Below are 57,671 nucleotides of genomic sequence, written 5' to 3'. Positions count from 1 at the left end.
TTCGATGACCTCTTCATCGTCGTAAGCTCTTATATTGAAACTTGTACCAATGACTTTAACAGATGTTTCTCGACTATCTATAGTCATAGGTAATTCTTTATTAGATTCCACGTCAAAATATGCTTCCCCAGATAAAAGAATGGCTCTATTTGTTTTTCCGAAGCCTTTGTTAAAATGTATTGCACTTTCCGAATTAAGCCATACTTTAGTACCATCTGCCATCACGAAGTGGAGCCGTTCAGCTTTACCCGTTTTTACAACTTGGTTAAATTCATCAACGGTTTGGCTATAATTATATAAATAGAATAAAGTGCCCAATAAGATCAGTGCGAGAGCCGCTACTGCTATGCGAGCATAAAGTTTGTCAAAAACAAACCTTCTCCGTTTCGCAATACTTACCTTCTCTTCATGTATTCCTCTACTTAATATAGCAGAGGCTCTCTCCTCTAAATACCTGTCTGAGCTGGAATTTCGGGCTGATGTTGTAAAAGCGTCAAATAAATCACGGTTTTTTTGATTCAGCTCCATGTATTGATGGAGAGTATTTAACTCCTCATCAGTAATATTCTGACTTATATATTTATGAATTAATTCGTAAAAATTATCCTTATCCATGATTTATAATTTGCCTTTCGTATGGATAAGACAATCTCACTACTATAAATCACCAATCAAAAATGGACTTATTTTATAACTCACTATTGATGAGACTATTATTTTTTTCTAATTCTGCTTTTAGCCGCTGTAAAGCTATTTGTATATGTCGATCGACCGTGTGTGTACTTATCTCCATAATTTCAGCTGCTTCCGCATAACTACACAAGTTATCTTTCACCAAAATAAAGGCCATTTTCGTCTTCGGGGGTAGTTTATCGACCAATTGATTAAATTGCTTTATAAACTCTTTAGATATCAATAGATCCTCTGGCGTGCTGGGCACATCATTTAAATGAGGATGACTAAGGTAATACTCATGTGTTTTAGATCGGCTAAGATAGTTTAAGGAACGATTTTTTATAGCCTTAAATAAATAGGTTTTAATATTTTTTATCGATAAAATATCTTTTGGTTCTGTCCATACTTTTAGCATGAGGTCGGCTACGAGGTCCTCCGAACTATTGAAATCATTGGTTATTGACGCTGAGAAGTGAACTAAATCATCATAAAAGTGATAAAACAGCTTCTTGAAAGCAGATTCATCTCGATCATTTGCAATAGCAAGTAATAAAGAAGTGCAATCCATCTTGCTGTTGTTTAGTTTCATTTAAGTTTGAGGATATCGCCTAAAATATTAATAAAAAGTCAATATTATAGTATTGACCAAAATGTAAATATCATAAAACTGGCTTTTGACACTATTTAAAGATTAAAAAACTCTATCAAAACCAAATGAATTAATAGCTACTGTAACAATTATTAAAAACAAAATTCACATAGCTTCTTCGTGGAGTTATTTATACGATTATGACATTGCCACTGAAGGTTAACTTATTTAAACTTATTAGCTCAAAAAATGTTATTACTATAGAAATACTGCAGTGCTGAGATGGTTATGGAGAAAAAAAAACAAAAGAAATTGCTGCTAGCTGGAATATCCATTATTCTGGGAATTACGTTTATGCGCTTTGCTTACTTATTAGTATATTATAATATTAGCGTCCTATTAATAATTTTAGGAGCAATATTGTTTTTAGGTGGAGTAATTTTCTTCGCCAAGACTCTCTTTCATAACAATAAAAGATAGCGGTATACATGTTGCTGTCTAAGGCTCCAGAAAAAGTTTGTATTATTTAATCAACTTACCGACAAATTTAATTATTATATATTAACATTTGACAAAACGATGGCTAGACCTAAAAACAAAGAAGAATTATTAAACCAAAGTGGGAAAAGCTTTATGGAGCTTTTTGATTTTATAGCTGCGATGCCCGACGAAAACATCACTTTTTCAGGAAATACAATGAATCGAAATGTCAGAGATGTTCTTATGCATTTACATCAGTGGCATTTGATGATGTTAGATTGGTATAACGTTGGAATGAAAGGTAGCAAAGCTAACATGCCTGCAAAAGATTACACATGGAAAGATACACCGCAATTAAACAGGAAAATCTGGGAGGACAACCAAAACATCCCTTTAATTGACGCTAAAGAATTATTAAAATCTTCTTATAGAAAGATACAAAATATTATCGAGAAGCACAGTAACGAAGAGCTATTTGAGAAAAAAAGATACAAGTGGACCGGCAGTACATCACTGGGTTCCTATCTTATTTCGGCAACAACAAGCCATTACGATTGGGGCATAAAGCTTATAAAAAAAGCTGCAAAAAATAATTATACCAACTGAGACGCTGTATACGCATCAAATAATCCAATATCGCCAGAATATAAGATATTATCTAAAAAACGATCAAAAAATCCAAACGACTCATCATCTTTGCGTAACACCTGCTCTTTAACAATTAGCCACTCAGAAAAGAAGTAAGGTGTTCCTTGATAAAAATCGTGTTGTTTTATGGCTTCATCTACCATATTGTAAGCCTTTTCTAAGTCGGGCGATTCACCTACAGTATTAATTTTCGTTTTTATCGAATTAATGAAAACAAAAAGCTCTTCTTTACTCATGATCAAACAGTTATTAACTATAAAAAACAAGGGTTTACACACCTACTACACGTGGTATCAGATGTCTAATGCTAAAATTTAAAAATCAAAATTAAGAAACTATCCTTGTCAGGAAAAATTATTTATTAAAGCACAGTTATATAGTTTATAAGACACAATCTACATCTTATTAAAGCGAACTGATCAGTATACCAACAGCCCAATAATAGCAGCAACAAATAAAATAAGTATAGGATGCGTTTTGTACTTAATAGAAATACCGAGTGTCAATAGAAATAAAATAGGACTGTAAAAATCAATAAAGTTTTCAGTATTTGTAAGAGAAAGAACCGCTAAAGCTATTAACGAAACACTAAGAGGTTTAATACCCAACAGAGCATATGTAAAGTATTTATTATTTCTGAATTTCAAAAAGAAATAAGAGATCAAAGAAATCATCAAGAACGAAGGTAAGCACAATGCAATAGTAGCTACCACTGCTCCGAAAACAGCAATAGGAGAAGAATAACCGGCATGTTCTAATGCCGCATATCCTGCATATGTTGCCGTATTGATTCCGATTGGTCCGGGAGTCATTTGCGAAATAGCAACCAAATCGATAAACTCACTATTGCTCATCCAAGCATGTCGATCAACAACCTCTTCTCTAATTAAAGAGAGCATAGCATACCCCCCTCCGAAGCCAAAAGTTCCTATTTTTAAAAACGTGAGAAAAAGTTTCAGAAATATCATTGTCGTTTTCTTCTATTCTTGAATTCATAATAACTGATAGACCCTAAACAGCCGAACAATACAATCCATACCGGAGATATGCCCACATACCACATCAGTAAAAGAGCAAGCAAAGGAAAAAGCAGGGTTTTAATAGTCATTTTATTGATCTTCACGATCGTATAACAAGGCGCAGCAATCAAAGCAACTACAACTGGCCTAAGGGCTTTAAATGCTTTAATAACATAAATATTATCCTGAAACTGATGGAAAAATGTTGCTATTAACAAGATAATAGCAAAGGGGGCTATTATCGTACCTAAAGCGGCAATGATGCCACCTTTTATACCTGATATTTTAAAACCTACTAAAGCGGCAATATTGGTAGCGAAAACTCCGGGTAGAGATTCTGTTATAGCTAACAGTTCGTAAAATTCTTCTAAAGTAAGCCACTCTCGGCTGACAATCTCTTTTTCAATCAAAGGAATAACAGCATAACCGCCCCCAATTGTAAACAAGCCAATCTTTGTGAAAAGGTAAAAAAGTTTTAGCAAAACGAAGTGTTTTTTTGAAGTATCTTATCTAACAAGATACGATTTCGAAAGCTAAAAAACAAGCAAAAAAGCTAAAAAAAGCCCTGTTTTGTAGGTTGGCGACCCTTTACCAAACTGGGCGAAATAAAACGGCAGTTTCCTAAAAAACTGCCGCTAATATCATGATTTTATAGTACGTTGTCTACCTCATCAATCATCATATTCAAAGAATTCAATCCACTTCCGGACAAATACCAAGTTTCAGAATTCAGATAAATGATCTTACCATTCTTGAAGGCATTTGTTCTTTGAATAAGCTTATTTTCAATTTCTTCCTTATTTAAAGGAGTATCACCTATGGCTGCACTCCTGTCAACCACAAATAAAATATCAGGATTAGTTTCAGCTATAAACTCACTAGATGTTTTTGTTCCGTGCAAATGTGTATCTAGGCCTTTAGCAGCTTCCTGAACACCTAAAATATCATGGATAAGACCGAAACGAGAACCGCTACCATAGGCGCTGAAACGGCCTTTGTTATGTAAAACCACAAGAGCCTTAGCGTCAGATTTTGAAGATTTTTCTTTTACCGCATCTGCTTTTGTTTTAAGTGCGTTAAATGCGGCATCGAAATCTTCTTTTTTATCAAAAATCAATCCTAGATTATCTAAATTCTTTTGAAGTGCGCCAAACTGATCTGCTGTGTCCCATTCAGTGATAATCGTTGGAGCTATTTTTGACAGTTGATCATAAGACTCGCGAAGACGACCTCCAATAATAATCAACTGAGGCTGTAATTCATTAACTTTTTCAATATTTGCTTCCACTAAAGTTCCTAAATCAACAACAGATTCATCATCTTTATACTTTGCAAAATATTTAGGTAAGCCCGTTTTTGGAATTCCTACAGGCTTAACGCCGATAGCATCTAAGTTTTCCAGTGCACTAAAGTCCAGAACAATTACCCGCTCTGGATTAACAGGTACTTCGGTTTTACCTAAAGAGTGTTCAATTGTGACCGTTCCTGCCTTCTGCTCGCTGGAATTTGTGTCTTTCTCCTGATTGCCGCCATTACATGCTGTAAAAGCTACTGCAGTCGCTAACGCGAATAAAAAAATTGTTTTTCTCATGTTATGATTTTATATATAGTAGAAATGAAACTTATTCAAGTAGACCTACTTAGGACAACCTTTTATACTAAGTTTCGCATTGTTAATTTCTCCTTGTTGCCCGCACATATCTCCGAAATAATTGCATACTTTTTTACCGTTAAATTCAGTAACAGAAAAGCTGATATCAAAAATATCTTTAAGTATATCTGTACAAATAATATCATCAGTAGCGCCGCTATGTATCACTTCACCTTGTTTTAAAGCAATAATATGATCGGAATAATGTGATGCAAAATTTATGTCATGTAGAACAATTATAACCGTCTTTCCAAGTTCATCAGATAATTTTCGTAAGGTTTTCATAATTTGAACCGAGTGTTTCATATCCAGATTATTCAATGGCTCATCCAGCATAATATAATCCGTGTCTTGTGCAACAACCATAGCTAGATAGGCCCGTTGTTTTTGGCCCCCACTCAACTCGTCAATATAAGCATCGGCTAAGTCTTCTAGATCGAGAAAACGAATAGCCTTATCTACCATAGCTAAATCCTCAGCCTTAAGACGCTTTTCTGAATAAGGAAAACGACCAAAAGAAACCAATTCACGAACTGTCAACCTCAGACCAATATGGTTAAACTGCTTTAAGATAGATAGCTGCTGTGCTAATGCCTTATTCTTATAGTCTAGAATATTTTTGCCATGTAATAATACCTCACCGCCATCCTGTTGCAGGACACGACTCATAATGGACAGTAATGTACTTTTACCGGCACCATTGCTACCAACAAGCGAGGTGATCTTACCAACAGGGAACTGTAAGGTCACGTTATCCAGGACAACCTTTTCACAATATCCTTTTGAAATATGCTTGACCTCGATCATATTTTTTTAACTTTTAATAATAAATAAAGAAAGTAAATCCCCCCCACAAGGTTAATAATAGTGCTAATAGGTGTAGAAAAATTAAATACCCTTTCCATCATAAACTGCCCGCCAATAACAGTAACAACAGAAACCAAACAACAAGCAATAATGATCAGCCCATGGTTTTGAGTTTTAATAAGTTGATAGGTTACATTTGTTACTAGCAAGCCCAAAAAGGCAACTGGGCCAATCAAAGCTGTAGAAATCGATACTAAAACGGCAATAATAATAAGAAAATGCTTTACAGTTCTGTTATAGTTAAGCCCTAAACTGATTGCCTGCTCTCTACCTAAAGCAAGAACATCAAGGTATTTATTCATACGAAAGCCTATAACTAACACAAATACCAAGATAACTACTGCATACCAAAGTAACCCTTCATTGATTTTATTGAAAGATGCAAACATTTTCCCCTGAATAATAAAAAAGTCATTAGGGTCAATAAGTAACTGCATAAATGAGCTTAGAGTATTAAACAAGATCCCTAAAACCAAACCGACTAACAGTAGCAAGTACATATTATTACGCCCTCGCTTATAAATGAGTAGATAAAGCAAAAAAGAGAAACCGATCATACAGGCTACTGAAAGCAAAAAATTATCCAAGTTATTAAGCACACGGAAAGTTGTGTCGCCATAAATGAATATTAAAACAGTTTGCAGCAACATGTAAACCGATTCAAAGCCCATGATAGCAGGAGTTAATATCCTATTGCCAGTAATGGTCTGAAAAGCGACAGAAGAATACGCTACACAGCAGGATACGATAAGCATAGCAACAAGCTTAATTGAACGTAAACGCAATGCAAACTCCCAACTGCTTCCTAGTTTAAAACCTAAGAAAAGGAGAATGGTAACGAAGGCCAGAATAATAAGTAATGTAATTTTTCGTTTATTCTCTCTCATTTTTTACGCAATAAAAGAATAAGAAAAATAACACCTCCCACAATACCCACAACCATACCGATAGGAATTTCAAAAGGAAAAATAACCAACCTCCCGATCATATCACAGACTAATAAAAAAATAGCTCCCCATAGGGCCACGTAATGCAGAGTTTTCTTCACATTATCACCATAGAGCATACTTACAACATTCGGAACAACAAGCCCCAAAAAGGTTATAGCACCTGCAATAATAACCACCGTACTTACCGTAAGGGAGACACAAAAGAGTCCAACGTTCATTACCCCTCTATAATTTAAGCCTAAGCTTTTCGAAAACTCTTCACCCATCCCCACGACCGTAAATTTATTTGCATATAGGTAGGTAATAAAAATAGCAGGAATCCCCACATAAATAAGTTCGTACTGCCCCTGAATAATGCCCGAAAAATCACCTAACATCCAAGCGTTCATATCCTGTACCATGTTATGGTTAATTGCAAAAAAAGTGGAAATAGAATTTATTATACCTCCGAACATAATTCCTACTAAAGGAATAAAAATGACATTTTTAAAACGGATACGCTCAACAATACCTAAGAAGAGTAAACTTCCTAAAAAAGTAAAGCAAAAAGCAAAAATTCCTTTGATAAATAAACTGCTTGCCGGTAAGATAAACATAGCGGCTAGCAAACCTAACTTTGCGGCTTCTAGCGTTCCGGCTGTCGTTGGAGAAACAAATTTATTTTGTGTCATTTGCTGCATAATTAGCCCAGAGACACTTAAACCTATACCAGCCAAAATAAGCGATACAGTGCGTGGAATACGGCTCACCGTAACGATAGATAGTTGCTCTGTATTCCAAGAAGTAATATCACTTAAGGAAACCTCTGCTACCCCAATAAATAATGATAGAATAGAGCAGAATAGTAAAACAAGTATTAATCCAGCTGTTTTCAATAAATTATGTTAAAATTCTTAAATATCATGACGAAGTCTATACGAAGCTCCACCGTTTGTATGTGTAGTCTTTATAATGTAACCAGCCTTTACCAAGATGCCCAGACAATTGTAGACCATAGCTCTGCTGATTTTCTTCTTCGCATTTAACAATATCCATAACTCTTCTGCATTTTCGAAATACTCCATAGCACAGAGCGCATGAACAACTCTTAACCGCTGCTCGCTGAGTTTATTCCCATCAGCGCCTACTGCCCCTAGCAAAAGCTCCATCAGCTTATTATGTTGTTCTGTAATACTCAATCTTATTAGCTCTGTAGTTTGTTATAATTAATACTGTTTAGAACATCAAAAAAATTAGTCGAAGACATATCTCCTGATTACTTGACAAAACCATTACAAATAACAGTCTTAAATTATCCTTATTAAGACTTGTTATAAATAACTTTGCAAAACTAATCCTATATTTATGCTATAGCTTAATAAAAAGGGATGATTATTTAATAGAAACGGATTAAAAATGAAGTTATCAGCAAAGCTAATAGAGTTGGGTAAATACTATATTCAAAAAGAAGTTGATGATACCTACAGAAAAAATGCCAAACTGGACGATAAAGAAATCACCATTAAGGGGAAGGGGATAGATTATATAAAGTATCGTCAGATTACTTCCAGCGGCATGATAATGATCGACGTAAAGATAGCACTGCAACAAACAGTCACAGACCTTTTCAAGATAGAGGGAGAATCGGTGATGATGGAGTTTATGTATAACTCCAATATAGAAGCCAATGTTAACAATTTAGACTGGCAAACGCAGGGTGACGGAAAAATGCATAACATTACATTTTCGAAAAATTACTGCGGAAAGTTTAAAATGACCCCGGATAATCCTATCAGTTTTTTTATTGTAATTTTATCAAAAGACTATTATTTTAATCTCATTCCTAAAGAATATGCTCTTCACAGGGAGTTTGTGAAAAATATTTTTGAACAAAAGACCAGTACTCTTTCAAAAACAATGTTAAATTTCAACCCGGCGTTACATGCTGTGATTAATGATATACGGCAATGTAAACGTACAGGTGAATTAAAAAAACTCTATATAGAGAATAAAATACAAGAGCTCTTGCTACTTCAATTAGAAATAAACCAACAACAACATTTGGTAAGCGAGTTGTCGGGCTTTAATGAGCAGGATCAACAGAAACTGTTAGAAGCAAAAAAGATTTTAGATACTAACTTCACAGCGGCACCCAAACTTGCTGAACTCGCACGGATGACTTACCTTAACGAATTCAAACTCAAAAAGGGGTTTAAAGCATGCTTTGGAACAACGGTAAAACGTTATGTCATTGAACTTAAAATGAAATATGCCGTACAACTACTTAATAAGGAAAAATATACAGTTAGCGAAATAGCCGAACTATGCGGCTATAATGGCATAGTGCAATTCTCTGCTGCATTTAAAACATTTTATGGGCACTCCCCAAAATCAATAGGGCAGCGCAGCTATGGTCATATCACACTAGATGATGGCTTTTCCCAATAATGGTGTTGTACTTAAATTAACATGCTTAATAAAATAGCACCAATATATAAGCCTATCCCATAAATAGCATGAGCATTTAAACTTCTTAATCTAGAAAGGTATGGATTAGGTGTTTTTGCAGCTGCAATACCAAATCCAAATGCAGGCTGCATGATAAACCATGGTGCGACTGTTGTCAATAGCCCAACCAGTAAACAAGGCCAAAATGTTGGTGTATGCACCCATTCTATACCGCAAATCAATATTAAAACAAAAGCAAACGATATGCCTATAACATAATGAGCTAACCAGCCAAGCAGTCTTTCACCTTTTACTTTTTCTGTTTTCAGTATATTATCATGCCTGAAAACACCATCTTTAAAATACCCTAACCAACGCCCCACAATAGCGTAGTCTAATGAAGGAATATTAAAAGCTTTTAAAACCAAAATAGCGTAAATATCCATAAATAAAGTAGCCGTTATCCCTATAAACAAAGCATACCCAATCATTTCAAATAATATATTCATCTTTACTTTTTTTTAAAACTCTTTTATAAACTTGTTTGATGCATACACACATCTTCTGCACAAATTGTGCTTTAATCTTAGTAAACAAAATTACTTTATATGTAGGTTTTATACTCGACACAAATCCGAGAGAAAGCTGGACAAATCACAGATTATGCGATTAACATCAATATTATATAGAAGAAATGGTTTAAAAGCAAACACTAAAAGTTACCTTTACCATAAACAACATGTTTATGAATATTACTCCGTTTCCTATTTTACAGAGCAGCCGCCTAGTATTACGTCCTATTGAACCCAACGATGCCAAGGCACTTTTTGATTATTTCTCGAAAGATGAGGTGACAGAATTCTATGACTTACCGACATTTACTACAATCGGAGAAGCAACCGCTTTGATCGAAAATTGGCAGGAGCGTTATAGCAAGGGAGAGAACATTCGGTGGGCAATAACATTAAAAGATACGCCTGGAGAACTGATGGGAACCTGTGGCTTTCATAACTTTGCTAAAGAACACCGTCGTGCCGAAATAGGTTATGAACTAAACCCTAAATATTGGCGACAAGGTATTATGTTTGAAGCACTAACAATATTATTAGCCTTCGGTTTTAACGAACTCGACCTCCACCGTATTGAAGCATTTATCGACCCTGAAAACATAGCTTCTCGCTACTTGCTGGAAAAATCTGGCTTAAATTCTGAAGGTGTATTACATGGTTATTTTTATGAAAAAGGACGTTTTGTAGATGCTGAAATATATGCACTTCTTCGCTATCACTATGAAGCAGGAAAGGGGCAATAGATTGCAGCTTTAATGTCTGTGGTCTTTACGAAGCTGTAAAGGAGTAAAACCAGTTTGTTTTTTAAAGAAACGATTAAAATAAGAGTCGTCTGTAAAGTGGAGTTTATAAGCGATCATCGCGATCGTATCGTTTGTTTGCAAAAGTCTCGATTTGATCTCCTGAACCAGTTGTTTTTGTATAAAGTGACTTGCTGGCGAACCAGTAACTTCTTTTACAAGATCATTCAAATAATTAGGATGAACATTCAGCATCTCCGCATACTCAATAACCTGTCTCTTCTCGACAAAATATTGATTTACCAAGAATTGAAATTGAGCGACTACCTGATCTTGCCGAGATAACGAGAAGTTTTCTTGAAGAGTTTGCTTATTATAAATGCGTTCTGCTTCCAGTAAAATAATATTGAGAAACATACGAGTTAATAGGTCATCATTAAAGGAAGTCTTATTGCATTTTTCACTATTCAGTTTCCAAAACAAATGCTCCATCATACCCATTTCACGATCAGATAGTAGAATAAAGGGCTCTCGACCAAGCTGAAAAAAAGGAAAATCATTAAGTTTAACCTGATGCTTTATGCACAATAAAAAATAATCTACATCAAACATGCAGTAAATTCCTTTTACATCATCACTCCAACGCTCTACTACATGTAATTGACTTTCTCCAATGAAGTACATCGTATTCGGTTCAAATCTATAGTTTTCATGCCCGATAGTTTCTTCGATTTCCCCTTCTGTGATCAGCACGATACTATAAAATTTTCTACGCGTCTGCTGTCCGCTTATATTTCTCTGTTGTTGTTTGAGGTTTTCCAGCTGTGCAATTTCTAAGAAACCACTCCCACTTTCGTATGAAATTGTCGCACATTCTTCACAAAAAGTGATCGGAGCGTCCTTTAAATAAAAATTCTTAAAATCCTCCTTGTTTTTTAATTCTCTAATATCTTTATTATTCATACGTGCAAAATTTATCGTTGATGATCACTAGGAAACCTATTCTTATACTTTATAACGCATTGAAACATTATAAACACTAAACCCTTCTCTCCTATATAAATCAGCAGCAGATTTATTTTTTCCCAGTACGCTAAGCTCGACATAATCAGCGCCCTTATCTTTAGCCCATACTTTTGCCCGATCAATCAAGGCCTTACCAATTCCTCTTCCTCGCTGCCTTTTATCAACCACAATATCCATTAAATAAGCGACCTTTAATGGAACAAAACAATTGTAAGGCGGACTAACTTGTAATTGCACAATAACAAAACCTACAGCCTTTTGGTCTATCTCGGCAATAAACATTGAAAAATTATCTTTACCTGCAATCACATTCTCCAAAAACAATGTATCCTGTTTTGCAGGCTGCATATAATAAGGCTCATAATCCGCCATATTTTCAAAAAGTACTTTATAAAGACTTTCAATCTCAGAAATATCTGATCCTATAGCATCTCTTATTTGCATACTATCGTTCCCATATTAACTTATAATCTAAAGCTCCTGTATTTTCATCAAACGATTCATCCACAAGACGAAAGCCATTTTTCTTATAAAACCCGACTGCCGGTTTATTTAAAGCATAAACATTCAATGTAAGCTCGTTATGTTTCTCTTTAAGAAAGTTTAAAAGGGCTACACCAACCCCTTTTCCTTGTTCCTGACGCATAACGAAAAATGCAGCTACATGATTATCAATTACAGAAGCGAACGCTATTATTTCATTCGTTGCATTAACGAATACCCAATTAATACTTGCTGGAAGATAAGTTTCCAACATATCCTTCGCACCTTGCTGCCAATAAGTCTCTGCTATAAAATCATGAGCTGCTATAGATGCTTCTAACCAAATATCTACTATTTGCCGATAATCCTCAACCGTTGCTTTTCGTATCATTCTATAATTTTCAACATCTAAAATTGATACCTCCTATTTCTTAAACCATTATTTACAAGATGCAATTTCTGTTGCTAACTGAAATTACATTTAGGTATGTGATAAAGCATTTATTTTTAATCTTTTATTTTCAAAAACAGCTTGTAATCCAGAAGAAACAAAAAGCTGTAAATCATCATCTTTATACACTCTATGCTGCAACCCTTCAGTATTTTTAGGCGTAAACCCAAAAATAACTTCTTGAAATGCCACATCTGCAAACGCACATATAACATCCTCATTTTTAATTTCATATGGAGAGAACACTTCAAATATAGATAATACTTCTTGTTCCACTTGTGCTATTATGACACAATTCAACTCTTCAATGTAATAAATAGATTCTTTATATCCCATCTCGGGATACGCATAGCAATAGAAAAAGGCTAATCCTATACTTTTTGTTTGAAAATCGCTGTTAGCAACAGAAACGTTCACCAATGTGTCGAATAGCTTCAAATCTTCAGGCTTGTCAAGATCTAATTGACGCGGTGTATACTTCTTTTCAAAAGAGGTATTACTTTCTTGTAAAGAATACTCATACTCTGTAACTGCAACAAAACCAAATTGTGGATAAAAATTAAGAACAGTTTCATTGGCAAATAAAAATATGCCATGACTCTTATCTTTAAAGTCATCCATAATTTTTCCCATCAAAAAACGGCTCAGACCTTTCCTTTGATATCCCATATCTGTCATCACTGTACCTAACTGAACAAGTGTTTTCTCATCCTGCGCAAACAAACTGACTGTTGTATGTGAGACTATTTTATCTCCAACAAATAAAGAGTAAATTATACAATTATCATCCCAATAGCCCGACTTATAATAGTTTTCAAAATCAAACTCCCAAAACTCCTCAGTCATACGGTTAAATTCCAATCGTAACTTCTCATCATGCTGATACCCTACGTACAAAATGTAATGATCACCTTGTATATTTATATGCTCTTTTATCATTATCTATTTATTTTATACCATTCTATTGCTTTCTGTTCTTCTTTTTTCAGAAATGTATCTTTTGCAGCATTATAATCATTGCCATCTTTCCATTCTTTCTTTGCTAACAATTCTTTGAGAGATTGATAAGCATTTTTAACTTCAGGATGTACCCTTAAGTAATCTCTAAATGCAATATGCCTTACCCAATCTTCCGACCCTTTTACAAAGACATGAATATGAGCTATACGTAAATCATGATTTTGCAATATATCAGGTACATCTTCTTTCAATTTCACGACAGAAGGTGCTCCTAAATCATCTATTGAGCAATTAAACAGAACGAAAAAACGTCTTTGAGGCATAAACTCATTATACTTTTCATAATACACTATATTCGGCGCTTGAAGTATATTGGATATTTTATCCAGCGCAACCTCATCTTTAACGCCCAACTGTATATCAATAATAGGCTTCGCTGAAAGCCCATCCACAGACGTACTCCCTATATGGTCGATTTGTACATCTTCATCTGCTAAAAGTGCTTTTAAATCGTAAGCAATTGAGGAAAACTGCTCCTGCCATTTTACTGTATAAGGTTGTACTACTAGCTTCATCGGTAGATTTTATATTCTAAACTAACAATTACAAATTTACACTTTTACACATTCAGATAAATTGGCGTTTCTTCAATTTTTCACCCTACTATTCTTTCAAAGAAAAAGCTCCATAACTTTCATGTTATAGAGCTTTCCCAATTATTTCAAGCAGTAAAAGCTTTATAAAGTTTCTTTCAGCCAGCCAAAAAATTCACGCTGCCAAACCTGTGCATTATGCCCAGAAAGTACCCAATGGTTTTCTTCTGGAAGATACACCAAGCGGCTTTTAATATTTTTCAATTGTGCAGCTTGAAAAGCCTCCAGTCCCTGGCCAATAGGCACACGATAATCTAAACCACCTTGGATAATCATAATTGGTGTATCCCATTTATCAATATGTGTAATCGGATTATACTCCGTATATGTTTTTTCGTTTGTTTTATCCCAATAAGGTCCACCGAGATCGTGATTAGCAAAGAAAAGTTCTTCTGTCGTCCCATACCATGAAGTCATGTCAAACAACCCACAATGGGATATAAAGGATTTAAAACGTCCCTCATGCACCCCAGCAAGCATAAATACGGAATAGCCTCCATAGCTAGCTCCGACAGCACCTATGCGAGACTTATCAACATACGGTTCTTTAGCTAAGTCATCAATTGCAGATAAATAATCACGAATAGATTGACCTCCCCAATCTTTAGAAATATCAGCATTCCACTTTTCACCCCACCCCGGCATTCCCCTTCTGTTAGGTAAAATTACAATATATCCCTGAGAGGCCATCAATTGAAAATTCCACCTAAAAGAATAACCAAGTGTAGTGGCAGACTGCGGCCCACCTTGTGCGAATAATAAAGTAGGATACTTTTTAGTCGGATCGAAATCAGGAGGATATATAACCCACGAGAATAAATCTTCACCATCTGATGCTTTTGTAAAGCGCCCTTCTACTTTTGTATCTGCTAACTTAGCGTATATTTCATCATTAACTTTCGTTATTGCCGATAAAGTATTTGACTTCGTATTGTACATATAAATCTCCGCAGCTCTAGTCATCGTGGTAGATGTTACGACAAAACCGCCGTCGACCTCCCCAACAATACCTGAGATATCAAAAGCTCCTGTACTGATCTGTTTTACAGACGTTCCTTTTCTTCCTTTCAAAGCCATTAATAAATCAACTTCAAATATCTGCACAGTGCCTTTAACAGGGGCAGTAAAGTAGATTTTTTTATTATCCTTACTCCATAAATATGAATTCACGGTACCGTCCCACTCTGCGGTCAAATTAAATCGTTTATTTGTTGATTTGTCAAAAACGACCAGATCATTTTTATCTGCCTCATAGCCATCCGTCTTCATACTCAACCAAGCAAGTTTTTGACCATCAGGGCTATATGTAGGGTTTGTATCATAGCCATTCATTCCCTCAGTGAGATTTATCGTAGTGTTACTGCCAAGGTCATAACGATAAATATCAGTATTTGTGCTTGTCGCATAGTCCTTTCCAAACTTCTTCTTACAAACATAAAGCACCGCTTTACTATCGGGAGACCAAGTATAGTCTTCTGCCCCACCAAAAGGCGCTTGCGGACTGTAGTAGGGCTCTCCTTCTAATAAGTCTATGAGTTCACTAAGTTGCCCATCATTATAACGAGCAACAAAAGGATGACTGAACTTACCATCATTAAAACTATCCCAATGCCTATAGTCCAAGTTGTCGTAGACATAAACATTTGATTTATCTAAGTCTTTGTATTTATTTGTACTGTGATAATCTTTGATTAGAACATCTCTACTGAAAAGTATATGGCTTTTATCAGGAGAGAATTTAACATTGGACAATCCACCTTCTATATCTGTAAGCTGCATCGCTTCGCCTCCAGAAAGACTTTTTTTCCAAAGCTGCCCTGCTAATAGGTACACCACATCTCCTTGTTCTGTGATGTCAATAACAGACTCTCCCCCCGGACTTGACGTAAAAACTTCTGCATTGCCCCCTGAAACAGGAACAACGTACAAATTTTTCTCAGACTTATTATCTCCGAGATTATAATTAGAAACTCCAAATACTAACTGTTTACCATCCTTAGATAAACCTTCCGCAGACACTCTTCCCAACTCCCAAAGAATTTCAGGCGTCATTATATCCTTTCCTAAATTTTGCATTTTATGCGTAATCAAAGATTTATCAATCATTCGTTCAGGAGCTCGCTGTGTATACGCCGAGGAACTTAGTAATACAGCGACAGCTAACATTGATACTTTATTCATATATTTATCTAAATTGCTTATTAACGGTCATCTATCATCATTCACCTACTCCTTACCACTCCCCCTTTTATAACGAAAAACCAATTTACTACTTAACACTTACTTAGAAGTATCGGAAGTATATATACATTTTATGCTATAGAAGCTTCTTAGCAATCAGCTTCTCGATATCCATTTTGTACATTTCTCGCACTTACCACCTCATTTATTAATGACAGAGTATATTTTAATGCTTTTATATAAAATAATTATAAAGGACATTAAAAAAACAATTAATGTCCTCTTTTTCGGGAGCAAGTTAATAAATGTAACGCCCATATCGAAATCTTGCAGAATACAGGATGGTACGAAAGGTTAAATAAATTTTAAATCGAACAAAATTCATAATACAACAAACACTTACTTCACCCTATCAAAGGAATACCAATCAATACGCAGAGAAACACGCATTAATACAGCCAGAATAATAAACACACCTAATGTTCCTACAATTAATGCATAATCTTGCAACTGTAGCAAAAAGAATATAAAAACATAAAATAAAGTGAGGATACCGCTAAAAATAAAACCGGTTTTTCGATCCTTTGTTATACCATAAATAAATAAGGCAATAAGGATGACTGTAGCACATGCAGACAAAAGATAGCTCCAATTGAAGCCAACATGCTCACTGATTGCTAATAGTAATGAATAGAATAAAGTCATTGCACAACCGATAAGAACATACTGTATAATATGGACACGTTTTCTTTTTACAATTTCAGTAAAAAACAGAGAGGTAAATGTCAGCAGAATCACTAAAACACCGTACTTAGCCACACGACTGGTCTTTTGATAACTGTTCATAGATTCTAAAAAATTGATTTGAACCATATCCTGCTCAGTTGCCTTATCAATAGTAGCTGAAGCTTCCACAGTTTGATATTCACCATAACTAGCATATACATCATCATATTGCCTATAATTTGTAACACTATACAAGCGTCCCGTATCTTTTTTCCATTGCTGAGAAAATTTTCTACTAAAACTTGGAATGCGCCAAGAAGCTGTAAACTGATCATGAGTAACCTCACGGTCCTCAGGCAAAAATCCACCCGTAAAACTCGGATTCGCCCAATTTCCTGAAACCGCTATAGAAGTTTCATTAGCTGTAGGAAATATAGTAAATGTTCGGGCTCCTCTCAAATCTAATCCAATATGAAAGTCAAGAATAGTTGACCGATCAGATAAATCAATATCTGCGGCTAATGTATTCTCAAAGAGATCGACTTCACTATTTCGCAATTGAAAAGAACTCTCTTTACCACCATAATTAAAAACAGGAACTGCTTTCAGTCCCTTTACATCACTGATTCCTATAAAAACTTTTGCTTGATCCCAAAGAAGCATGTCATCATGAAGCTCTAAATTTGTTAAATCTAGTTGCTGAAAATCACCTTTTAAATCTATTTCGGCATTGTAAACTACGGTCTGATAAATTCCTCGCTTTAGATATTCAGGGCTAACAACAGATGTAACTTCTTGTTTATTCGCTACTAAAAAAACAAACTCCTTTTCACTGATCAATTCCGTCTTTACATTCCCTTTGTCATCCGTAAAGGTAGAGTTATACTGATGAATATATGGAACACCAATAATTGGCCCCGAGAGCACCTGACTTCCCCCCCATTTACTAGCCACCTCTGTTCCGACAGCATGCTCTCTATATTTCCGTTCAGAAATCAAATCGTTGATCCACGACAGGGGAATCAACATAAATAATACAAGTATTAAAATTACGCATAACTTTAACACGGTCGAATTCGTTAATCGATCAAATAAAGAAGGTCTAACTTCTGCTTCTGGGTTACTTTCTTTCATGTTTTTATTTTTTAAATAATATAAAGTACTTTGGTTTTCAAAGTTGATGGGTAAAAAAAAACTATTTATACTTTTGTTTTATTAAATTTTCTAATGCGAGCAAATGATTCTCAAAAGCTCTTTTTCCTTTTGTAGTGCGACTATACCTTGTATTGGGTTTCCGATCAACAAAACTCTTCTCCACATTAATATAACCTTCCTTTTCCAAGGTTTTCAAATTAGAGGCTAAATTACCATCTGTCACATCCAAAATATCTTTTAACGAGCTGAAGTCATAATCATCATTCGCCATCAGAACACTCATGATCTGTAAACGTATTTTGTTTTCAAATACTTTATTATATAAAGACAGATCTAACCCCACCCTATTCGTATTTTTTATAAACTATAAAACCATAAATAATATGTAACAGTCCGAAACCTAGCGCCCAAAATACAATACCATATCCTGGTAAAAATATAGCAATTAATCCCAATACAATTTCGAACAAGCCTAACCAACGCACCTCTTTAAATGTGTACGTGCTTCCGGCAGCTAAAGCTAATCCATAAAATACAAGCAATGTTCCTGCTATTAGGTCATAATAACCTTTATTAATAAACACTAAAGCTAAGATCCCCCCTGATAGCAAAGGTAAACCTACAGCAAAAAACAAAGACTTACTTGTAGCATTCCAAGTGGATTGATTTAACCTCTTAGCCTTCCGTCTACCCATAAAAATTGCTGTTGCTAAAGAAACAAGCAGGACAGCCAAGGCCACAAAAAACAGATATAGAGTTATATTAGGATCACTGACATAATGGTCACGATATCCGAACTCACTCTTAAAACCATAAACTTTGATGTAGGCCAAACAAGCCCCAATTAAGGCATATAGCCCAATTAAAACTCCGGACAACCCGGATATGGACACAAATTTAGAGGAACGCTCCATAATTTGCCGTATTTGTCCTATTTCTTCTAGCAAGTCTTTCTGATTCATACAAAGAACTTTGAATTACAAAGTAAATGAAACTAAAACACTTATACAATACATTTTTATTAAAAAATATATTTTTGAAAAAAAAGATAAAAATACTTGCAAGATATCGACAAGCTTTCTATCTTTGTGCCACACAAACAAAATCCTAACTGCGGAAGTGGCGTAATTGGTAGCCGCACCAGACTTAGGATCTGGCGCCGCAAGGCGTGGGGGTTCGAGTCCCTTCTTCCGCACTTGATTTCCTCCCGAACTTAATAAACTCGGGAGGATTTTTTTTGTAAATGCTTAAAAGCTAAACGAGAGTATGAACATTTCACACCAAAAAGTTGACGATGTCAACGCAAGCATCAAGGTTGAATTAACACCGGAAGATTACAACCCTTCTGTAGATAAAGCCATCAAAGAACAAGCTAAAAAAGCAAAACTACCCGGATTTCGCCCAGGTATGGTTCCTGTAGGACATATCAAACGTACTTATGGAAAATCTATCCTCTTTGATGAAGTTAATAAACTAGTAAACGATAAGATTTCTGAATATATCGCCGAAAATAAAATTGAGGTATTAGGTCAGCCGCTTCCAGCAGAATCTGATGCAGATACAAACTATAACTGGGACTTTACAGATACTTTCTCATTTAATTATGAAATCGGTATAGCACCAGAATTTGAAGTTCCGTTCTCTGCCTCTACTGAATTTGTAGCTTATGACATTAAGGCTGATGAAGAAACTTTAACAGAGCGTATCAAAAACTTACGTCGTAGCTACGGAAAAATGACAAACCCTGAGGTGTCAGAAGAAGGCGATGTACTTTACGCTACATTAACACAACAAAAAGACGAGAGTCCAATTGAAAAAACCACTTCTGTACGTACTGATATTATAGAAGATGCAAAAACTAAAAAAGCATTAGCTGGTCTTAAAAAAGATGATGTCGCGAAATTAGACGTGAAAAAATCTTTTAAAGTAGCTGATCTCGCACGTATCTTAGGTATTACAGAAGAGGAAGCAACTGCTTTAGATGTAACTAAATTTGAGTTAAAAGTAAACAACATTAACCGTTTAGAAGAGTCTGACCTCGATCAAGAATTTTTCGATAAGTTATTCCCTGCTGGTGAAGTAACAACAGAAGAGCAATTTACAGCAAAAGTAAAGGAAGAAGTTGAAAACTTGTTTAAACAAAATGCAGACCAAAAGCTACGTAATGACATGTACACTTATGGTATGGATAAAGTTGAAGCAACTTTCCCTGAAAACTTCTTAAAGAAATGGTTAAAAGCAACAAACCCTAGTATATCAGAAAAAGATTTAGAAGAAGGTTTTGCTGATTTCCTTAGCAACTTGAAATGGACGATTATTGAAAATCGTATCGTTACAGCTAATAGTCTTGAAGTAAAATACGAAGAAGTAGTGAATCTTGCTAAAGAACGTATATACTCTCAAATCAAAATGTACAACATCAACGAAGAGCCTACTGACGATCAATTAAATCAATATGCTATGCAGTTGTTACAAGATAGAGAACAAGCAAACCGTTTATTTGAAGAGGCTAAAGCATTAAAAGTTTTTGACCACTTAAAAAACACAGTTAAAGTTACTGCAAAAGAAATTACCTTTGTAGAATTTGAAAAGTTAGAAAAATAAATTTATTTTTATTTCAATATAAAGGCTACCTTTTCAGGTAGCCTTTCTTATTTTAAAGATATGTTAGAGATTAGAAAAGCAAAAATAACCGACGCAGCACAGATAGCTCCCATTATGCTCTTAGCGATGGAAGAAATTATTTATTATTTTTTAGGAGAAAACAATAAAACAAAAGCTATTGATTTTTTAGAAAAACATATTGCCAAGGAAGCTAATCAGTATTCCTACGAAAACATTATCGTCGCTGAAAATGATGGTATAATAATCGGTCAGATATGTCTTTATCCAGGTGCCAATCTAGAAGAGCTACGCACACCAATTCTCGACTATTTGGAACAAACATATGGTAAAATCCTAAACCTTGAAAAAGAAACACAAAAAGGAGAAATATACATAGATACCTTAGCAGTATCTACCGCAGCTCAAGGTAAGGGCATAGGAAAAATGCTGCTACTATATGCAATAGACTATTATGTTACTGTTCGTCAGGAAATTTTAGGCTTACTTGTTGACAAAGAAAATCCAGACGCAAAAAAATTATACTTAAAATTAGGTTTTAAACCTGTTCGGGACGTCACTATTTTCGAAAAAGAAATGGAACATTTACAATTCTCAGCTTAAAAAGCATTTCTGATATACTATAAAATATTATGGTCTAGCTATAATATAGACCATAATATTTTAGGAGACTTAATAGCAAATTAGCTAAAAACGTGCATTATACCCTAAAGACAATCTTACCGAAGGAAAAGTACGATTAAAATCTTCATACTGTTTATCGTCAAAATGACCTTCCAAAGCAAAATATCCTGTACTAAAATTTAGCGAAAAGTTTTTTACAATGCGTAAGTTCGTTTCTAATGTAGCCGCATGTAAAATATAGTATGAATCATTACCACTAATGGTATAAAACAAACCTCCGTTATAATCTAAACTAATCATCAAACGTTTCAATAAGCTTAATTCGCCTCGATAACGATAACTTGCACCTGAACCATAATTATAGTTTCTAGCATCACCATAGAGCAAATAAGGGTCAGGAACTGCTGCTAATAATACGGCACCAACACCAACACTCATATTAAGCCGATTTTTATTACTATACCTAAATTCTGAGTTCCAATTATAATTTAAACTTTGAGCGCCATAGAAAAAAGCATCATTATTATAAAAATCATAATGAGCACTCAAGACACCATAATGATCTCCCCTTTGGTTATTATAAAAATCATTTTTCAACAATAATGCATGAACGTTCACCGAATTAATAAATGTACTATCTCCTTTACCAAACTCAAGGTTAACAAAAAACTGATCAAAAGGCTTCTTTTTTCCATTCGTTTCGTTCTCATACCAAAGGCGCAAACGCCCATAAGATCCGTTCTTACCTTTTTCCAAAAGATCTCCCTCCTTTGCATCAAAACGTCTTACTCCGAAATTTACTTCAGCCCACACCGTAGAGGAATCAGCCAAACTATACCCATCAGCTTTGCCCCAATTGCCATCCATCCAACGATTCAGAGCATTCACAGGGTTGGCAAACATAGCAGCTAGCTCACTACTCATACGTGAATTCTTATTACGCGCTCCCCTCCCCAATATATTCCTCGACAAACGATGAGTCATCTCGCCAAGAAGGATGCCCCCAAAAGTTGTATTCACTAAATCATTGATAGAAGGAGCTTGCGTCTCCCCAGCAGTTTCCCACATATAACTACCTGCTAGCGTTGCTAAGCTTGATTGGTAAAAATTATAACCATTACTTCGAAATGCACTAAAGTAGATATAACCATGAAAAGGGTGATCTAAATGGTTTGTTGTAAACTGATTATCATCCCAATCCCAAGCTGAAAGCTTCTGATGGTCAAAAAAATTCCTAAAACTAATATAAGAATACGGGTCTTTTGTTATGAAACGATTAAATAGTGCTGGAAAAGCTTGAGCTAAGAACCATTGACTGCCTGCACGCCAAAATTTTTTATCACGTTTAACTTCTCCACTTTTGTTTGAAACATAAGTCGTATCCATTTCGTAACGTGTATTAAACTTCCCAAATGACACTGTATCCACGACATTAAGAGTGGTGTCAATTTTATTATAACTTTTAAACAGTTGCCCCGAGCTTTTAAAACTCCAGCATAAAAGAAAAAATAATAAACAACAAGAACGGTTAATTATATACATACGTAAAATCAATTATAAAACAGTCCCTTCAACATCCCTATCTTCACAGGTTCACTCTATCCAAACACTATCAACAAAGATAGAAAAACAAGCTTCATTCAAAATAGATTTCGTACATTTAAATGTAAACCAACATTTTAGGACATGAAAAAACTATTTTTGTACACTTTTTTATTATGTATTATCGGCACTGCAACTGGACAAGAAAATAAAACATTACAAGGGAGTTTTATTCACCGAGAAGCTGATAAGAACGTACTTTGGTTATTTATAGATGGCTATTGCTCTGTAACACATTTCAAAAATAATGAATACATTGCTACGATGGGTGGTCCATTTACGTATTCAGAAGCTAATGGAATAACGATACAAGTCGAATACAATGATGATGATAAGCAAATGATAGGTACCTCCCTCACCACCAATATACACTACAATGATGAGGCACTCATACTGGAGGGAAAAAAGATTCTAAAAAAAACAAATAACAACAAACAAGATCTAGACGGTCTTTGGCGAATAACAGGTCGAATGGAAAACGAAAAGCTAGCAACAATTCCACGTGCAGACAGAAAAACAATAAAAATATTAGTTGATGGTTATTTTCAATGGATTGCAATCAACCCTGCAACTAAAGGTTTTTATGGCACCGGAGGTGGAACCTATACTTTTGCAAACGGTAAATACACTGAAAATATTCTATTTTTCTCAAGAGATAACCATCGAGTAGGTGCACAACTATCTTTTAAGGGGTCCTTAGAAAATGGAGAGTGGCAGCATAGTGGCAAAAGTTCAAAAGGAGACGATATTTACGAAATATGGAGTAAAGATAATTAGTTTAAATTAAGAAAAAATGAAACAAATACTCACTATAATCATACTAACTGCGATAAACTTAGCATCTTGTACCAACTCGAACAAAACTGATGAGCTCCAAAAAAGCAGACCCACAATAGGAAGTGTTGAGATACTTGATCCTATGGGAAATACGCTAATTGATAGTAATGCAGTTGTAGAAATATTAGGAGAAGGTTATACCTGGAGCGAGGGGCCTCTATGGCTCGAAAAACAACAAATGCTTTTATTTTCAGATGTTCCGCATAACATAGTTTATCAATGGACAGAAAAAGAAGGGGTTACTCCATATTTAGAACCTTCTGGATACACTAAAGCAGAAGAACGCGGAGGTGAAATGGGTTCGAATGGTTTGCTCTTAAGCAAAGATGGCAAACTCATTTTATGTCAACATGGCGATCACGCTATAGCTGCAATGAACGCTGATATTACACAGCCTCAACCAGATTATATTACACTAACAAACTCTTATAATAATAAACGTCTCAATAGTCCAAATGATATAGCGCAAGATCAAATGGGAAATTATTACTTTACAGACCCTGGCTATGGTCTTGCTAAAAAAGAAGATCAAGAACTTCCTTTTTCAGGAGTGTACAAAATAGATAATGCGCAAAAAACCAGCTTATTAATTGACAGTATTTCTCATCCAAATGGAATTGCACTATCACCCGATGGGAAAACTCTATATATATCAAACTCAGGAACATCTACTCTATATGCGTATAACTTAGATGAAGAAAAAAACATTCAGTCGGGAGGAGTATTTTTTGATTTCCGTAACCTAAAAGACAAAGGATCAGGCGGGACGGATGGATTGAAAGTAGACAGTGAAGGCTATATATTCACCACCGGACCTGGAGGCGTATGGATCCTGAGTAAAGAAGGTAAACCTTTAGCAAAAATAAATACAGAAATAACAACATCAAATTGTTCACTTTCAAAAGATGGAAAAACATTATACATGACGAGTACAGATAAAGTATTGCGGATTAATATGCGCAAGTAAATAAATCATCTTCCAATAAGTACCTTTATAATAAAATAGAGGTACTTAGTTTTTCGTTCTTAAACTATCAAAAGTCTTATTTTTATGTAGTAGCCACATCCCTAATTTTTCACGGGCTACACCGTCTTTTAATTTATAAGATATCTCTACCGCATCTTCCTCAATACTGGTATACATGTATTTAAAATCTATATGTTTCGCATGTTGAAAAGTATCTGCCACTTCGGTAATATGGGAAGATATAAAAAAGATAGACTCATTTAATCCCTGCAAATTATAAATCAACTCATTGGTTGCCTCGCAAGCATCTTGATAATTAGTTCCCTTGAAAAGTTCATCCAGAATAATAGCCATATTATTATTCTTTGACAAAGTATCGCAAATAAACTTAATACGGTTTACCTCATTAAAAAAATGACTATATCCCTCTTGTACACTATCCCCTAAATTAATACTACTCAACAGGCCATCAAACAGGCGTGTTTCCATATGTTCAGCCGGAACAGGGAATCCCATATGTGCTAAATATATACATATTCCAACACTACGTAATAGGGTTGATTTACCATTCATGTTTGCACCCGTTAAAAAAACAAGCGATTTGTCTTGGTCAATACAGATATCATTTTTAATAGGCTGAGACAAAACCGGATGATAAAACTGTGTTATAGATAACATTTTTGTATTATCCATTGTTGGAAAAAAGTACGGAAAGGTAAATCCCATTAACTTATACCCTTTTGCGACAGCATTTAAAGCATCTAAATCATAAGTTAAATAAATAAGCTTACGCATAGATTGACGAAAAACCGCTCTAAAAAGAAAATCATACTTATGCACCAGTCTACTCGACACTTTACTTTTCGTTAACCGTTCGAGTTCCGAACTATTAAGTCCTTCTACTAAAGATAGAAAATCACATTTCAAGTCAAAAAAAACCTCTTCAAACAAAGGCTTATCTGAATTAAAAAACCTTTTAAGCGCTATAATATGTGTGGCTAATTCACATACCGGACGTTTTACAAAATACAGTTCGCGCTTCCTTCGTAAATTAAAACAGCTCTCTACATAATCTGCAATTGATAAAACCATATTTTTATCTATCGGTTCACCACTCATATTCAGATAAGCATCAAGATCAAATAAAACGTATTTATCAAATAAATAGTCAACTGGTTCTGCTGCCAAAAATTGTATAACTTTCTGACGTGCCCTTATTTTATCGACACTTTTTAATGCAGTACCAAAATAACCATACAACCGATCTTGTCCACCCCTACTTATTGCATAATCAAAATAACTGACTATACCCGTTGCACCTAAAAGATTGAGATCAGATAAAGTTTGCTTATCAATAATGAACATAACAAGGGTATAACAAATTAAAACTCAATATATGATTTTTTTAAACGAATATAACACCAACATTAAATTAAAAACAATAACCGTAATAAAAAAAGAAACGCCTACATGGCGTTTCCTCAAATTAAACAAACTGAAACAATATTTCTTACAACCAATCGTTAAACTTCTTGATATACCAGTTTTTAACCAACTGTGTCAATAGACAATAAGCTGTCAAAATCCCAATCAACCATGGAAAATAACTGAGTGGTAGAGGCTCCATATAAAGCGAAGCTGCTACGGGAGTAAATGGTATTATCATCCCTATTAATATAACCAACGATGTCGACGCCACGACTGGAGCAGAGGCCCAGCTTTGAATAAAAGGAATCTTTTTAGTCCGGATCATATGAATAATTAAAGTTTGCGATAATAACCCTTCAACAAACCAACCTGTTTGAAACAACGACTGATGCTCTGGTAAATTTGCCTTAAAAACATAAAACATAACAGCAAAAGTAACGAAGTCAAATATTGAGCTTATAGGACCGATATACAACATAAAACGCTGAATACTTGAAGCGTCCCAAGTTTTAGGTTTTTCTATAAACTCGGCATCCATCTTGTCCCAAGGAATAGTTGTCTGAGATATATCGTACAATAAGTTTTGCGCTAATAACTGTACGGGTAGCATTGGTAGAAAAGGCAAAAAAGCACTGGCTCCTAGAACACTAAACATATTACCGTAATTACTGCTCACCGTCATCTTTATATACTTAATAATATTACCGAAAGTTCGACGCCCGTAAATCACTCCTTTTCTGAGCACCATTAAATCTTTCTCCAATAATATAATATCCGCACTTTCTTTCGATATATCTACTGCTGTATCCACACTGATGCCAACATCTGCCTCCCTTAATGCCGCAGCATCATTAATACCATCTCCCATAAAGCCTACCGTATGCCCATTCGCCTTGAGCGCTTGTACAACCTTTACCTTCTGTAATGGATTAAGCTTAGCAAAAAGAGAAACTTCACATACTTTTGCTTTCAGGACCTCATCTGTCATACTCTCCACCTCCTGACCTAACAAGATAGAATCATGAGGAATACCAATATCTTTACAAATTTTACGGGCTACCATATCGTTATCACCTGTCAATACTTTAACCTGTACCCCTAATTTTTGTAAAGCAGCTATACTTGGCTCGGCAGAAGGCTTAGCAGGATCAAGAAAACCTATAAAACCTGTTAAAACCAATTGACTTTCATCTGCCACAGAATATGTCAAAGGATGTGTCTGATCAAACTCACGTATAGCAACCAATAGTACACGAAGTCCCTCTTTATTTAGCTTTTCACAATATCGTAAGACATGGCTCCTCATAGATTCACTCATTGGTACGACTTCATCCTGCTCCATATGCAAGCTACGGTTTTCACCTGGGTCAAAAGTATGTGTACACAACTCGAGCATTTCTTCGACAGCCCCTTTACAAATAAGTACGTGTTTACCGGCTGTATTCTTTAAAACGACGGACATTCGACGACGCTCAAAATCGAACGGAATCTCATCTACCTTAATAAATTGTTCTTCGGCTTGTAGATAATCATGTACTTCCTCTGCGTGGTTCAACACAGCTTCATCCATCAAGTTTTTTAAGCCCGTCTGATGATAACTATTTAAGTAAGCCCATTTTAAAACTTCATCATCATCCAAACCGTATACATTTAAGTGTCGTTCAAGCACGATTTTATCCAAAGTCAGTGTACCGGTCTTGTCTGTACATAAAACATCCATAGCTCCAATATTTTGAATTGCATTTAAATGTTTTACGATCACTTTACGCTTGCTCATATTTAGGGCTCCTTTAGCCAAATTGCCCGTCACAATCATAGGTAACATTTCAGGTGTTAATCCCACCGCAACCGCAATAGCAAAAAGCAAAGCCTCTAACCAATCACCTTTGGTCACACCGTTTATTATAAAAACCATAGGCACCATAAATAGCATAAACTTAATCAAGAGATAGCTGACTTTATTTACACCTTTATCAAAGCTTGTTTCGGTTCTTTTTCCAACAATAGACTTACTAAGCGAGCCAAAATAAGTATGATCGCCCGTAGCAATAACAAGTGCTTTTGCCGTACCACTCACAATATCAGTTCCCATAAAGCAAATATTATCCAACTCCAAAACAGGCTTGCTATCTACATCTTGAACTACAAATGGTCTCTTTTCTACCGGCAAGGACTCACCGGTTAACATGGAATGACTGACAAACAAATCTTTAGATTGAAAGATACGACAGTCTGCCGGAACCATATCACCTGCCGACAGCCAAATAATATCCCCTGGTACCAAATCATGGATATCCACTTCAATACGCCCCTCAGCTCCCCGGAAAACATTCGCTTTCGTACTGACCATACCTTTCAGTTTCTCAGCGGCCCTATTACTCCTAAACTCTTGAATAAAACGTAACATAGAACTTATTAAAACCATAATAAGCACCATGATTACAGTTTTATAATCACGTTCTTCTGGAATAGCATACAGCACATCGATAATAAAAGAGACAATCGCAATAACCAGTAAAATACCAATAAAGGGGTCTACAAATGACATTAACAATTGCCTTAACCATGACGGTGCTTTTTCATGATGCACTTCATTAGCACCATAACGTTGTAAACGATCTTCCACCTCATTTGCATGCAATCCTTCAGCGCTACTATTCATCATGGCAAAGAAAAACCCTTCATCTCTCCCACTTGCATTCTTCAACTTCAACACCGATTCTTCATACATCCCTGTACCGGCTTGATACATGCGTTTTGCTCTTTTATTATTTTTTGCATTATTCATGATTCAGCTTTTTTAAATTTCCAATCTGTAAACCCTAAAGATCATTATCATTATTACGTTTGTTCCACTTTACCTCATAGACCTGCTGCTCAATAGTTAATCGACTTGCAATTTGTTCCATTACCAAATCTTGATTAACATCAGCCAAAATTTCAGCAGTAATATGCGCCCGCGCAGGACTTCCATCATCTGTGCTTGACAACCCACAAAGAATTAAACGATGGTCATTAGCGATAGATTGCAACAATAAAACCCTTACATGATTCTCTACCTCTTGCATACATTTTACCACTAATAAATATTCAATATCCTCATCTTTACGGATAGGAAGATTACCTAGTTTATTACCTACGGGACGCATTAAGACATGTGTAAATAAAATGAAGAGAGTAGCAATGACAGCCTCAATTAAGAACCCATTACCACATAAAGCTCCTACAGATGCCGAACACCATAACGTAGCGGCAGTATTTAACCCTCGAATATTAACACCATCCTTCATGATAACACCCGCTCCCAAAAAACCAATACCACTGACTACATAAGACACTACGCGCCCCGTCGCTTGATCCCCCAGGCTTACACCAATTGTAACAAAAAGAGTAGCTCCAAGTGCCACCAAAATATTGGTCCGAAGCCCCGCCATACGTTGCCGCCATTGACGCTCTGCTCCCACTATAGCCCCCAACAGGAATGCAATAGTAAGTCTAAGAATAAAATCTGTTAAAGTAATTGATTGCATACTGATACCCCCCTTTCTTTTGTGAGTTAAGCAGTGAAAATTAAGACTACATAACTCTTATAAAACCTTCTATAACTTTTTCACTCAGCTATCTAACATACGAGACAGTTAAAAGTTATGCAAAAGTATAAACAGTGGTACATAACCTCAGTTAGAGGCGATATAGAAAAATATTAGAAAGTTATTAGAAAGGAAAAATATAAACGTCTTTAAGACGTACTAGGTAGTAGTAATGAGAAAATTGTCCCTTTTTCTACAGTGGAAATAACGGTAATCTGTCCACCATGAAGGTCTACAATTTTCTTAGTAAGTGATAAGCCTATTCCCGTTCCCCAAACATATTGTTTTTGACTACCACGGTAAAACTCTTTAAAAATATAAGGCATATCCCCTTCTGCTATTCCTACTCCTCTATCCTTAAATTGTATTAATAGTTCCGTGTTTTTCGGTATTATATGAACATTACAGGTACAATCATTTGAGAACTTACAGGCATTTTCTATCAAATTGAAAAATGCCACACGCAACAAATACTCATTACCCAACATTGAAAAACTAACATCATCGTCCATGAGGTGATCGAATGACAATTCAACTTTATAATCAGCACTGGCTTTTAAAACCGCATCGCGTGCATCAAGTAACACCTCATCTACCCGAATTACTTTTTTTGCGATCTCCGTTTGATCATAGTTGGCCTTAGCAAAATCCAACAGATCATTCGATAATTTCACAAGTTTACGCGCATCAAGCAAAGCAGTCTCAATCACTTTTTGATCGGCTAAAGGATCTCTTGCTTTATTTAATGCCAGCTCCAATTCACCGACCAAAATTGCTAAAGGTGTACGCAGCTCGTGCGATATATTACTAACAAAATTACGTTGCGATTGAAAAGATGTCTCCAGACGATCCAACATATCATTAAATGTAATGGCTAGCTCCCCAATCTCATCATATTTATTTTTAATAGGTATCCGTTTGTCCAAACTCGTAGCCGTAATCTTAGCAACATTCTTAACAATATCTTCGACAGGTCTAACAGCACTTCCTGCAAAATAATATCCGGCTATGGCACTTAAAACTAAAATCAAAACAAGAGACAGTCCTAAAGTATAAGAAAGGTGCTGTAAAGCGACAAAACCAGCATTATCGACTGCAGCGGCCGTCAGAACATACTCTTGACCTTCAAAAAGATAAGATAAACCTATAACCTGCATCTTCCCTTCCGAAAATCGTATCTCCCTCTTCTCCTTTATCTCCTCAATCATGGAGCTGGTTTCTTTCACTTTATCAATCTCCACAGCATCATGATACACCAAATTAAAGAAAGTATCATATATAGCTACTTCCTCCTCATATAGCATATTTTCTGCATTCTTATATATAACCTGGAGAGTTTCTTCTGGTACTTTTGCTCCTAATAAAAGATTGGCTTTAGTGATAGCTTCTCGTTTTAGGTGATCATAATAATTCCGTTCCCGATCCAAGGCCGCAGAATAATAAATATGAACAGCAAAAACCACCATAAACAACACAAAAAGCGTTGTAAATAAGAGCACCAGCTTTATTCTGATTTTCATTGATCTGTCAATATAAAGCCCATGCCTGATTTCGTATGAATTAAAGGAACCGAAAAGTTTCTATCAATTTTCTTACGTAAATAATTTATGTATACATCTATAAAATTAGTCCCCGTATCAAATGTGGTATCCCAGACTTTTTCTCCAATCTCCGCTCTTGAAAGCACCCGAGATTGATTACGGAGAAAATACTCCAAAAGTCGAAACTCTTTAGGAGTTAAATCAATAATTTGATCGGCACGTTTTACCACTTTGGTTTGTACATTCATCTCTAGATCGGCAATTCGCAACACATACCCCATCTGGCTTGTATTTTGTGAATTGCGCTGCAACAACGCCCGGATCCTAACATGAAGTTCACGAAAATCAAAAGGTTTTACTAAATAATCATTTGCACCTGCATCAAAACCTTCCACCTTATCGTCAGTAGTGCCTAAAGCTGTCAGCATAATAATAGGCAACTCTGGCATAGTAGCTTTAATTTCTTTGCAGAGATCCAGTCCGTTTATTTTAGGTAATATAAGGTCCATAATGATTAAATCAGGCATCATTGACAAAGCCATCTTTTTCCCCATCTCTCCATCAAAAGCCACTAAGACCTCAAAATCGTACTCCTCCAGCCCCCTCTTTATCATCTCGGCCATACGCACTTCATCTTCGACCAGCAATATCCTCATAATTAACTACTTTTAGTATACAGCCAACGTTGAGCTACCCAAACAGATCAGAACTCAGGTATCTGTCTCCACGATCACAAGCAATGAATACAATAACTCCCTCATCCAAATCTTTTGCCACTTCTAAAGCTGCATGGAAAGCGCCCCCCGTACTCATCCCCGAAAACAAACCTTCCTGTTTTACCAACAAACGTGCCTTCTCGGTAGCATCAGCTTGAGAAACATCAATAACACGGTCTACACGTGAAGCATCAAAAATTTTAGGCAAATAAGCCGTTGGCCAACGTCTAATCCCCGGTATTGAAGATTCTTCAGTAGGCTGACATCCGACTATTTGTACATCTGGATTCTGTTCTTTTAAATACATCGAGCAGCCCATAATAGTCCCCGTTGTTCCCATAGCGCTCACAAAGTGCGTGATCGTTCCGTTAGTGTCTTGCCAAATCTCTGGCCCAGTTGTTTTTAAATGGGCTAAATAATTATCAGGATTAGCAAATTGATTTAGAATAAAATACTCTCCTGTAGCAGCCTTCTCTTCGGCATAATCACGACAAATCTCCATCGACTCCAATAAGGTTACTTTAGCTCCATAGGCTTCCATGGTTAAAGTCCGCTCTCTTGTTGAAGAACTCGGCATAACTAACTCTAAATTTAAACCATATAGACAAGCAATCATCGCTAGAGCAATCCCTGTATTGCCTGAGGTAGCTTCAATAAGCTTAGTTTCTTTGGTTATTTCACCTCGGTCTAAAGCCGAACGGATCATATTAAGTGCAGCCCTATCCTTCACGGATCCCGCGGGATTATTCCCCTCTAGTTTTGCAAAAATACGTACATTGGGATTATCATGAAAACTAGTAATCTCAACAAGCGGAGTATTACCAATAGTGTCGATCAACTTATTCATTTGTATATATATAATTAAAATTAACTATCACCTTCTGCATAAACGAATTTAGAATTAGGCTGATGGTAAACCGTAGTATAGGGCTCAATACTAGAAGTTAACCAAACGTTACCACCAATAACCGAATGATGGCCTATCACTGTTTTTCCGCCAAGAATAGTAGCCCCAGCATAAATAATAACGTGATCCTCGATAATAGGATGCCGCTGAGTATCAGTCATACTTTTCTCCACACTAAGAGCTCCTAAAGTTACCCCCTGATAAAGCTTAACATGATCGCCTATAATACAAGTTTCACCTATAACTAAGCCTGTACCATGATCTATATATAAGTACTCACCAATACGAGCACCGGGATGTATATCGATACCTGTCTTAGAGTGCGCATATTCCGTAAGAATACGCGGTATTAGAGGAATTCCTGCCTTCCAAAGCTGATGTGCCATTCGATAAACACAAATTGCCATAAAACCAGGGTAAGTCCGAATAACTTCTCGCAGACTTCTTGCTGCTGGATCACCATTCATGATAGCCTGTGCGTCGGTATGCATGGTCTCATAAATTTTAGGTAAATCCATAAAGAACTCTTTAGAGACACGATGATTATCACAATGTGAACAAGCCTTCGTTTTTAACAATAGCTCTAAAAGTTCTGCTTCTGCTTCTTCAAATGCATGCTGAACAGCCTCTACATTGGGAAAACCTAAAGCAGCACGTTCCGGAAACAACAAATGTATTACTCCCATCGCCCAAGATGCAATTCGCTTATTACTAGGCATATCCTGCATCTCTTGTTGTTTTTGATATATATGTAGATAAAAATTTCTCATAGCTTTAAAACCAATTAAATGGGCTTTTGACAACCAAAGGTAAGATAAGCATTAAAAAATCTAACATTTCTATAAGACTAATTTTTCAAATAACTCATTCAAGGTGGCTTCAGCAGAAATACAACTGCCTGGATGAACAAGCGAGCATTGGATTATAGTGCTACGTTTAGCCGTTAACCACCTAAACCGCTCTGCTTGGTCTAATGTTGCCAACTTACCACCCGATTTATCTCCTATACAAATGCGATAAAATGAATCTAAATGCCTTTCAATCAACTTCAAGTCTATAGTCGGATCAATTGACTTACATTTTGCTTCATCTAAAAAATATTTAAAGCCCGCAAACTTTTGATTTCTACAATACAATGCTACACCGACATTTATAAACTCTTCACGCTCCACACGAGGTACGACTCGTACCACAGCATACTCATATACGGTTCTCTCGCTCATGTTCTATCTGTCTTATAAATTTATCCGAATTTGCCAATCTTGTCATTAAAAAAGCAGCATATACATCGCGCACCTCATCTGCATTCAAATCCCTTCCTTCTTCAATCAACCATTCATCCGGAATAATGGAAAGAACATTTCTAATATTTTCCTCCGTAAATACTTTTCTATACATATCGTCCACCTCTCGTACAGTTGTCGCATAGGACAATAAAACATGATCTTTTATCTGAATGAATGGTTTTGCGGCTTGCTCTTCCCAGTTGTCCCACGCGTGATGAAAATACAAAGAGGCTCCATGATCAATTAACCAAAGTTCATTTTTCCATATCAACATATTTGTATTCCGCACGGTACGGTCAACATTCATCATCAACGCATCAAACCATACTATTTTAGAAGCTTCATTTGCCGAAACCTCATCCACATTTGCATCAAAAGTTATCGCACCGTTTAAAAAATGAACTGCTAAATTTTTCCCGACCGAAAATCGCAATAAATCTTGTATCTCTTCGTCAGGTTCGGTCCTAGCAAAAGACTCATCAAGCTCTGCGAACACCATTTCAGGCATTCTCAAATCTAAAAAACGTGCCAACTCACCACCAATAAGCTCTGCAATTAATGCTTTTTTCCCCTGTCCGGCCCCCCTAAACTTTAAAACATAACTAAAGCCGTCATCGGCATCGATTAATCCGGGCAATGACCCTCCTTCTCTAAAAGGCTGAATATATCGGGTTACATGCACATCCCGAATCTCAGGTTTAAACACTTTCATACTTAATTTTTTATATCACGATCTAACACGTTCATTTTTCCGTAAAATACAGTTGCAAACGCAATACCTCACCTCAAAACTAATAAATGCAATTCCATCGTCATTCATTTTTATCCTGTTTATAAAAAAATACGAGAATAAGTACTTGCATTGAAATAAAGTATTCTTTTATACGTATTTAAAATTAATGCTAAAATTTCATTAACCGTGCATAAAATCGACTTAGAATTATCTTAAACCATAATGATTAATGGATCACCTATTAAAAATCACAACGTTTGCCGTCTAAGTAAACAACAAAAAATCTTTACTATAATATCTAAGTAAATTAAAACAATTGTCCCAGTTCTCTATTTAACTAAATAACATATTCTCATTATATTTGTCAAAGTCACTATAATGAATCAAATCAGTAAATGAACATCATTATAGAGTACAACAATGTAATTTCTTATCATAAAAATTTATTTTTAAAAAACAGAAAAACATGGCACAATCTGGCATATCACATTTCCTTCGTCAGGCATAAATCAAGCCTATATTATAGCATGAATAAGGAGAAAAGCAGAACCAGATGATTTTTTTAAAAAAAAGGTACGTTATTACCAAAGAATATATTGACATACATACAACACACTTTAAATTATGTCTTTTCTGCATAATTTAAAGTAGGATAAGCCGTTCAAAAATAAAAACATGGAAACAGACTTCAACCCTACACGCAGTAAAAAAACAAGTACTATAGATATAATACTAGGCATTAGTCGCCTATTCGTGGGCTCTTTATTTATATTTTCAGGTTTTATCAAAGCAAATGATCCTACCGGTTTTGGTTACAAGCTCGAAGAGTATTTTCAAGTTTTCCACCTAAATTTTCTAAACGATTACAGTGCTTGGATTGCGATCTTCATATGCGGTTTCGAAATCTTGTTAGGCGCTTTTTTACTCTTGGGCTTTGCTCGCCAGAAAGTTGCATGGGGTTTACTATTGTTAATTATCTTTTTCACTTTTTTAACATTCTACTCCGCATTTTTCGAAGTAGTTACTTCTTGTGGCTGTTTTGGAGATGCCATACCTCTAACCCCATGGCAGTCATTCGGGAAAGACATCATACTACTGGCTTTCATTTTAATAATTTTTATATATAGAGACCGAATTACACCGATTATTCCTAATGGAGGTTTGAAAAAATTCATTTCAGCCCTAACTATTATTTTATCCTTTGGAATAGGCATATACACTTTTATGTTTTTACCCTTTATTGACTTCCTACCCTACAAAGAAGGCAATAATATACCCCAACTTATGGTTTTACCAGAAGGTGAGGAAAGTGATGTTTATGAATATATATACACTATTAAGAATAAGACAAACGGTGAAAGTAAAAAAGTAACAGACAAAGAGTATATGGACGGTATATGGGAGGATGATAATTGGGAAATACAAGGAGAGCCCAGTTCAAGATTGATAAAGAAAGGTTACGAGATCCCTATCCCAGATTTATTAATATCTGATGCCGAAGGAAATGATGTAACACAAGAAATTATCACAAACCCTTATTATAACTTTGTAGTTGTAAGTACATATGCAGATAAACTAAATACAGCAGACATAATTGCTCTCGATCGTATAAACACAACAATACGTGACCTTGCTACTGATTACAATTTAAGGGCAACTCTACTTACAGCTAGCTCTTCCCAAACAGCAAGCCGTTTGGACGACGAAATGGATTTAGTATTAGAAACTTTTTATGCTGATGCAATACCACTAAAAAGTATGGTCCGTTCTAACCCTGGTATTCTTTTAATGCGTAATGGCGTAATAGAAAAAAAATGGTCAAAATTAACCTTCCCTTCAAAGGAAGAATTAGAGAAAGATTTTTTCAGTAAATAATGGAAAAGCCTATTTTTTTAATCGGATTTATGGGAAGTGGGAAAACCACTCTCGGCAAAAAACTAGCCAAACGCTTAGATAGAAAATTCATCGACATGGATCAAGTTATTGTTGAGAAAATTGGCATGTCCATCCCCGATTACTTTCAACAATATGGAGAAGATAAATTTCGAGAGTTTGAACAACATGTGCTTCGGGAAATGTCCGAAACAAATACAGTAGTCTCTACAGGTGGTGGGAGCCCCTGCTATTTTGACAATATGGACTGGATTAGAGATAATGGTATAGCGGTTTATTTACAACTATCCCCTAAAGCATTACACGCTAGGCTACAACAGTCTAACATCTCAAGCAGACCGGCCTTGAAAGGATTAACCGGAGACAAGTTACTCCATTTCATAGAAACTAAACTTGCTGAAAGAGAACCCTACTACAAACGTGCCCATATAGCAATAGACCAACTTAATAGTAACGTGGAAAGTATTCATCAAATTATAAAAGTACATGCTGAAACTATTTAAGTCTTTTTTCATTCGGAATAACAGCATACCTCATACGCCATGCAAAAGAAAAAATTCTTCCATCTGTTTAATACTTGTAAAAGCATTCCTATTTGGTATCACGACACTCAGCTTAACTAGCTGTTTTAGAGCTAACCAAAACGGAGAGTTCATTCAAAAGAACATATCCGACGCTAACTTTAACTTAAAATCAGTCGAGGATTTATACCAGTTCTTAACCTATTCCGAAAACAGGGTACCACTTATAAGTGCTCACCGTGGTGGACCAGCCTCGAATTATCCAGAAAATGCGATTGAAACATTTCAACATATTGCAAAAAAAATGCCTGTAATTATCGAGTGCGATATTAATATGACCAAGGATTCTATATTAATATTAATGCATGACGCAACATTAGAGCGCACCAGTACAGGGAAAGGAAAAGTAAATGAACACAGCTTTGAAGCAATAAAAAAGCTAAAACTAAAAGATAATCAAGGAGAAACAACCAGCTATAGAATTCCTACGCTAGAACAAGCCCTAGAGTGGGGTGCGGGAAGAGTTATTTTCACACTTGATGTCAAAAAAAATGTACCTTATAACTTAGTTATAGATGCTATAAGAAACAAAAAAGCAGAAGCAAACAGTATAATCATAACTTATAGTGCAGCACAAGCAGCTAAAGTAAATAGACTAGCACCCGATCTTATGATCTCGGCTAGTATAAAAAATGAAAAAGACTTAGTAAGACTTAATGATTATAATATACCCGACACACGTCTTGTCGCTTTTATTGGTAGTAGTCAAGCAGACAGCAATCTAATAAACACCCTTCACCAACATGGAATAATGTGTATTCTTGGAACGATGGGTAACCTCGACAGGCAAGCAAAGTCAAAAGGCGAACAGATGTATGCCGAATATATAGAAAACGGAGCTGATATACTCAGTACAGACCGTCCAATAGAAGCTGGCAAAGCACTAAACTATTATACAAAAAAAAGAAAGTTATCCTCTCCCTATATAAATTGATAACATACAGATAAACCATGTCCTTCAACGTCGAACAACTATCAAAAATATACGGCAAACAGAAAGCCTTAGACAACATCCAATTTAAAACCAAGACAAATTGTATAATTGGTTTTCTTGGGCCAAATGGTGCCGGTAAGTCAACAACTATGAAAATACTTGCAGGCTTACTACCTGCGACAGCAGGAACATGTACAATTAATGGAGTTGATATAACAAAGAACCCCAAAGAAGCAAAAAAAACAATCGGATATCTACCTGAAAACAATCCGCTGTATATGGATATGTATGTACGTGAAATTTTATATTTTGAAGCTCAAACCCATAAAATAAAAAATAAAAAAGAACGTATAGAAGAAGTTATAGTACAAACTGGTTTACTGGAAGAACAGTCAAAAAAAATACACCAATTGTCCAAAGGTTACAAACAACGAGTAGGCCTTGCAATGTGTATATTACACAATCCTGATGTGCTCATACTCGACGAGCCAACCTCTGGCCTAGATCCTAATCAAATATTAGAAATAAGGGCATTAATAAAAAAATTAGGAGAAGAGAAAACAGTTTTAATCTCTACACATATTATGCAAGAAGTTGAAGCTATTTGTGATGAAGTCATCATTATTAATAAAGGCCAACTTAAAGCTCATTTTGATATCACTGAAAAAGAAACCTTATACCCGCAACAATCTCTAGAAAATATTTTTGTTAATTTAACGAAATAAAGCAAACACTTTTTACTCATAAGTGTTATAGTTATAAATATTAATAACTACCGCTTATGAAAAAGTTTACTTTACTATTTTCGCTATTGGCTGCCTTCACATTGGGAGCAAAAGCACAGAAAATTGACGCAACAAGACCGCAGACATCAGAAAATGTCGGCATGGAACCTATCAAAACAGGGAATTGGATGGTAGGAGGAGCATTAGGAAATATTGGCTATAGCTTCGAAGGAAAATCCTTCGGTATTGCTTTGCAGCCAAAAGCAGGTTACTTCGTATCTGATGGAATAGCACTAGGTTTGCAAACGAACTTAGGCTTTCAATCCGTTAAAGACGGTGATGACATTTGGAACTACGGTATCTCCCCATTCGTACGTTATTATTTTCCGGAAGGAGCCAGCTCCACAGGACGTTTCTTTTCTCAAGGTGATATCGGTATCGCAGGTGCCAATGCAGGTAGCGATGTATCATTCGCATTTGGTATTAATCTAGGTTACGCTCATTTCGTTACTAGATCCGTAGCACTTGAAACAACCTTTGGATACAATTACTCTAAAGCTAATATTAATGCTGGAGACAAAAGTACAGGTTTAGGTATTGGTCTTGGATTCCAGATTTATTTACCAGGAAAAAGATAAATAAACCTACCCTTAAAGTAAAAGAGCACCATGTTAATCATTGGTGCTCTCTTGCTTTAGCACAATCATTTTCCTAAATTCGGGGGCACAAAAAAAATAATACATTGTTAAGTATATTTAAAAAAGAAGTAGCCTCTTATTTCAATTCTTTAATCGGTTACTTAGCGATAGCCCTATTTCTCCTAATTACAGGACTTATCTTGTGGGTATTTCCAGAGACCTCGATTATCGATGCCGGTTACGCTTCGCTAGACGGATTCTTTACGCTAGCCCCCTATTTACTTATTTTCCTTATTCCAGCTATCTCGATGCGCTCTATTGCGGGAGAACGAGCTGAAAACACGTTTGACCTGCTGTTTAGTAGACCGAATAGCATCAAAGATATTATCATAGGTAAATATCTCGGCATAATAAGCATCGGCTTTCTTGCCATACTGCCTTCCATAATTTATGCTGTATCTCTTTATTTTATTGCCTATCCAAAAGGTAATATAGACATTGGTGCAACAGTGGGATCTTATCTAGGTCTCTTATTTTTAGTATGCAGCTTTAGTGCTATTAGTATCTTTTGCTCAACACTAACAAAAAACACTATTATAGCCTTTTTACTCGGCATGTTTCTATGCTTTATTGGCTTCTATGGCCTTGAAGAACTTAGTCAGTTATCAGCTATAGAACGTGTCGAAACGACATTAAAATATATCGGAATACAAACACATTACGAAAGTATCAGCCGTGGTGTTCTATTAATAAACGACATTATCTATTTTACCACAATCTCTGCTTTATTTTTGCTCTTCTCGATAGGACATTTAAATAAAGGTTTTAGAGCTCGTCGACAAACCTTCACAACATACGCAATAGCACTCGTTCTTTTCTTTGTTTTAAATCTATGGGTAGCAAACCTATCGACTATTAGAGTTGACTTTACTGAAGACAGCCGCTTCACCTTATCTAACAAGAGTAAACAGTCGCTTAACAAACTTGAGCAACCTATACATATAACTTTATTCCTCGACGGCAAACTTCCGAGCGGTTTTGAGCGCTTAAAGCAATCGACTATAGATATGATTCGCGATATGCAGATCTATAGTAAGGGGAAACTAACAATGAATATTCTCGATCCGCTTGAAGGTAATCAAGATGAGCAACAGCAGTTCACAGCAGCGCTAATAGACCGGGGTATATACCCTACCAACTTAAGTGTTAAAACAAACCAAGGGTTCTCCCAAAAATTAATTTTCCCCAGCGCTGTCGTAAGTACAGAACAACAAGAAATTATAATCAATCTGTTACAACAAAAAGCAGGTATAACTCCCGAAGAAGTTTTAAACAATTCTATTCAAAACCTTGAATATGCGCTTTTATCTGCAATTAGCCAAGCTATTAAAAAAGAAGTCGATTTCATCGGCTTCACAGAAGGTCATGGCGAACCCACAGACTTAGAACTTTATGATGCAATGCATAGCCTACCCGCAGGAAATCAAGTAGGCCGAGTAAATTTAGATTCTGTAACCTATGAATCTCTTGAACAGTTACGAATATTATTTATAGTAAAACCCACAAAACCATTTTCAGAAAGTCAAAAATATAAAATAGATTATTTCGTCCGAAACGGAGGAAGTCTTGTGTGGGCTATTGACCAGATAGACGCAAACTTAGAATACCTAAAAGAAAACGGAAGTCAACCTCTGATTGGCCGCCAGCTCAATATAGATGATCAACTTTTCATGTACGGTTTCCGCATCAACTACAATATTGTAGCTGATCTAAATTGCAGTCAAATCCCCCTAACTATAGGTAATATAGGCAATCAAGCTCAAATAGAACTTGTCCCATGGTACTTTTATCCCATACTAATGCCTACTTCTACCAACCCTATTTTAAAAAACTTAGACGGCATAAAAACTCAATTTATCAGCACAGTAGATACTATTGAGAATGCCGAAATCGAAAAAACCTTACTATTAAGTTCTTCTCCTTTTTCCCGAACACTATCAACACCTTCGTCAATTAGCTTAAAAATGGTAGAAGAAACACCTGATCCTAGAAAATTTCAATCGGACCCAAGTGCTATAGCTTGGCTGGCAGAAGGTAAATTCCCATATATATACGAAAATCGTCCAGCTCCTCCTGGTATAGACACCCCAGTAGATCTAACAGGTATCAGTAAACAGTCTAAAATGGTTGTTTTTGGGGATGGCGATTGGCTAATTAATCAAATAAACACAAAAGATCAATCTCCCTACCCGCTGGGCTGGGATAAATACACAGAACAACAATTCGCAAACAAAGCATTGTTACACAACTTAGTTGATTACCTCCTGAACGATGAAGAACTTATCCTACTCAGAAATAGAGAGGTAAAACTACGCCTCTTAGATAAAGTAGCAATAAGCAATGACAAATTAAAATGGCAAGTTATTAATGTGGCAGCCCCCATAATTTTACTCTCTTTATTTGCATTAGCGCAACAAAGGGTACGAAGGAGAAAGTTTGGAAAAAACTAAAATAAAGAAGGTGCCCTTTTTGGACACCTTCTTTATTTTAAAGCTTTTTCATCGAACCGGTATCTGCCAACCTTAAATGCCAACTAAAAGCTTCTTCCAATAAGTGTGGAGTATGCCCGCCACGTTCGCATGCCCTATCAAAATATGATTGCAACTCCTCTCTGTAATCAGGATGCACGCAATTATCTATAATTTTTTGTGCACGTTCCCTTGGCGCTAAACCACGCAAATCTGCCAAGCCAATATCTGTCACTAAAATATCAACATCGTGCTCAGTGTGGTCTACGTGCGAAACCATGGGCAACACATGTGATATTTTATTGTCTTTAGATGCTGCTTGCGTCACAAAAACACTTAAATAAGCATTACGAGCAAAATCTCCTGAACCGCCGATACCATTCATAATTTTAGACCCTGATATATGCGTTGAATTTACATTCCCGTAAATGTCAAACTCAATTGCCGTATTTATAGCTATAATACCAAGCCTTCTAATCAAACCGGGGGTATTAGAAATATTTTGAGGCCGCAAAACAATTTTATCTCTGTATTTCTGCAAATTCCCAATTACACGTTCATAACATTCTGCCGAAACAGTAATAGAAGATGCAGATGCAAAAGTTAACTTTCCTGAGTCTATCAAGTCAAAAGTACTATCCTGTAACACTTCTGAAAACATAGTCAGATCGTAAAAATTGCTATCCTTAAAGCCCGTCAAAACAGCATTAGCCACTTTTCCAATCCCTGCCTGAATAGGCAATAATCTATCCGTTAAATGTCCAAGTTGAACTTCGCTTTCAAAAAAATCTAATATATGTTTAGCTATAGCTACCGTCTTCGCATCAGGCTCCGCTATATCAGCTGGACTATCTTTTTTATTTGTAAAGACAATCCCTACAATTTTATCAGGATTAATCGGAATCGTCTTTCGACCAATTTTATTCCAAGGCGCAACAATTGGAATAACATTTCTATGTGGATAATCTTCTGCTTTATATATATCATGAATTCCATAAATATCCATGGGGATAGCTTCATTAATCTCTATAATAACTTTTTCGGCCAATTCCGCAAATGTAGCCGAGTTCCCCACAGAAGTTGTAGGTACTAAATTACCATCACGATCAATATATGCTACTTCAAGAACAGCAATATCAACAGAAGGCAAGTTTTTGTTATGCAACAATTCAGCGCTTTCACTTAAGTGTTGATCAATAAATAAAACCTCTCCTGCGTTTATCTTATTTCTTAATACCCTATCCACTTGAAAAGGCATTCTTTTCTTAAGTGCACCGGCTGCTGCTAGCTTTCCATCAGTATCATGACCTAAAGAAGCACCAGTCATTAAAGTAATCTGAATTTTTTCAGTAGTCGCACGCTTAGCAAGCTCTTCCAGTACAACCTTACTATCTCCAGATTTTGTAAAACCACTTGCTCCAACTACCATTCCATCTTCAAAAAACTTCACAGCTTCTTGGGCAGTCATTATTTTATCCTTTAAACTATCTAATTTAATTCTATCGTTAGTCATAATTAACAATTAACCTTCTATGCTTCAAAGCCTTTATTAAGCTATACAATATTAAGCATAATTTAATAATACTTATTATCTATTTTAGCCACTTGTTTATCTATACTTATTGTAAAAGAAAAACTAACTTAACATATACTAATAGGTTAATAGATAAAACTTAGTTTTTGGTTATATCATTAAATTTAAGGAAATTTAAAGCGTGAAGAGCAATTCCATCAACGACCCCTCATTGTATAGCGATAAATACTACATTACAGAAGTAGATACTTATGAAGATAGTATTTATTGTCACCATGCTATGATGCGTGAAGGGATAATTATCGAACATAGTCACAAAAAAGGTCAATTCCTCTACACGGAAGGCGGTATCGTATTCTTACGTACAGAAAAAAAATCTTATTTCCTGCCTGCACGCCATTACATCTGGATTCCTTCAGGAGTGAAGCACAGTATACACCCCAGTAGTCCGGACGTGGTAATGCGGAACCTATATTTCCCTACATTCGATACAGATACTGACTTTTATGACAAAGTAAATATATACCCTGTAAACGACTTCCTCATAGAATTTATCATGTTTACAAATAGATGGACAGGAAACATACTCCCAACAGATGGTAGCAAATACAGCATAGCAAAAGCCTTCAAACTTATATTGCCAGAAGTATCACAAACAGAGCTTCCCCTAGCTCTCCCCTATCCAAGAAATAAAAAGCTCATTGATATTATCGAATTTCTTGAAAGTCGGTTAGATGAAAACATCAGTTTTAAAGAGCTTGCAAAGAAATTTGATATCAGTGAACGTACTTTAGCGCGCCTGTTTCAGAGAGAGCTTAACATGTCTTTCATACAATATTACACGATACTAAGAATGCTTACCGCATTAAAACTATTGTTAGATGAAAAACTTAGTGTCAACGAAACTGCGATGCGGGTGGGATACAGTAGTTTACCGACATTTAGCAATACATTTAACAAAATTATTGGGATACGACCCAGTGAATATATTAAAAACAAAAATTTATTACTTTAATAACTTAAACCATGAAACGAATTTTCATATTTTCAATTGTCGCAAGCTTATTTTTCACGAGCTGCTCCGGGCAGTCAACATCAACAACCTTAGATGAGCAGCCTGAAGCAATACAATTATTTAATGGTAAAGACATCAATGATTGGACTCCCAAAATAAGACTTCATGAAGTCGGAGACAATTACGCAAATACATTCCGTGTAGAAGACGGACTACTAAAAGTTAGATATGATGGCTATGATGAGTTTAATCAACAATATGGTCACCTCGCCTACAACACTCCTTACGGATATTACTTTCTACGTGTAGAATATCGTTTTATCGACGAACAAGCCAAAGGTGGTGAAGGTTGGGCATGGAGAAATAGTGGAGCTATGCTACATGGACAAGATCCACAAACAATGCTTAAAGATCAAGATTTCCCAATATCTATTGAAGGTCAATTTTTAGGAGGCAATGGCACAGACGAAAGAACAACATCCAATCTGTGTACCCCAGGTACTAATGTAGTAGTAAATAATGAGCTGTTCACACCACATTGCCTAAGTTCTACTTCAAAGACTTATCATGGTGATGAATGGGTAACAGCAGAGTTTTTGGTATTGGGAGATTCTATCGTACAACATATTATGGATAAAGAAGTGGTATTAGAATATTTTAAACCACAAGTAGGAGGTGGAAGTGTATCTAATCACAATCCTGATGTAAAACAAGACGGCAAACTATTAGATAAAGGTTTCATCTACCTACAAAGTGAAAGTCACCCAATAGATTTCAGAAAAGTAGAACTATATGATCTATCGCCATACAAAGATGATCAAGAAAAATTAAACAAGGTTATTCAAAACATACGTTAATGAAAAAGGAGAATCAAATTTGATTCTCCTTTTTTTTCTATTCTGACATCATCTTAACAAAGATAACAGACCTCTACAGGTTTAGTCTACTTTTATAAAACAAGAAAAGGGATACGCTTAGCGCATCCCTAAATATTCTTGACAATCTAACAACTTAACCTAATTTATTAACTAATTTAGTTAATTTTGATTTGTTATTTGATGCTTTTTTCTTGTGAATAACGTTTTTCTTAGCTAAACGATCAAGCATAGAAACAACTTTTGGTAACAACGTTTTTGCCTCTTCAACATTTGTTGTTGTACGTAATTTTTTGATTGCGTTACGTGTAGTTTTTGCTTGGTAACGATTTCTTAAACGTTTTGCTGCGTTTGCTCTAATTCTTTTAATCGCTGATTTATGATTTGCCATTTTCTTAGCTATTTTATTTTCTTTATATTACAATTTCGGAACGCAAAAATAACATGTTATTTCCACTATTCAAAATCTATTTGCAAAAAACAGTAAAACATCATTCATGTTTTCTAGCAACCTTAAAAAAAACACTACAGAACGCTCATTATCAATACTTATACATTTAATTACTTCAAAAGTATAAAAATTTTTACTTTTGAAGTTCACATTTTAAATAAAAATGCAAAAACTATCAATGGATCAGCTGAATAGACCTGATGTAGAGTCATTCAAAAAACAAGAGAAAACACCTATTGTTATTGTTTTAGATAATGTCAGAAGCATGCATAATGTAGGTTCAGCTTTTCGAACTGCAGACGGCTTTGCTGTCGAAAAAATAGTCCTCTGCGGCATAACAGCAACACCACCCCATCGCGAAATAGAAAAAACAGCTCTAGGTGCCACACAGTCTGTTGATTGGGAGCACTCTCCTTCAGCAGCCCAAACTATAAGTAATCTAAAAGAAAATGGTTACATAGTATTAGCTGTAGAACAAGCACAAGGGAGTATAAATTTAGAAAATTTTGAAATTAAATCAGATCAAAAATATGCATTAATCTTTGGCAACGAAGTGCATGGCGTTTCAGAAGAATTAATGGCAGAAGTTGATGCTTGTATAGAAATTCCCCAGTTTGGCACAAAACATTCCTTTAATGTTTCAGTAGCCATAGGCATAATAACTTGGCATTTTACATATAAGTCGATGCTTTTTCAAAAAAATGGTACAATAGAGCCTGCTTAATTTTTAGAAGTCATTGCAAAATAGTAGATTTGCTTTGCAAAAAAACAGAAAAAATGAGTGTATTAGTAAATAAAGATTCTAAGGTAATTGTACAAGGATTTACCGGAAACGAAGGTACTTATCATGCGTCTCAGATGATTGAGTACGGGACGAATGTTGTTGGTGGTGTAACGCCGGGTAAAGGTGGACAATCTCACCTAGATCGCCCTGTCTTCAATAGTGTGCAGGATGCAGTTGATGCCACTGCTGCTAACGTTTCCATTATTTTCGTTCCGCCTGCATTTGCTGCTGATGCAATTATGGAAGCTGCACAAGCTGGTATAGAAGTTATCGTGTGTATCACCGAGGGTATACCTACTAAAGATATGATTCAAGTAAAATCATACTTGAGCGATAAAAATTCACGTTTAATTGGACCGAACTGTCCTGGAATCATCACTGCTGATGAAGCTAAAGTTGGAATCATGCCTGGTTTTATCTTTAAAAAAGGTAATGTAGGCGTTGTATCTAAATCAGGGACATTAACATACGAAGCTGTTGACCAAACAGTGAAAGCAGGATTAGGAATTACAACCGCAATTGGAATAGGTGGAGACCCTATCATCGGGACTACAACAAAAGAAGCTGTAGAACTACTCATGAATGATCCAGAAACAGAAGCAATTATCATGATCGGTGAAATTGGTGGAGGAATGGAAGCAGAAGCTGCACAGTGGATTAAAGAAAACGGAACTAAACCAGTAGTAGGGTTTATTGCAGGACAAACAGCGCCTCCAGGACGCCGTATGGGACATGCTGGAGCTATCGTGGGTGGAGCAGATGATACGGCTGCTGCAAAAATGAAAATCATGCGTGAATGTGGTATTCGTGTAGTAGAATCACCTGCAGAAATCGGCGCAGCTATAGCAGAAGAATTAGCTAAAAAATAAATATATAGTTAAGCATAAATAATAAAAGCTCGCCTATGAACATAAGCGAGCTTTTATTATTTTATTTGTCATCTGCAGACGGACCATAAATCCCTGGAACAGGAATGTCCAACAAACGCATATAAACAGTAAGTTGACCACGGTGGTGTATTAAGTGATTGGTAACAATAAACCGTAGCGCTCCTACTCTAGGCATACGCGCAATTACATGATCACCTGCCTTAAGCGTCCACTCTACAAACCATTTTTCTTCTGACATTTCTTCAATTACCTTTTTATTGGCTTCGTGCCCCTCTTCTAAAACTGCCTTCAAATCAGCTATAGAAGTAATCTTTAAAGGCTGATAATCTACATGAAAATCAAAAACATCTTTATGAATTGCTTTTGCAACCCAGTTATGCAATTCGACCACATGGGCAGCCAACTCTCCCATAGTCATTGATTTTTCGTGAGGACGCCAATCTAAATGCGCATCCGGTATACTATTTAAGATACGTTCTGTATTTTTAAGTTCATGATCTAACTCGATCAGATAGCTTTGTTTAATACTCATATGTCTACATTTATTTATATCATGAAATTAGTCATAAATTTAAAGCTATGCAATCCATCCTTTGTTAAATTCTCGTAAAGAACCAAAAACAATAAAAGACATTTATATCCTTTATTGAATAATTACTATATTTGGGAAATAAGATATAAAACAAATGGAAATAGTATCGCTTTTAGAAAATGTCACTTTTGGGGACAAACAACCCGCCGTACAGGTTTTAATAAACAATGACTTTTGTAAAGAAATAAGAATTGCTTTTCGGGAAGGACAAGAAATGAAAGCCCATAAAGCTCCATATCCCATTATTATTGAAATCGTAAAAGGACATATTGATTTCGGTATCGGAGATGAGCGTGTACAATTAACTGCAGGATCACTGATAACATTAGATAGTCATGTTATACATGATCTAAAAGCTACTAAAGAAAGTATCGTACGACTCTCTCTTCATAAAGCCGATCAAATAGATCGCGTTCAACAAGTAGTAACAGCATAATAAGCGATGGGTTTCTTTTCTAAAACATGTGAATACGCTATGCGCGCGGTTTTTTACATAGCTTGTCATTCAGAAAACGGATATCGTCCCGGTATCAAAGAAATAGCAGAAAACATTAATTCACCTGAGCATTTTCTAGCTAAAATTTTGCAAAAGCTCAGTAAAGAAGGCATAGTTTCGTCTATAAAAGGTCCTAATGGAGGCTTCTTCATCGAAGCTAATGGCCTACATCGTCCATTAGCAGATATTATCACAAGTCTTGAAGGGGACGAAATTTTTACAGGGTGTGGAATGGGGTTAAGTTATTGTTCAGAAACTAATCCTTGCCCATTGCATAGTGAATTTAAAAAAGTAAGAAATCAATTGACTCAAATGCTCTACAGCACAACTATTGGTGAATTTAACGAAGACTTACTCAGTGGCGCACTAACTTTAAAGAAATAAACGGACGCAACTAAAAGTTGTTTACAATTTAACTAAACTATACTCTAATAAAAGACAAAAACATCCTTTAATATATTTTTATGACAACAGATCAAATACAGCAGGTAAAAAACACAATTCCTGTATTAAAAGAGCACGGTGTGCTACTAACTAAACATTTCTATAAACGAATGTTCACGCACAATCCCGAATTAAAAAATGTGTTTAACATGGGAAATCAACAAAACGAAAGACAACAAACAGCTTTGGCTATGGCTGTTCTTGCGTATGCAGAACATATCGAGGATCCCTCTGTATTAATGTCTGCTGTAAATCACATTGGACAGAAACATACTAGCCTTGACATTCGTCCAGAACATTATGAGATTGTGGGCAAACATCTAATAGCTTCGATTGCCGAAGTACTCGGAAAAGCCGCAGGTCCTGATCTTTTAGAAGCGTGGACACTTGCTTACCAGCAACTTGTCCATATAATGACAACACACGAACAAAAGTTATATAATGAACAAGTAAAAAGTAAGGGGGGGTGGACAGGTTGGCGTCCCTTCTTAGTAAAACAAAAAATAAAAGAATCAGACGAAATAACATCTTTTTACCTATACCCTGCAGATGCTGGAAATGTGGCTAGCCACCTACCTGGACAATACTTAAGTATTCGTTTATTTTTACCTGAATTAAATTTGATGCAACCTCGGCAATACAGCATTTCCTGCTCACCAAATGGAGAGTTTTATCGGATATCTGTAAAAAAAGAAACGGGTAATGACCACCCTGATGGCCTTATCAGTAATCGTCTTCATAATAACATAAACATTGGTGATGTCGTAGAACTTACAGCTCCAGCGGGATCTTTCACACTAAACAAACAGGGACAACCACATAAAGTCTTTATTAGCGGTGGAGTTGGACAAACCCCTCTGCTTTCCATGCTAGAAGATCTCACTAATGAAACGCAAACGCGAGAAAATAAAATAACCTGGATTCATGGATGTCGTAACGAACAAGTGCATGCTTTTAAAGATAGAATAGCAGAAATAACTAAAAGCTACAACGCACTCAAGCAACACATTTTTTACGAAAACAAGCAATTAAACGAAAACAAAAATTATCATGGACGTGTCGAATTAGAACCACTAAAAGAAGAAATCGTAGGGGATCAAACAGAATATTATATTTGTGGCCCTGCACCATTTATTAAAAAGCATTATAATTTCTTACTCGAAAACGGTGTAACTAAAGACAGTATATATTTTGAGGAGTTTGGCCCCTCTTCATTACAGCTTAATTAAAGAAAGAGATTAACGAATTAGTATCTTATCAGACGCTATCGCTAAAATCGGTGATTTTATACATTTTTCATAAAACCACCGATTTTTTGTGATAGTTTTTACCGTACGCAACGGTATTCACTTACTTGTATTGTTCATTAATTTTTTGCACTTCGTCAAACTCCATTTCAATCTTCTTAGAAACTGGCTTAGTTAAGAAAGAAACTATTACTATAGTAATAAAACCTAAAATAAAGCCTGGAATAATCTCATACACTTCTTTATAATCATGTGGGACATATACCCATAATAAAACCACCGCTCCACCAACAATCATTCCTAATAACGCCCCAAGAGAAGTCGTTCGCTTCCATAGCAACGATAAAATAATCAACGGCCCAAAAGCAGCACCGAAACCAGCCCATGCATTCCCTACCAAATCCAATATACTATCTTTAGGGCTGAGTGATAATACAAGTGCAATGACAGCGACTATTAGGACAGATACCCGACTCATAACTAACATATTTTTAGCCGACGCGTTTTTATTTAAAAAATTCTTATACAAATCTTCCGTCATTGAGCTTGATGTTACCAATAACTGAGAAGATATAGTACTCATTACAGCAGCTAAAATAGCTGACAATAAAAAACCGCCTATCAATGGATGAAACAATACACGTGAAACGTGAATAAAAATAGTTTCTGCAAGCTCTTTTGAAGAATCAAAGCGCGACATTGTATCCACATCAAACTGGTGCAAATATGCTATACCGAAAAGCCCCACCAACATAGCGCCACCTACTGTAAATATCATCCAGCTGATTCCGATTCTACGCGCTTTTTTCAAATCCTGAACCCGTTCTATCGCCATGAAACGCACTAAAATATGCGGCTGACCAAAATATCCTAAGCCCCAAGCCAGCAAAGAAAGTATAGATATAGTTGTAGTACCTGTAAATAGATTTAAATAATTAGGGTCTTTATTTTCAATAATAGATAAAGTAGTTCCCAATCCTCCAACTTGAGATACCAACACGATAGGTACTACAACAAGTGCAGTAACCATAATAGTACCCTGAACAAAATCAGTTAAGCTAACCGCCAAAAAACCACCTAAAAAGGTATACAATACAACAACAGAAGAAGTCACGAGTAATCCCGTATAATAATCCATACCAAAAGCCGACTCAAAAAGTCTTCCCCCCGAAACCATACCAGCTGAAGTATACAACGTGAAAAATATTAAAATAAATACAGAAGATACCAACTTCAATAAATGCGTCTTATCATGAAATCTATTTTCAAAAAAAACTGGCAGGGTAATCGCATTCTTAGCTATCTCTGTATAAATTCTTAAACGTGGTGCAACAATAAGGTAATTAAAAAAAGCACCTGTAGTTAAACCTATCGCAATCCACGAACTTGAAAGCCCCGACAAGTACATTGCACCAGGAAGTCCCATTAACAGCCAACCGCTCATATCTGCAGCACCAGCCGATAGTGCAGTCACGGCAGCTCCCATTTTTCTTCCACCAATCAAAAATTCCTCAGAATTACTGGTAGATTTTCTATAAGAATACACACCTATTGCAATCATCAATAGCATATATAATCCGATAGATATTAATTCATATATATTCATATGTATTTAATTATTTCATGAGCTCGCAAGCCCGGTTTGTTTTTCAATGGTCATACGGATTCCTCCATTACATTTGTGTAGCAAAAAAATATAAAAATTTCATATATATCTTTTTTTTACAAAACAGGTTTAATCACCAAAGTCTCCATATACTGATTAAACACTTTTTCTGCTTTAACATTTGTTTTCGACAAATTATAGAGCATCTGGATTGCTTCTCCCTGATAGTTATAGTAATTTAAAGAATTAATTAATAAATCTACTGCTCCTTCGACATCTCCTTCATTTTCTTTTAACAACGCATTAGTCAAAGAAAAACTAGATTTATAAAAAATAGAATCATCGACCGCAAGTTGCTCATAAATTTTCCGAGCATCTTCACCCCGATCAGCTTTCAGCAATAATCTTACCAAGCGTAAATTAGACAAAACGTCAAGTCTTTCTAACTCATTGTCTTTACTTGTTAATCTATCTAAAAAAATGTTGCCTTCTTTTTTTTCACCCAAGCCTATATAAGCCTCTGCAATCAAAAGCTCAAATTCGGGTCTATTCACTTGAGATGCTTGTAAAGTCCGATATAACGGCAGCATATTTTTCAAAGCTCCCTCAAAATCTTTGCTAGCTAATAAAACTTCAACATACTGCGTGCGAAGCGCGTAATTCTGTGGTTTCTGAGACACTAAATAAGCCAACAAATTTTCACTATCGTTGTCGCCTAGCAAACCTAAATGATAGGCTTTAAAAGCTTTTGCTTCATTTTTTCGATCACGTAAATATGTAGATATCTCAGAAGCATTCAAAATATACTCTTCCGCCACTGCTAGTGCTTCTTCTAACAAACCTCTATTATAATAAAAGTTTCTCAAAGCATTAAAAGCCGTTGCCTTCTCCATATAGTCATCTTCTAAGTCATATGCTTTTCGTAACAAATAAGCTTGTTTATCAAATGCATCGGGAAACATTACCTTCACTAAATAAGCTTCAGTACTATATATAGGAGCATATAAAGAGTCTATACTTTTAGCTCTATCAATAAAGCTTTCGGCTTCGGTAAAACGTGACTCCCTCGTAAGGAACTCAGCATATCTTAAATGAGCAGGAATATACTTAGAATCATATTGCAAAGCTGTATCCAACAAAACATAAGCATCTTGTAAATCAATACGACCTGCCTTACTTGCTAAATTTAAATATACTTGCGCCCAATTAGATGCCATTGCAGATTTGTCACCTGACAAGTACGCACGTTCCTTTGCTACAAGCTCATCCAAAAAAGCATACATTTCCGGATCTTTCGACTTTAAATCTGATAAAGTATTCATAGATTTAAAATCTAAGGGATGAACTTTGACCTTCTCAAAATAAGCCGGATAAGTCTGAGCAAAATATTCAGATTCGTTATTTTGCGAATAATAATCAAGAGTCAGTCCATTTTCCATCGCCTGATAATATAGCTGCTTAATTCTCCTATTTTGCTCATCAGTTGTAACCTGCGAGTGGAAAAGGTGTACATATTCATGCAGCAATACATTTCTCTCTTCAAAAGCACCACGTTCGACATACTCTATTGCAGCCGCACCACTACCTACCCCTCTAATATCCATCCATTGCCGATTGTCAAAAGTTGTATTAAAACGAAAATAAGGAGCTTTCATCGCTAAAGCCAAGTCAATATGTAATGGAGGTATAACATAGGCACGGTGCTGCTTTACTAAGAAAGGAAAATAAACTACTGAAGTATATAATTGATTCCACGCCATTCCTTTAGCAACATTTCCTGGATAATAGCCAACATCTGGAAACACCTCGAGAAAATCATCCATATTGGTAATATCAGGAGACCTTAGTTGCCCCATAATAGTCTCATATGTGCTAAGATATGGGATTCGCTTAGACTTCAAAACTGCTGCCAAGCCATTATGCGCAGGCCCATAATGCTTCTTCTTTGATAAAACATGAATAAAATTATCCTGTGCTTTATCTAACTGTTCACTACGATTTATATTATCAAAGTCACTATATAATAATGAAGCACGATGCATTGCAGGCAAAACCGAATTAACATATTCTCTTTCAACAGCGGAGATAACTTCTAAAGCCTCATTTAATTTATTTGCTGAGAAAAGTGAATCTGCTTCATCCAATGCTTTACGAATTTCAGTTTCATGCTCGTCAACATAGTCTGCATAAGTTCTATTCGTATGTCCGTTACCTAAATGCCAGTGGGTTTGATAATGTAACTGATTAATATTTAATGCTAAATCCCATTGAGCAACCATATCATCCAATTGCGTAGCATCAATACGTCTCCATATAGCATACCCATAATAAAAACGAGCGTCTGCATTTAGCGGGTCTAATCTTAGGCCTTTCACAAGATTTTCTTCTGCTTCCTTAGGTCGTTGATCCCAAAAATACACTTCTGCCTTCAAAAAATAGCCAGAAGCATCGGCATCATTATAGCTAATCATTGCATCCGCTAAGGAAAGAGCCTCCCTATATTTCTTCTGCAACAATAAGGCTCTACCCAAAACCAAACTACTCTCTCGGTCCTTAGGGTATTCGTTCAGCTGCTTTAACATTCTTCTTTCAGCATCTTCCAACTTCCAAGCTTCAATATCTAAAGTTGCTAGAATGCGCTGTATACGAAAATCATGCTGATCATCTTGCGAAAGAAGCTTTAATTCATTCTCAACTCCAGCAAAATCATTATTCAACCATAAGTAAAGAGATTTTAATTCAGCTTTTTCTATAGCGTTTATCTTAGCACCATCTTTTATACTATTTAGAACAAAATCCCAATCTCCAATCGCTAATAATCTCTTCAGTGCTTTATAACTTTCTTGAGTATTAGCCTTAGCGATTGCTCTGTTTTTCTTTTTCTCCCCTACAAGTACTTCATTTACATAATCAGTATCATTGATTAAGTCTTGCCCATACGTCATGTACGAAGAGCAAAATAGAAAGCAAATAATTACAAGAATAGACCTATTAATATTCATTCAACAATTTATTATAAAATAAAAGAAGCCTTTCTATTAAAAAGGCTTCTTAGCACCTTAATATTTAGCAGGTTCCCCTTTATTCGGAGTTGATTTTTTTATAAATTCACGAATATCCTCATTCGCTTTTATAAGATCTTCCTTCCTAAGATACATCATATGTCCACTTCTATATCCTTTAAAACTCATTCTATCAGATAACTTACCAGAAGGATCCATATGCCACATATTGTATTTAGCATTAAAATAATCCGTTGCTCCGTCATAATAACCTGATTGCACCATCATATGCAAATAAGGATTTGCAGCCATTGCTTGGCGTAAACTTAAACCTGTACGGTCATTACTTCTATCCCATGGGTGAACAGGACCAAACATGTTATACTTAACATCAGTTTTATAATTTAGTACATTTGCGTAATAATGATTAATAGCTGGTGTAAAAGAGTGTAACCAAGATGTTAATTCTGCGTTATAATCTGGACGTTCACCGGCATCTCTAAAATCAATTCCTAAATATCTCGAATCCAAACGACCTATTGTTCGGCCATCTTCCCTTAAAAGTTCTTTCCAAAAAAGTGAAGTCGAAACATCTAGATTATTCTGAGAAATTACAGACTCAGACAAGCCTGAATATGCTGCCATTTTTTTAACAACGCTTGCTTTCTCTTCAGCCGTAATACTATAACCTTTGGAAACAGCTGGTAATAACTCATGCACAGTAAAATTCTCTACCTCTGGTAGGAATTCTTCTAACTCTCTATTTTGAAAATCAGGATTGAGCCTTTTATGATACCAAGCCGCCGCTGCAAAATAAGGAAGACGGTTTGCCGTTGATACAGCGCCTTCTCGAGCAATTCCCAAATCAGTAGGCGATACCAAAATAACTCCATTCAAATACATCCATTGTGCATTTTGCAGTTCAAGTGCTAAACCAGACACTCTAGTTGTACCATAACTTTCCCCTATTAAATATTTAGGTGACAACCAACGATCATTCCGAGTTACAAAAGTATTAATCCACTCTGCCAAATATTTAATATCCGCATTCGTACCAAAAAACTGAGAACGATCTGCTTTATCATCTAATATACGCGAATAACCCGTATTGATCGGATCAACATAAACAATATCTGCAACATCCAAAATCGAATATGCATTATCTTTTATACCATAAGGCTGGATAGGATACCCCTCATCATCTATATTGAGCAAAACAGGTCCTGTATAAGCAATATGCATCCATACAGAACCAGAGCCCGGTCCACCATTAAACGAGACAACTAAAGGTCTATTTGAACGATCTTGAACATCATCTCTTGTATAATAGCTATAATGTACAGTAGCAATAACTTTTCCATCTCCGTTCCAAACAGGTTGTGTCCCTACCTTTGCAGTATAACTAAACCGTTGACCATTTGCTGTTAATTGGTGCTTGGTAACAACTGCCGTATCAGCCTGAGGCAAACGCTGACTTTGTGCAGCAATACACAAAAAAGAACCGACGACTAATAAAAAAAATCTTTTCATAAACTTAGATCATATATGCGTTGTTAAATAAACGTCCTACTCTACAAGAGTAAAAAGCTAGCTTTAAAATAGACCATTAAAGTAAGTATAACTTCTAAAACAGACAACATCTTAGTGATAAAAAAAACATAAAAACAATTAACGTAAACTCTAGGGCAAAAAAAGTTTATCATCCATCGTGACAATGGACTTACAACTTTAAAAGAAGATAAATGATAAACATTATATTTTCTTTAAATTCATACGTGAAATTCGATTCTTAAATGCAAATAATTGGTATTTCAGCACTCATATAAAATATCAGTACTACATTATCCCCGTTTTTATTCATACAAGTGTGTACGCTCTTTCGTAGTCACTCAGATTATCAGCTATATTATCGAAAAACTAACAGAAAGTAAAAGATTGGGGAATCTACAGCTCAGCACGCAAAGCTGACAACGGTTTAATAAAAATGCTATAACACAAAAAAGCCCTTGCTGATCTAGCAAAGGCTTTCTGTATAAAATTAGGCACCGACCTACTCTCCCACCTGTTACGGCAATACCATCGGCTCTGGCGGGCTTGACTGCTCTGTTCGGAATGGGAAGAGGTAGACACCGCCGATATAGGCACCTGAATATCTTAATATTTTCAATGAATGAATAAGTAAAACTCATAACACTGAAAATTGACAACTATTGAAAGAAAAAAAACAATAAAAGAAAGACAACAGATGCTATCAGCTATGGAAAGCTTCGGGCGATTAGTATTACTCGGCTTTGATATCTCTACCTTTAGACCTGTAACCTATCAACGTCGTA

Annotated in this window: 56 protein-coding genes, 1 tRNA gene and 1 rRNA gene (1 of these 58 running past the window's edge); 21 read left to right on the top strand and 37 right to left on the bottom strand. The window is 35.8% G+C overall.

The window, feature by feature from the left end; genetic code table 11:
• Together ORI89_RS10095 and ORI89_RS10090 are read right to left on the bottom strand one after the other, a co-directional pair.
• On the bottom strand, window positions 1-615 hold the 5' portion of the coding sequence (locus tag ORI89_RS10095) for a FecR family protein (RefSeq protein ID WP_268230353.1). 468 nt of this gene lie to the left of the window's left edge; 615 of the gene's 1,083 nt are visible here — the first part of the coding sequence; the start codon lies at window positions 613-615; the stop codon falls past the left edge of the window.
• Between the two features lie 73 nt (window positions 616-688).
• On the bottom strand, window positions 689-1,264 hold the full coding sequence (locus tag ORI89_RS10090; protein ID WP_268230352.1) for an RNA polymerase sigma factor: 576 nt from the start codon (window positions 1,262-1,264) through the stop codon (window positions 689-691).
• A gap of 579 nt (window positions 1,265-1,843) precedes the next feature.
• Here ORI89_RS10090 and ORI89_RS10085 point away from each other — a divergent pair.
• The gene (locus tag ORI89_RS10085) at window positions 1,844-2,350 is read left to right on the top strand and encodes a ClbS/DfsB family four-helix bundle protein (protein WP_268230351.1); all 507 of its coding nucleotides are present in this window, start codon (window positions 1,844-1,846) and stop codon (window positions 2,348-2,350) included.
• On the opposite strand, the gene ORI89_RS10080 is transcribed toward ORI89_RS10085, so the two are convergent.
• From ORI89_RS10080 to ORI89_RS10045, 8 genes are all read right to left on the bottom strand, one after another.
• Window positions 2,338-2,628, bottom strand: coding sequence for a hypothetical protein (locus ORI89_RS10080; protein ID WP_268230350.1), 291 nt, complete (start codon window positions 2,626-2,628; stop codon window positions 2,338-2,340). The two genes, ORI89_RS10085 and ORI89_RS10080, sit on opposite strands and share 13 nt — an antisense overlap.
• A 183-nt stretch (window positions 2,629-2,811) precedes the next feature.
• Window positions 2,812-3,360 (bottom strand): chromate transporter, encoded by a 549-nt coding sequence (locus tag ORI89_RS10075; protein ID WP_268230349.1) that lies wholly within the window; start codon window positions 3,358-3,360, stop codon window positions 2,812-2,814.
• Entirely contained in the window at window positions 3,357-3,893 is a 537-nt protein-coding gene (locus ORI89_RS10070) for a chromate transporter (RefSeq protein WP_268230348.1), read from the bottom strand. Before ORI89_RS10070 ends, ORI89_RS10075 begins: the two co-directional genes overlap by 4 nt.
• A gap of 167 nt (window positions 3,894-4,060) precedes the next feature.
• Window positions 4,061-5,002 (bottom strand): siderophore ABC transporter substrate-binding protein, encoded by a 942-nt coding sequence (locus tag ORI89_RS10065; protein WP_268230347.1) that lies wholly within the window; start codon window positions 5,000-5,002, stop codon window positions 4,061-4,063.
• Window positions 5,003-5,047: 45 nt separating this feature from the next.
• Window positions 5,048-5,869: an iron ABC transporter ATP-binding protein gene (locus ORI89_RS10060; RefSeq protein WP_268230346.1), complete on the bottom strand. Its 822-nt coding sequence runs from the start codon at window positions 5,867-5,869 to the stop codon at window positions 5,048-5,050.
• A complete protein-coding gene (locus ORI89_RS10055) occupies window positions 5,866-6,816 on the bottom strand; it encodes an iron chelate uptake ABC transporter family permease subunit (protein WP_268230345.1) in 951 nt (316 codons plus the stop codon). Before ORI89_RS10055 ends, ORI89_RS10060 begins: the two co-directional genes overlap by 4 nt.
• Complete coding sequence (locus ORI89_RS10050) at window positions 6,813-7,754, bottom strand: ABC transporter permease (protein ID WP_268230344.1); 942 nt, start codon at window positions 7,752-7,754, stop codon at window positions 6,813-6,815. The genes ORI89_RS10055 and ORI89_RS10050 overlap by 4 nt, the downstream gene beginning before the upstream one ends.
• An 18-nt stretch (window positions 7,755-7,772) precedes the next feature.
• On the bottom strand, window positions 7,773-8,057 hold the full coding sequence (locus ORI89_RS10045) for a transcriptional repressor (protein WP_268230343.1): 285 nt from the start codon (window positions 8,055-8,057) through the stop codon (window positions 7,773-7,775).
• Between the two features lie 217 nt (window positions 8,058-8,274).
• Between ORI89_RS10045 and ORI89_RS10040 the strand changes: the two genes are divergently transcribed.
• Entirely contained in the window at window positions 8,275-9,306 is a 1,032-nt protein-coding gene (locus tag ORI89_RS10040) for a helix-turn-helix domain-containing protein (protein ID WP_268230342.1), read from the top strand.
• A gap of 11 nt (window positions 9,307-9,317) precedes the next feature.
• Here the strand turns inward: ORI89_RS10040 and ORI89_RS10035 are convergent, their stop codons facing one another.
• Complete coding sequence (locus ORI89_RS10035) at window positions 9,318-9,815, bottom strand: DUF2938 domain-containing protein (protein WP_268230341.1); 498 nt, start codon at window positions 9,813-9,815, stop codon at window positions 9,318-9,320.
• Window positions 9,816-10,051: 236 nt separating this feature from the next.
• Here ORI89_RS10035 and ORI89_RS10030 point away from each other — a divergent pair, with 236 nt between their 5' ends.
• Window positions 10,052-10,618 (top strand): GNAT family N-acetyltransferase, encoded by a 567-nt coding sequence (locus tag ORI89_RS10030; RefSeq protein WP_268230340.1) that lies wholly within the window; start codon window positions 10,052-10,054, stop codon window positions 10,616-10,618.
• 9 nt (window positions 10,619-10,627) lie between these two features.
• Here ORI89_RS10030 and ORI89_RS10025 read toward each other — a convergent pair whose 3' ends face one another.
• The 9 genes from ORI89_RS10025 to ORI89_RS09985 form a co-directional block, all read right to left on the bottom strand.
• A complete protein-coding gene (locus ORI89_RS10025; RefSeq protein WP_268230339.1) occupies window positions 10,628-11,578 on the bottom strand; it encodes a helix-turn-helix domain-containing protein in 951 nt (316 codons plus the stop codon).
• A 42-nt stretch (window positions 11,579-11,620) separates the two neighbouring features.
• Window positions 11,621-12,085 (bottom strand): GNAT family N-acetyltransferase, encoded by a 465-nt coding sequence (locus tag ORI89_RS10020; RefSeq protein WP_268230338.1) that lies wholly within the window; start codon window positions 12,083-12,085, stop codon window positions 11,621-11,623.
• A 1-nt stretch (window position 12,086) separates the two neighbouring features.
• A complete protein-coding gene (locus ORI89_RS10015) occupies window positions 12,087-12,515 on the bottom strand; it encodes an N-acetyltransferase (protein ID WP_268230337.1) in 429 nt (142 codons plus the stop codon).
• Window positions 12,516-12,605: 90 nt separating this feature from the next.
• Window positions 12,606-13,514, bottom strand: coding sequence for a GNAT family N-acetyltransferase (locus ORI89_RS10010; protein WP_268230336.1), 909 nt, complete (start codon window positions 13,512-13,514; stop codon window positions 12,606-12,608).
• Window positions 13,514-14,110 (bottom strand): GrpB family protein, encoded by a 597-nt coding sequence (locus ORI89_RS10005; protein ID WP_268230335.1) that lies wholly within the window; start codon window positions 14,108-14,110, stop codon window positions 13,514-13,516. The genes ORI89_RS10010 and ORI89_RS10005 overlap by 1 nt, the downstream gene beginning before the upstream one ends.
• Window positions 14,111-14,272: 162 nt before the next feature.
• Window positions 14,273-16,369, bottom strand: coding sequence for a S9 family peptidase (locus ORI89_RS10000; protein ID WP_268230334.1), 2,097 nt, complete (start codon window positions 16,367-16,369; stop codon window positions 14,273-14,275).
• 399 nt (window positions 16,370-16,768) lie between these two features.
• The gene (gene creD / locus ORI89_RS09995) at window positions 16,769-18,229 is read right to left on the bottom strand and encodes a cell envelope integrity protein CreD (RefSeq protein WP_268230333.1); all 1,461 of its coding nucleotides are present in this window, start codon (window positions 18,227-18,229) and stop codon (window positions 16,769-16,771) included.
• A 61-nt stretch (window positions 18,230-18,290) separates the two neighbouring features.
• Complete coding sequence (locus tag ORI89_RS09990; protein WP_268230332.1) at window positions 18,291-18,593, bottom strand: winged helix-turn-helix domain-containing protein; 303 nt, start codon at window positions 18,591-18,593, stop codon at window positions 18,291-18,293.
• Between the two features lies 1 nt (window position 18,594).
• Window positions 18,595-19,212 carry a hypothetical protein gene (locus ORI89_RS09985; protein ID WP_268230331.1) on the bottom strand — a complete coding sequence of 206 codons (618 nt, stop codon included), beginning with the start codon at window positions 19,210-19,212 and terminating at the stop codon, window positions 18,595-18,597.
• 151 nt (window positions 19,213-19,363) lie between these two features.
• Here ORI89_RS09985 and ORI89_RS09980 point away from each other — a divergent pair.
• The 3 genes from ORI89_RS09980 to ORI89_RS09970 all read left to right on the top strand — a co-directional run bounded on the left by ORI89_RS09980 (window position 19,364) and on the right by ORI89_RS09970 (window position 21,475).
• A tRNA-Leu gene (locus ORI89_RS09980) sits at window positions 19,364-19,445 on the top strand.
• A gap of 71 nt (window positions 19,446-19,516) precedes the next feature.
• Window positions 19,517-20,854, top strand: a complete 1,338-nt coding sequence (locus ORI89_RS09975) for a trigger factor (RefSeq protein WP_268230330.1) — start codon at window positions 19,517-19,519, stop codon at window positions 20,852-20,854.
• Window positions 20,855-20,914: 60 nt separating this feature from the next.
• Window positions 20,915-21,475, top strand: coding sequence for a GNAT family N-acetyltransferase (locus tag ORI89_RS09970; protein WP_268230329.1), 561 nt, complete (start codon window positions 20,915-20,917; stop codon window positions 21,473-21,475).
• Window positions 21,476-21,559: 84 nt separating this feature from the next.
• Here the strand turns inward: ORI89_RS09970 and ORI89_RS09965 are convergent, their stop codons facing one another.
• Window positions 21,560-23,038 (bottom strand): DUF3943 domain-containing protein, encoded by a 1,479-nt coding sequence (locus tag ORI89_RS09965; RefSeq protein ID WP_268230328.1) that lies wholly within the window; start codon window positions 23,036-23,038, stop codon window positions 21,560-21,562.
• 144 nt (window positions 23,039-23,182) lie between these two features.
• Between ORI89_RS09965 and ORI89_RS09960 the strand changes: the two genes are divergently transcribed.
• Window positions 23,183-23,875, top strand: coding sequence for a hypothetical protein (locus ORI89_RS09960; protein WP_268230327.1), 693 nt, complete (start codon window positions 23,183-23,185; stop codon window positions 23,873-23,875).
• Between the two features lie 16 nt (window positions 23,876-23,891).
• Window positions 23,892-24,902, top strand: coding sequence for an SMP-30/gluconolactonase/LRE family protein (locus tag ORI89_RS09955; RefSeq protein ID WP_268230326.1), 1,011 nt, complete (start codon window positions 23,892-23,894; stop codon window positions 24,900-24,902).
• A 45-nt stretch (window positions 24,903-24,947) separates the two neighbouring features.
• Here ORI89_RS09955 and ORI89_RS09950 read toward each other — a convergent pair whose 3' ends face one another.
• The 9 genes from ORI89_RS09950 to ORI89_RS09910 form a co-directional block, all read right to left on the bottom strand.
• Window positions 24,948-26,267, bottom strand: coding sequence for a MutS-related protein (locus tag ORI89_RS09950; RefSeq protein WP_268230325.1), 1,320 nt, complete (start codon window positions 26,265-26,267; stop codon window positions 24,948-24,950).
• A gap of 145 nt (window positions 26,268-26,412) precedes the next feature.
• Window positions 26,413-29,118: a magnesium-translocating P-type ATPase gene (gene mgtA, locus ORI89_RS09945; RefSeq protein ID WP_268230324.1), complete on the bottom strand. Its 2,706-nt coding sequence runs from the start codon at window positions 29,116-29,118 to the stop codon at window positions 26,413-26,415.
• Window positions 29,119-29,152: 34 nt separating this feature from the next.
• Window positions 29,153-29,860 (bottom strand): MgtC/SapB family protein, encoded by a 708-nt coding sequence (locus tag ORI89_RS09940; protein ID WP_268230323.1) that lies wholly within the window; start codon window positions 29,858-29,860, stop codon window positions 29,153-29,155.
• 209 nt (window positions 29,861-30,069) lie between these two features.
• Window positions 30,070-31,440, bottom strand: a complete 1,371-nt coding sequence (locus ORI89_RS09935) for a HAMP domain-containing sensor histidine kinase (RefSeq protein WP_268230322.1) — start codon at window positions 31,438-31,440, stop codon at window positions 30,070-30,072.
• The gene (locus ORI89_RS09930) at window positions 31,437-32,117 is read right to left on the bottom strand and encodes a response regulator transcription factor (protein ID WP_268230321.1); all 681 of its coding nucleotides are present in this window, start codon (window positions 32,115-32,117) and stop codon (window positions 31,437-31,439) included. Before ORI89_RS09930 ends, ORI89_RS09935 begins: the two co-directional genes overlap by 4 nt.
• Before the next feature lie 34 nt (window positions 32,118-32,151).
• Window positions 32,152-33,024, bottom strand: a complete 873-nt coding sequence (cysM, locus tag ORI89_RS09925; RefSeq protein ID WP_268230320.1) for a cysteine synthase CysM — start codon at window positions 33,022-33,024, stop codon at window positions 32,152-32,154.
• Window positions 33,025-33,044: 20 nt separating this feature from the next.
• Entirely contained in the window at window positions 33,045-33,854 is an 810-nt protein-coding gene (gene epsC / locus ORI89_RS09920; RefSeq protein ID WP_268230319.1) for a serine O-acetyltransferase EpsC, read from the bottom strand.
• 69 nt (window positions 33,855-33,923) lie between these two features.
• A complete protein-coding gene (locus ORI89_RS09915) occupies window positions 33,924-34,307 on the bottom strand; it encodes a DUF3037 domain-containing protein (protein ID WP_268230318.1) in 384 nt (127 codons plus the stop codon).
• Complete coding sequence (locus ORI89_RS09910; RefSeq protein WP_268230317.1) at window positions 34,285-35,082, bottom strand: HipA family kinase; 798 nt, start codon at window positions 35,080-35,082, stop codon at window positions 34,285-34,287. The genes ORI89_RS09915 and ORI89_RS09910 overlap by 23 nt, the downstream gene beginning before the upstream one ends.
• A 696-nt stretch (window positions 35,083-35,778) precedes the next feature.
• Here ORI89_RS09910 and ORI89_RS09905 point away from each other — a divergent pair.
• The 6 genes from ORI89_RS09905 (at window position 35,779) to gldG (ending at window position 42,384) form a co-directional block, all read left to right on the top strand.
• On the top strand, window positions 35,779-36,978 hold the full coding sequence (locus ORI89_RS09905) for a BT_3928 family protein (protein ID WP_268230316.1): 1,200 nt from the start codon (window positions 35,779-35,781) through the stop codon (window positions 36,976-36,978).
• Window positions 36,978-37,499, top strand: coding sequence for a shikimate kinase (locus ORI89_RS09900; protein WP_268230315.1), 522 nt, complete (start codon window positions 36,978-36,980; stop codon window positions 37,497-37,499). Before ORI89_RS09905 ends, ORI89_RS09900 begins: the two co-directional genes overlap by 1 nt.
• Window positions 37,483-38,511: a glycerophosphodiester phosphodiesterase family protein gene (locus ORI89_RS09895; protein ID WP_268230314.1), complete on the top strand. Its 1,029-nt coding sequence runs from the start codon at window positions 37,483-37,485 to the stop codon at window positions 38,509-38,511. Before ORI89_RS09900 ends, ORI89_RS09895 begins: the two co-directional genes overlap by 17 nt.
• A gap of 17 nt (window positions 38,512-38,528) precedes the next feature.
• Window positions 38,529-39,236 carry an ATP-binding cassette domain-containing protein gene (locus ORI89_RS09890; RefSeq protein WP_268230313.1) on the top strand — a complete coding sequence of 236 codons (708 nt, stop codon included), beginning with the start codon at window positions 38,529-38,531 and terminating at the stop codon, window positions 39,234-39,236.
• Window positions 39,237-39,292: 56 nt separating this feature from the next.
• Window positions 39,293-39,874, top strand: coding sequence for a hypothetical protein (locus tag ORI89_RS09885; protein WP_268230312.1), 582 nt, complete (start codon window positions 39,293-39,295; stop codon window positions 39,872-39,874).
• 104 nt (window positions 39,875-39,978) lie between these two features.
• On the top strand, window positions 39,979-42,384 hold the full coding sequence (gene gldG / locus ORI89_RS09880) for a gliding motility-associated ABC transporter substrate-binding protein GldG (protein ID WP_268230310.1): 2,406 nt from the start codon (window positions 39,979-39,981) through the stop codon (window positions 42,382-42,384).
• Between the two features lie 37 nt (window positions 42,385-42,421).
• Here the strand turns inward: gldG and ORI89_RS09875 are convergent, their stop codons facing one another.
• Window positions 42,422-43,915, bottom strand: a complete 1,494-nt coding sequence (locus ORI89_RS09875; RefSeq protein ID WP_268230309.1) for a succinate CoA transferase — start codon at window positions 43,913-43,915, stop codon at window positions 42,422-42,424.
• A gap of 202 nt (window positions 43,916-44,117) precedes the next feature.
• Between ORI89_RS09875 and ORI89_RS09870 the strand changes: the two genes are divergently transcribed.
• Both ORI89_RS09870 and ORI89_RS09865 read left to right on the top strand, forming a co-directional pair.
• On the top strand, window positions 44,118-44,951 hold the full coding sequence (locus ORI89_RS09870) for a helix-turn-helix transcriptional regulator (protein WP_268230308.1): 834 nt from the start codon (window positions 44,118-44,120) through the stop codon (window positions 44,949-44,951).
• An 11-nt stretch (window positions 44,952-44,962) separates the two neighbouring features.
• A complete protein-coding gene (locus tag ORI89_RS09865; protein WP_268230307.1) occupies window positions 44,963-45,808 on the top strand; it encodes a 3-keto-disaccharide hydrolase in 846 nt (281 codons plus the stop codon).
• A gap of 154 nt (window positions 45,809-45,962) precedes the next feature.
• Here ORI89_RS09865 and rpsT read toward each other — a convergent pair whose 3' ends face one another.
• Window positions 45,963-46,217, bottom strand: a complete 255-nt coding sequence (gene rpsT, locus ORI89_RS09860; protein WP_268230306.1) for a 30S ribosomal protein S20 — start codon at window positions 46,215-46,217, stop codon at window positions 45,963-45,965.
• 223 nt (window positions 46,218-46,440) lie between these two features.
• Here rpsT and ORI89_RS09855 point away from each other — a divergent pair, with 223 nt between their 5' ends.
• Window positions 46,441-47,001 carry an RNA methyltransferase gene (locus tag ORI89_RS09855; protein WP_268230305.1) on the top strand — a complete coding sequence of 187 codons (561 nt, stop codon included), beginning with the start codon at window positions 46,441-46,443 and terminating at the stop codon, window positions 46,999-47,001.
• A 53-nt stretch (window positions 47,002-47,054) separates the two neighbouring features.
• Window positions 47,055-47,930: a succinate--CoA ligase subunit alpha gene (gene sucD, locus ORI89_RS09850; RefSeq protein ID WP_268230304.1), complete on the top strand. Its 876-nt coding sequence runs from the start codon at window positions 47,055-47,057 to the stop codon at window positions 47,928-47,930.
• A gap of 61 nt (window positions 47,931-47,991) precedes the next feature.
• Here sucD and ORI89_RS09845 read toward each other — a convergent pair whose 3' ends face one another.
• On the bottom strand, window positions 47,992-48,483 hold the full coding sequence (locus ORI89_RS09845; RefSeq protein ID WP_268230303.1) for a DinB family protein: 492 nt from the start codon (window positions 48,481-48,483) through the stop codon (window positions 47,992-47,994).
• A 154-nt stretch (window positions 48,484-48,637) separates the two neighbouring features.
• Here ORI89_RS09845 and ORI89_RS09840 point away from each other — a divergent pair, with 154 nt between their 5' ends.
• From ORI89_RS09840 to hmpA, 3 genes are all read left to right on the top strand, one after another.
• On the top strand, window positions 48,638-48,979 hold the full coding sequence (locus tag ORI89_RS09840; protein ID WP_268230302.1) for a cupin domain-containing protein: 342 nt from the start codon (window positions 48,638-48,640) through the stop codon (window positions 48,977-48,979).
• Between the two features lie 6 nt (window positions 48,980-48,985).
• Entirely contained in the window at window positions 48,986-49,423 is a 438-nt protein-coding gene (locus ORI89_RS09835) for an RrF2 family transcriptional regulator (RefSeq protein ID WP_268230301.1), read from the top strand.
• 80 nt (window positions 49,424-49,503) lie between these two features.
• Window positions 49,504-50,712: an NO-inducible flavohemoprotein gene (hmpA, locus tag ORI89_RS09830; protein ID WP_268230300.1), complete on the top strand. Its 1,209-nt coding sequence runs from the start codon at window positions 49,504-49,506 to the stop codon at window positions 50,710-50,712.
• A gap of 121 nt (window positions 50,713-50,833) precedes the next feature.
• Here hmpA and putP read toward each other — a convergent pair whose 3' ends face one another.
• From putP to rrf, 4 genes are all read right to left on the bottom strand, one after another.
• Window positions 50,834-52,336, bottom strand: a complete 1,503-nt coding sequence (gene putP, locus ORI89_RS09825; RefSeq protein ID WP_268230299.1) for a sodium/proline symporter PutP — start codon at window positions 52,334-52,336, stop codon at window positions 50,834-50,836.
• Window positions 52,337-52,452: 116 nt separating this feature from the next.
• Window positions 52,453-55,338, bottom strand: a complete 2,886-nt coding sequence (locus ORI89_RS09820) for a tetratricopeptide repeat protein (RefSeq protein ID WP_268230298.1) — start codon at window positions 55,336-55,338, stop codon at window positions 52,453-52,455.
• Between the two features lie 57 nt (window positions 55,339-55,395).
• Window positions 55,396-56,868, bottom strand: a complete 1,473-nt coding sequence (locus ORI89_RS09815) for a S10 family peptidase (RefSeq protein ID WP_268230297.1) — start codon at window positions 56,866-56,868, stop codon at window positions 55,396-55,398.
• Between the two features lie 507 nt (window positions 56,869-57,375).
• A 5S ribosomal RNA gene (gene rrf, locus ORI89_RS09810) occupies window positions 57,376-57,487 on the bottom strand.
• Window positions 57,488-57,671: the final 184 nt, after the last annotated feature.

It is taken from the genome of Sphingobacterium sp. UT-1RO-CII-1 (assembly GCF_026711005.1).
GTDB lineage: Bacteria > Bacteroidota > Bacteroidia > Sphingobacteriales > Sphingobacteriaceae > Sphingobacterium.
Note: the sequence above shows the minus strand (reverse complement) of the source record. Positions and strands in the feature narration are given on the sequence as shown.

Bases quoted from the DNA above. Each gene is read 5' to 3' on its own strand.
- ORI89_RS09840 (WP_268230302.1), top strand. From the start codon at position 48,638: ATGGAAATAGTATCGCTTTTAGAAAATGTCACTTTTGGGGACAAACAA.
- ORI89_RS10020 (WP_268230338.1), bottom strand. From the start codon at position 12,085: ATGCAAATAAGAGATGCTATAGGATCAGATATTTCTGAGATTGAAAGT.
- ORI89_RS09950 (WP_268230325.1), bottom strand. From the start codon at position 26,267: ATGTTCATTATTGATAAGCAAACTTTATCTGATCTCAATCTTTTAGGT.
- ORI89_RS10060 (WP_268230346.1), bottom strand. From the start codon at position 5,869: ATGATCGAGGTCAAGCATATTTCAAAAGGATATTGTGAAAAGGTTGTC.
- ORI89_RS10055 (WP_268230345.1), bottom strand. From the start codon at position 6,816: ATGAGAGAGAATAAACGAAAAATTACATTACTTATTATTCTGGCCTTC.
- ORI89_RS09965 (WP_268230328.1), bottom strand. From the start codon at position 23,038: ATGTATATAATTAACCGTTCTTGTTGTTTATTATTTTTTCTTTTATGC.
- ORI89_RS10075 (WP_268230349.1), bottom strand. From the start codon at position 3,360: ATGATATTTCTGAAACTTTTTCTCACGTTTTTAAAAATAGGAACTTTT.
- ORI89_RS09865 (WP_268230307.1), top strand. From the start codon at position 44,963: ATGAAACGAATTTTCATATTTTCAATTGTCGCAAGCTTATTTTTCACG.
- ORI89_RS09940 (WP_268230323.1), bottom strand. From the start codon at position 29,860: ATGCAATCAATTACTTTAACAGATTTTATTCTTAGACTTACTATTGCA.
- creD (WP_268230333.1), bottom strand. From the start codon at position 18,229: ATGAAAGAAAGTAACCCAGAAGCAGAAGTTAGACCTTCTTTATTTGAT.
- ORI89_RS09885 (WP_268230312.1), top strand. From the start codon at position 39,293: ATGAAAAAGTTTACTTTACTATTTTCGCTATTGGCTGCCTTCACATTG.
- ORI89_RS10005 (WP_268230335.1), bottom strand. From the start codon at position 14,110: ATGAAGCTAGTAGTACAACCTTATACAGTAAAATGGCAGGAGCAGTTT.
- ORI89_RS10065 (WP_268230347.1), bottom strand. From the start codon at position 5,002: ATGAGAAAAACAATTTTTTTATTCGCGTTAGCGACTGCAGTAGCTTTT.
- ORI89_RS09890 (WP_268230313.1), top strand. From the start codon at position 38,529: ATGTCCTTCAACGTCGAACAACTATCAAAAATATACGGCAAACAGAAA.
- ORI89_RS09905 (WP_268230316.1), top strand. From the start codon at position 35,779: ATGGAAACAGACTTCAACCCTACACGCAGTAAAAAAACAAGTACTATA.
- ORI89_RS09910 (WP_268230317.1), bottom strand. From the start codon at position 35,082: ATGAAAGTGTTTAAACCTGAGATTCGGGATGTGCATGTAACCCGATAT.
- ORI89_RS10030 (WP_268230340.1), top strand. From the start codon at position 10,052: ATGAATATTACTCCGTTTCCTATTTTACAGAGCAGCCGCCTAGTATTA.
- ORI89_RS09975 (WP_268230330.1), top strand. From the start codon at position 19,517: ATGAACATTTCACACCAAAAAGTTGACGATGTCAACGCAAGCATCAAG.
- putP (WP_268230299.1), bottom strand. From the start codon at position 52,336: ATGAATATATATGAATTAATATCTATCGGATTATATATGCTATTGATG.
- ORI89_RS09900 (WP_268230315.1), top strand. From the start codon at position 36,978: ATGGAAAAGCCTATTTTTTTAATCGGATTTATGGGAAGTGGGAAAACC.
- ORI89_RS09935 (WP_268230322.1), bottom strand. From the start codon at position 31,440: ATGAAAATCAGAATAAAGCTGGTGCTCTTATTTACAACGCTTTTTGTG.
- sucD (WP_268230304.1), top strand. From the start codon at position 47,055: ATGAGTGTATTAGTAAATAAAGATTCTAAGGTAATTGTACAAGGATTT.
- ORI89_RS10085 (WP_268230351.1), top strand. From the start codon at position 1,844: ATGGCTAGACCTAAAAACAAAGAAGAATTATTAAACCAAAGTGGGAAA.
- ORI89_RS09985 (WP_268230331.1), bottom strand. From the start codon at position 19,212: ATGAATCAGAAAGACTTGCTAGAAGAAATAGGACAAATACGGCAAATT.
- ORI89_RS09820 (WP_268230298.1), bottom strand. From the start codon at position 55,338: ATGAATATTAATAGGTCTATTCTTGTAATTATTTGCTTTCTATTTTGC.
- ORI89_RS09845 (WP_268230303.1), bottom strand. From the start codon at position 48,483: ATGAGTATTAAACAAAGCTATCTGATCGAGTTAGATCATGAACTTAAA.
- ORI89_RS09915 (WP_268230318.1), bottom strand. From the start codon at position 34,307: ATGAGCGAGAGAACCGTATATGAGTATGCTGTGGTACGAGTCGTACCT.
- ORI89_RS10080 (WP_268230350.1), bottom strand. From the start codon at position 2,628: ATGAGTAAAGAAGAGCTTTTTGTTTTCATTAATTCGATAAAAACGAAA.
- ORI89_RS09855 (WP_268230305.1), top strand. From the start codon at position 46,441: ATGCAAAAACTATCAATGGATCAGCTGAATAGACCTGATGTAGAGTCA.
- ORI89_RS09895 (WP_268230314.1), top strand. From the start codon at position 37,483: ATGCTGAAACTATTTAAGTCTTTTTTCATTCGGAATAACAGCATACCT.
- ORI89_RS10090 (WP_268230352.1), bottom strand. From the start codon at position 1,264: ATGAAACTAAACAACAGCAAGATGGATTGCACTTCTTTATTACTTGCT.
- rpsT (WP_268230306.1), bottom strand. From the start codon at position 46,217: ATGGCAAATCATAAATCAGCGATTAAAAGAATTAGAGCAAACGCAGCA.
- ORI89_RS09955 (WP_268230326.1), top strand. From the start codon at position 23,892: ATGAAACAAATACTCACTATAATCATACTAACTGCGATAAACTTAGCA.
- mgtA (WP_268230324.1), bottom strand. From the start codon at position 29,118: ATGAATAATGCAAAAAATAATAAAAGAGCAAAACGCATGTATCAAGCC.
- cysM (WP_268230320.1), bottom strand. From the start codon at position 33,024: ATGAATAAGTTGATCGACACTATTGGTAATACTCCGCTTGTTGAGATT.
- ORI89_RS10040 (WP_268230342.1), top strand. From the start codon at position 8,275: ATGAAGTTATCAGCAAAGCTAATAGAGTTGGGTAAATACTATATTCAA.
- ORI89_RS10015 (WP_268230337.1), bottom strand. From the start codon at position 12,515: ATGATACGAAAAGCAACGGTTGAGGATTATCGGCAAATAGTAGATATT.
- ORI89_RS10010 (WP_268230336.1), bottom strand. From the start codon at position 13,514: ATGATAAAAGAGCATATAAATATACAAGGTGATCATTACATTTTGTAC.
- ORI89_RS09815 (WP_268230297.1), bottom strand. From the start codon at position 56,868: ATGAAAAGATTTTTTTTATTAGTCGTCGGTTCTTTTTTGTGTATTGCT.
- ORI89_RS09835 (WP_268230301.1), top strand. From the start codon at position 48,986: ATGGGTTTCTTTTCTAAAACATGTGAATACGCTATGCGCGCGGTTTTT.
- ORI89_RS10000 (WP_268230334.1), bottom strand. From the start codon at position 16,369: ATGAATAAAGTATCAATGTTAGCTGTCGCTGTATTACTAAGTTCCTCG.
- ORI89_RS09875 (WP_268230309.1), bottom strand. From the start codon at position 43,915: ATGACTAACGATAGAATTAAATTAGATAGTTTAAAGGATAAAATAATG.
- ORI89_RS10025 (WP_268230339.1), bottom strand. From the start codon at position 11,578: ATGAATAATAAAGATATTAGAGAATTAAAAAACAAGGAGGATTTTAAG.
- ORI89_RS09970 (WP_268230329.1), top strand. From the start codon at position 20,915: ATGTTAGAGATTAGAAAAGCAAAAATAACCGACGCAGCACAGATAGCT.
- epsC (WP_268230319.1), bottom strand. From the start codon at position 33,854: ATGAGAAATTTTTATCTACATATATATCAAAAACAACAAGAGATGCAG.
- ORI89_RS09960 (WP_268230327.1), top strand. From the start codon at position 23,183: ATGAAAAAACTATTTTTGTACACTTTTTTATTATGTATTATCGGCACT.
- ORI89_RS10035 (WP_268230341.1), bottom strand. From the start codon at position 9,815: ATGAATATATTATTTGAAATGATTGGGTATGCTTTGTTTATAGGGATA.
- hmpA (WP_268230300.1), top strand. From the start codon at position 49,504: ATGACAACAGATCAAATACAGCAGGTAAAAAACACAATTCCTGTATTA.
- ORI89_RS09930 (WP_268230321.1), bottom strand. From the start codon at position 32,117: ATGAGGATATTGCTGGTCGAAGATGAAGTGCGTATGGCCGAGATGATA.